53 protein-coding genes (1 of these 53 running past the window's edge) are annotated in these 57,671 nt (G+C 43.3%); 40 read left to right on the forward strand and 13 right to left on the reverse strand.

The genetic code is table 11. From position 1 onward, the window contains the following. Nucleotides 1-256 (forward strand): hypothetical protein (locus tag CS921_RS12455; protein ID WP_162921764.1); only part of this gene is annotated, 256 nt, incomplete at its 5' end. Between the two features lie 208 nt (nt 257-464). Here CS921_RS12455 and CS921_RS12460 read toward each other — a convergent pair. From CS921_RS12460 to rpe, 4 genes are all read right to left on the reverse strand, one after another. Then, nucleotides 465-1,925, reverse strand: a complete 1,461-nt coding sequence (locus CS921_RS12460) for a glycoside hydrolase family 1 protein (protein ID WP_099224381.1) — start codon at nt 1,923-1,925, stop codon at nt 465-467. Between the two features lie 39 nt (nt 1,926-1,964). Continuing rightward, entirely contained in the window at nt 1,965-3,794 is a 1,830-nt protein-coding gene (locus CS921_RS12465; protein WP_099224383.1) for a beta-glucoside-specific PTS transporter subunit IIABC, read from the reverse strand. 112 nt (nt 3,795-3,906) lie between these two features. After that, on the reverse strand, nt 3,907-4,356 hold the full coding sequence (gene rpiB / locus CS921_RS12470; RefSeq protein ID WP_099224385.1) for a ribose 5-phosphate isomerase B: 450 nt from the start codon (nt 4,354-4,356) through the stop codon (nt 3,907-3,909). Next, nucleotides 4,353-5,036, reverse strand: a complete 684-nt coding sequence (gene rpe / locus CS921_RS12475) for a ribulose-phosphate 3-epimerase (protein ID WP_099224387.1) — start codon at nt 5,034-5,036, stop codon at nt 4,353-4,355. Before rpe ends, rpiB begins: the two co-directional genes overlap by 4 nt. Before the next feature lie 211 nt (nt 5,037-5,247). Here rpe and CS921_RS12480 point away from each other — a divergent pair, with 211 nt between their 5' ends. After that, nucleotides 5,248-6,249, forward strand: coding sequence for a LacI family DNA-binding transcriptional regulator (locus tag CS921_RS12480; RefSeq protein WP_099224389.1), 1,002 nt, complete (start codon nt 5,248-5,250; stop codon nt 6,247-6,249). 658 nt (nt 6,250-6,907) lie between these two features. Here the strand turns inward: CS921_RS12480 and CS921_RS12485 are convergent. Then, on the reverse strand, nt 6,908-8,650 hold the full coding sequence (locus CS921_RS12485; RefSeq protein ID WP_099224391.1) for a class I mannose-6-phosphate isomerase: 1,743 nt from the start codon (nt 8,648-8,650) through the stop codon (nt 6,908-6,910). A 168-nt stretch (nt 8,651-8,818) separates the two neighbouring features. Beyond that, entirely contained in the window at nt 8,819-9,559 is a 741-nt protein-coding gene (locus CS921_RS12490) for a MurR/RpiR family transcriptional regulator (protein ID WP_162921766.1), read from the reverse strand. Nucleotides 9,560-9,747: 188 nt separating this feature from the next. Between CS921_RS12490 and CS921_RS12495 the strand changes: the two genes are divergently transcribed. The 7 genes from CS921_RS12495 (at nt 9,748) to CS921_RS12525 (ending at nt 21,045) form a co-directional block, all read left to right on the forward strand. Further along, complete coding sequence (locus CS921_RS12495; RefSeq protein ID WP_099224395.1) at nt 9,748-11,718, forward strand: fructose-specific PTS transporter subunit EIIC; 1,971 nt, start codon at nt 9,748-9,750, stop codon at nt 11,716-11,718. A 25-nt stretch (nt 11,719-11,743) separates the two neighbouring features. Beyond that, nucleotides 11,744-14,368, forward strand: coding sequence for a glycoside hydrolase family 38 N-terminal domain-containing protein (locus tag CS921_RS12500; protein ID WP_099224397.1), 2,625 nt, complete (start codon nt 11,744-11,746; stop codon nt 14,366-14,368). 409 nt (nt 14,369-14,777) lie between these two features. Beyond that, nucleotides 14,778-16,025 (forward strand): ABC transporter substrate-binding protein, encoded by a 1,248-nt coding sequence (locus tag CS921_RS12505; RefSeq protein ID WP_099224399.1) that lies wholly within the window; start codon nt 14,778-14,780, stop codon nt 16,023-16,025. Between the two features lie 42 nt (nt 16,026-16,067). After that, nucleotides 16,068-16,931 (forward strand): carbohydrate ABC transporter permease, encoded by an 864-nt coding sequence (locus CS921_RS12510; protein ID WP_099224401.1) that lies wholly within the window; start codon nt 16,068-16,070, stop codon nt 16,929-16,931. Further along, complete coding sequence (locus CS921_RS12515; RefSeq protein WP_099224403.1) at nt 16,931-17,770, forward strand: carbohydrate ABC transporter permease; 840 nt, start codon at nt 16,931-16,933, stop codon at nt 17,768-17,770. Before CS921_RS12510 ends, CS921_RS12515 begins: the two co-directional genes overlap by 1 nt. Before the next feature lie 15 nt (nt 17,771-17,785). Continuing rightward, entirely contained in the window at nt 17,786-20,212 is a 2,427-nt protein-coding gene (locus tag CS921_RS12520; RefSeq protein WP_099224405.1) for a glycoside hydrolase family 38 N-terminal domain-containing protein, read from the forward strand. Continuing rightward, on the forward strand, nt 20,209-21,045 hold the full coding sequence (locus CS921_RS12525) for an ROK family protein (protein ID WP_099224407.1): 837 nt from the start codon (nt 20,209-20,211) through the stop codon (nt 21,043-21,045). The genes CS921_RS12520 and CS921_RS12525 overlap by 4 nt, the downstream gene beginning before the upstream one ends. A 111-nt stretch (nt 21,046-21,156) precedes the next feature. Here CS921_RS12525 and CS921_RS12530 read toward each other — a convergent pair whose 3' ends face one another. Then, on the reverse strand, nt 21,157-21,888 hold the full coding sequence (locus CS921_RS12530) for a GntR family transcriptional regulator (protein WP_099224409.1): 732 nt from the start codon (nt 21,886-21,888) through the stop codon (nt 21,157-21,159). Between the two features lie 490 nt (nt 21,889-22,378). Here CS921_RS12530 and CS921_RS12535 point away from each other — a divergent pair, with 490 nt between their 5' ends. The 3 genes from CS921_RS12535 (at nt 22,379) to CS921_RS12545 (ending at nt 25,303) form a co-directional block, all read left to right on the forward strand. Beyond that, on the forward strand, nt 22,379-23,284 hold the full coding sequence (locus tag CS921_RS12535; RefSeq protein WP_099224411.1) for an AraC family transcriptional regulator: 906 nt from the start codon (nt 22,379-22,381) through the stop codon (nt 23,282-23,284). A gap of 49 nt (nt 23,285-23,333) precedes the next feature. After that, complete coding sequence (locus CS921_RS12540; protein WP_099224413.1) at nt 23,334-23,858, forward strand: hypothetical protein; 525 nt, start codon at nt 23,334-23,336, stop codon at nt 23,856-23,858. 338 nt (nt 23,859-24,196) lie between these two features. After that, nucleotides 24,197-25,303, forward strand: coding sequence for an alpha/beta hydrolase (locus CS921_RS12545; protein WP_099224415.1), 1,107 nt, complete (start codon nt 24,197-24,199; stop codon nt 25,301-25,303). A gap of 261 nt (nt 25,304-25,564) precedes the next feature. Here the strand turns inward: CS921_RS12545 and CS921_RS12550 are convergent, their stop codons facing one another. Then, nucleotides 25,565-26,011, reverse strand: a complete 447-nt coding sequence (locus CS921_RS12550; RefSeq protein ID WP_099224417.1) for a hypothetical protein — start codon at nt 26,009-26,011, stop codon at nt 25,565-25,567. Nucleotides 26,012-26,183: 172 nt separating this feature from the next. On the opposite strand from CS921_RS12550, the gene holB reads away from it, so the two are divergent. The 8 genes from holB (at nt 26,184) to CS921_RS12590 (ending at nt 32,456) form a co-directional block, all read left to right on the forward strand. Then, nucleotides 26,184-27,176 carry a DNA polymerase III subunit delta' gene (gene holB / locus CS921_RS12555; protein WP_162921767.1) on the forward strand — a complete coding sequence of 331 codons (993 nt, stop codon included), beginning with the start codon at nt 26,184-26,186 and terminating at the stop codon, nt 27,174-27,176. A gap of 5 nt (nt 27,177-27,181) precedes the next feature. Then, nucleotides 27,182-28,015, forward strand: a complete 834-nt coding sequence (locus CS921_RS12560; RefSeq protein ID WP_099224419.1) for a PSP1 domain-containing protein — start codon at nt 27,182-27,184, stop codon at nt 28,013-28,015. Nucleotides 28,016-28,025: 10 nt separating this feature from the next. Continuing rightward, nucleotides 28,026-28,400: a DNA replication initiation control protein YabA gene (gene yabA, locus CS921_RS12565; protein WP_099224421.1), complete on the forward strand. Its 375-nt coding sequence runs from the start codon at nt 28,026-28,028 to the stop codon at nt 28,398-28,400. Between the two features lie 60 nt (nt 28,401-28,460). After that, nucleotides 28,461-29,207: a tRNA1(Val) (adenine(37)-N6)-methyltransferase gene (locus tag CS921_RS12570; protein ID WP_099224423.1), complete on the forward strand. Its 747-nt coding sequence runs from the start codon at nt 28,461-28,463 to the stop codon at nt 29,205-29,207. Then, nucleotides 29,191-29,481: a GIY-YIG nuclease family protein gene (locus CS921_RS12575; RefSeq protein WP_099224425.1), complete on the forward strand. Its 291-nt coding sequence runs from the start codon at nt 29,191-29,193 to the stop codon at nt 29,479-29,481. Before CS921_RS12570 ends, CS921_RS12575 begins: the two co-directional genes overlap by 17 nt. Then, nucleotides 29,459-30,340 carry a 16S rRNA (cytidine(1402)-2'-O)-methyltransferase gene (gene rsmI, locus CS921_RS12580; protein WP_099224427.1) on the forward strand — a complete coding sequence of 294 codons (882 nt, stop codon included), beginning with the start codon at nt 29,459-29,461 and terminating at the stop codon, nt 30,338-30,340. The genes CS921_RS12575 and rsmI overlap by 23 nt, the downstream gene beginning before the upstream one ends. 12 nt (nt 30,341-30,352) lie before the next feature. Next, nucleotides 30,353-30,709, forward strand: coding sequence for an iron chaperone (locus CS921_RS12585; protein ID WP_099224429.1), 357 nt, complete (start codon nt 30,353-30,355; stop codon nt 30,707-30,709). Between the two features lie 502 nt (nt 30,710-31,211). Then, a complete protein-coding gene (locus CS921_RS12590; protein ID WP_099224431.1) occupies nt 31,212-32,456 on the forward strand; it encodes a PHB depolymerase family esterase in 1,245 nt (414 codons plus the stop codon). A gap of 86 nt (nt 32,457-32,542) precedes the next feature. Here the strand turns inward: CS921_RS12590 and CS921_RS12595 are convergent, their stop codons facing one another. Beyond that, entirely contained in the window at nt 32,543-32,818 is a 276-nt protein-coding gene (locus CS921_RS12595; protein ID WP_099224433.1) for an AbrB/MazE/SpoVT family DNA-binding domain-containing protein, read from the reverse strand. 155 nt (nt 32,819-32,973) lie between these two features. Between CS921_RS12595 and CS921_RS12600 the strand changes: the two genes are divergently transcribed. The 18 genes from CS921_RS12600 (at nt 32,974) to CS921_RS12685 (ending at nt 51,510) form a co-directional block, all read left to right on the forward strand. Further along, the gene (locus CS921_RS12600; protein ID WP_099224435.1) at nt 32,974-33,831 is read left to right on the forward strand and encodes a GRP family sugar transporter; all 858 of its coding nucleotides are present in this window, start codon (nt 32,974-32,976) and stop codon (nt 33,829-33,831) included. Nucleotides 33,832-33,934: 103 nt separating this feature from the next. Next, the gene (gene ytvA / locus CS921_RS12605) at nt 33,935-34,714 is read left to right on the forward strand and encodes a YtvA family blue-light photoreceptor (protein WP_162921768.1); all 780 of its coding nucleotides are present in this window, start codon (nt 33,935-33,937) and stop codon (nt 34,712-34,714) included. A gap of 195 nt (nt 34,715-34,909) precedes the next feature. Next, nucleotides 34,910-35,767, forward strand: a complete 858-nt coding sequence (locus CS921_RS12610; protein WP_099224439.1) for a GRP family sugar transporter — start codon at nt 34,910-34,912, stop codon at nt 35,765-35,767. Between the two features lie 299 nt (nt 35,768-36,066). Next, nucleotides 36,067-38,073 (forward strand): methionine--tRNA ligase, encoded by a 2,007-nt coding sequence (metG, locus tag CS921_RS12615; RefSeq protein WP_099224441.1) that lies wholly within the window; start codon nt 36,067-36,069, stop codon nt 38,071-38,073. 193 nt (nt 38,074-38,266) lie between these two features. Then, nucleotides 38,267-39,034 (forward strand): TatD family hydrolase, encoded by a 768-nt coding sequence (locus CS921_RS12620; RefSeq protein ID WP_099224443.1) that lies wholly within the window; start codon nt 38,267-38,269, stop codon nt 39,032-39,034. A 296-nt stretch (nt 39,035-39,330) separates the two neighbouring features. Continuing rightward, nucleotides 39,331-40,554: a G5 and 3D domain-containing protein gene (locus CS921_RS12625; RefSeq protein ID WP_099224445.1), complete on the forward strand. Its 1,224-nt coding sequence runs from the start codon at nt 39,331-39,333 to the stop codon at nt 40,552-40,554. 139 nt (nt 40,555-40,693) lie between these two features. Then, entirely contained in the window at nt 40,694-41,305 is a 612-nt protein-coding gene (rnmV, locus tag CS921_RS12630; RefSeq protein WP_099224447.1) for a ribonuclease M5, read from the forward strand. Next, nucleotides 41,259-42,146, forward strand: coding sequence for a 16S rRNA (adenine(1518)-N(6)/adenine(1519)-N(6))-dimethyltransferase RsmA (gene rsmA, locus CS921_RS12635; protein WP_099224449.1), 888 nt, complete (start codon nt 41,259-41,261; stop codon nt 42,144-42,146). The genes rnmV and rsmA overlap by 47 nt, the downstream gene beginning before the upstream one ends. A gap of 118 nt (nt 42,147-42,264) precedes the next feature. Next, nucleotides 42,265-42,522 carry a biofilm formation stimulator Veg gene (veg, locus tag CS921_RS12640; protein ID WP_099224451.1) on the forward strand — a complete coding sequence of 86 codons (258 nt, stop codon included), beginning with the start codon at nt 42,265-42,267 and terminating at the stop codon, nt 42,520-42,522. Nucleotides 42,523-42,662: 140 nt separating this feature from the next. Then, complete coding sequence (gene ispE, locus CS921_RS12645; protein WP_099224453.1) at nt 42,663-43,529, forward strand: 4-(cytidine 5'-diphospho)-2-C-methyl-D-erythritol kinase; 867 nt, start codon at nt 42,663-42,665, stop codon at nt 43,527-43,529. Between the two features lie 122 nt (nt 43,530-43,651). Next, nucleotides 43,652-44,470, forward strand: a complete 819-nt coding sequence (purR, locus tag CS921_RS12650; protein ID WP_099224455.1) for a pur operon repressor — start codon at nt 43,652-43,654, stop codon at nt 44,468-44,470. A 207-nt stretch (nt 44,471-44,677) separates the two neighbouring features. Beyond that, nucleotides 44,678-45,358, forward strand: coding sequence for an efflux RND transporter periplasmic adaptor subunit (locus CS921_RS12655; protein ID WP_099224457.1), 681 nt, complete (start codon nt 44,678-44,680; stop codon nt 45,356-45,358). Nucleotides 45,359-45,388: 30 nt separating this feature from the next. After that, nucleotides 45,389-46,078, forward strand: a complete 690-nt coding sequence (locus CS921_RS12660; RefSeq protein ID WP_099224459.1) for an ABC transporter ATP-binding protein — start codon at nt 45,389-45,391, stop codon at nt 46,076-46,078. Next, on the forward strand, nt 46,075-47,280 hold the full coding sequence (locus CS921_RS12665) for an ABC transporter permease (protein ID WP_099224461.1): 1,206 nt from the start codon (nt 46,075-46,077) through the stop codon (nt 47,278-47,280). The genes CS921_RS12660 and CS921_RS12665 overlap by 4 nt, the downstream gene beginning before the upstream one ends. Before the next feature lie 723 nt (nt 47,281-48,003). Next, entirely contained in the window at nt 48,004-48,309 is a 306-nt protein-coding gene (spoVG, locus tag CS921_RS12670; RefSeq protein ID WP_099224463.1) for a septation regulator SpoVG, read from the forward strand. 125 nt (nt 48,310-48,434) lie between these two features. Beyond that, the gene (gene spoVG / locus CS921_RS12675) at nt 48,435-48,734 is read left to right on the forward strand and encodes a septation regulator SpoVG (RefSeq protein WP_099224465.1); all 300 of its coding nucleotides are present in this window, start codon (nt 48,435-48,437) and stop codon (nt 48,732-48,734) included. Between the two features lie 393 nt (nt 48,735-49,127). Then, nucleotides 49,128-50,501, forward strand: coding sequence for a bifunctional UDP-N-acetylglucosamine diphosphorylase/glucosamine-1-phosphate N-acetyltransferase GlmU (glmU, locus tag CS921_RS12680; RefSeq protein WP_099224467.1), 1,374 nt, complete (start codon nt 49,128-49,130; stop codon nt 50,499-50,501). A gap of 52 nt (nt 50,502-50,553) precedes the next feature. Continuing rightward, nucleotides 50,554-51,510 (forward strand): ribose-phosphate diphosphokinase, encoded by a 957-nt coding sequence (locus tag CS921_RS12685; RefSeq protein ID WP_099224469.1) that lies wholly within the window; start codon nt 50,554-50,556, stop codon nt 51,508-51,510. A gap of 126 nt (nt 51,511-51,636) precedes the next feature. Here the strand turns inward: CS921_RS12685 and CS921_RS12690 are convergent, their stop codons facing one another. Both CS921_RS12690 and CS921_RS12695 read right to left on the reverse strand, forming a co-directional pair. Then, a complete protein-coding gene (locus tag CS921_RS12690; RefSeq protein ID WP_099224471.1) occupies nt 51,637-51,969 on the reverse strand; it encodes a putative heavy metal-binding protein in 333 nt (110 codons plus the stop codon). Between the two features lie 113 nt (nt 51,970-52,082). Continuing rightward, nucleotides 52,083-53,024: an L-lactate dehydrogenase gene (locus CS921_RS12695; protein WP_099224473.1), complete on the reverse strand. Its 942-nt coding sequence runs from the start codon at nt 53,022-53,024 to the stop codon at nt 52,083-52,085. A 348-nt stretch (nt 53,025-53,372) separates the two neighbouring features. Here CS921_RS12695 and CS921_RS12700 point away from each other — a divergent pair, with 348 nt between their 5' ends. Both CS921_RS12700 and CS921_RS12705 read left to right on the forward strand, forming a co-directional pair. Next, the gene (locus CS921_RS12700) at nt 53,373-53,996 is read left to right on the forward strand and encodes a 50S ribosomal protein L25/general stress protein Ctc (RefSeq protein ID WP_099224475.1); all 624 of its coding nucleotides are present in this window, start codon (nt 53,373-53,375) and stop codon (nt 53,994-53,996) included. 70 nt (nt 53,997-54,066) lie between these two features. Then, nucleotides 54,067-54,387: a DsrE family protein gene (locus tag CS921_RS12705; RefSeq protein ID WP_099224477.1), complete on the forward strand. Its 321-nt coding sequence runs from the start codon at nt 54,067-54,069 to the stop codon at nt 54,385-54,387. Nucleotides 54,388-54,488: 101 nt separating this feature from the next. Here the strand turns inward: CS921_RS12705 and CS921_RS12710 are convergent, their stop codons facing one another. Continuing rightward, nucleotides 54,489-56,303 (reverse strand): immunoglobulin-like domain-containing protein, encoded by a 1,815-nt coding sequence (locus tag CS921_RS12710; protein ID WP_099224479.1) that lies wholly within the window; start codon nt 56,301-56,303, stop codon nt 54,489-54,491. A 17-nt stretch (nt 56,304-56,320) separates the two neighbouring features. Then, a protein-coding gene (locus CS921_RS12715) for an Ig-like domain-containing protein (protein ID WP_099224481.1) crosses the window boundary here: on the reverse strand, nt 56,321-57,671 show its 3' portion. 236 nt of this gene lie beyond the right edge of the window; the window shows 1,351 of its 1,587 coding nt (coding positions 237-1,587); the start codon falls outside the window, past its right edge — the gene reads right to left on this strand; the stop codon is at nt 56,321-56,323.

The raw sequence follows: 57,671 nt of genomic DNA on the forward strand, positions 1-57,671 counted from the left end.
GAAATTAAATCTTGATTTTTTAATAATTACTATTGAAAGACAACACAATCCACAAAAAAAGGATTTATTAATAAGATTTTTATTTTTATTACTAGATAATGCTAAAATTGCTGTGAGTTCTTTTGGAGGTAGAAAATTAGTAGACTTAATGGAGCAACTTGATTCAAGGTCACAAAAAAAGCTTGCTAATCATCCAAACCTATCAATTATTTTATCACCATTGGAAATTGAAGATTTAAAAAGAAAGATTGTTTAGGGGGGATTATAAAGGTAGACTTTATTATTTAATTTTTTTATATGCTCCAAGCTAGCTTTTTTTCTTTTTTGCATATTCTAAAGCTCTTGGCGATAGGTTTATATTTCACCTTAAAAAACTTTAATTTTGGTGTTGAATTTTAGACAGAGAAAATAAGACATCAGGCAAATTGTCGGATGTCTTATTTTCGCCTATTCTTCACAAAAAATCAATCCAACCGTTCCCCATTTGTCTCAATAACCTGCTTGTACCAATAAAATGAGTCTTTTTTATATCGATTGAATGTTCCGTTCCCCAGATCATCCATATCTACATAGATAAAACCATAGCGTTTTGACATTTGTCCTGTGCTTAGAGCAACGAGGTCAATGCAGCCCCATGTTGTATAGCCGAAGAGGTCTACACCTTCTTCAACCGATTCTTTCATGGCTTCAATATGAGCGCGAAGATATTCTATGCGGTAGGAATCATGGACTTGCTTATCTTCTGTGAGTTCGTCATATGCCCCCAGACCATTTTCAATAATAAAAAGTGGCAAGTTGTAACGCGCATAAAATTCATGAAGTATATATTTAAGTCCAGTGGGATCCATTGCCCATCCCCAATCGCTGTGCTTAAGGTAAGGATTTTTGACACCCCAGCTGATATTTCCTGCTGTTGTTTCCACGTTTTCCTGTGCTGTTACGCAACTACTTGTGTAATAAGAAAATGAAAGAAAGTCTGCTTTTCCTTCCAAAAGAACTTGGCGATCTTCTTCTGTGATATCCAAGGACAGTTGAAGGCTCTGCCATAAATTCTCCGAGTAGTAGGGATAGGCTCCCTTGGCCATTGTATCGGCACAATAATACATTTGATTTTTCGTTCTTGATTGGCTCAGCAGTACATCTTCTGGTGCACAACTATATGGATAATTCACTGTGCTGCAGATCATACAGCCAACTTTGTTTTGCGGATTAATCGTGTGTGCCAGTTTTACCACTTTAGCAGCTGCCACCATCTGATAGTGAAGCTGTGTATATTTTTCCTGAGCCTGAGAGTAATCATTATCCATACTCATTAATAAAGTCAGTACATTGATTTCATTAAAAGTCACCCAATAGGTCACTTCATTTTTATATTCCTCCAAGCAAACTTTTGCAAAAGCGACGAACTCATCAATTAAGGCACGATTATTCCAACCGCCGTATTTTTCGTCAAAATACGTAGGCATATCATATTTATAAAGCGTCACAAGCGGTTCAATGCCATGTTTTTTACATTCAGCAAAAACGCGGTGATAAAAGTCGATGCCTTCTTGATTGATGCCCTTTTCAACGCCATGCGGATAAATTCGTGCCCAGGAAATGGTTAGATTGAAAGTTTTGAACCCCATTTCACCGAATAAAGCGATGTCTTCTGCATAACGATGATAAAAATCACTGGCCTGATGGTTGGTATAATGATGTTCATCTTCCACTGTATAATGGGCGCCTTCTGGCAAAACATCGAAGGTAGAACCGAATTTTAAATGGCCATCTTTATCTCGATAAGTTGTTTGTCTAAAATGAAAATTATCTGAAACGAGGGCATAATCAGCTGAAACAGGTGATTTTCCTCCTTCATTCCAACCACCTTCTAATTGAGTGGCGCTTGTACCCCCGCCCCATAAAAAACCTTTTGGAAATGCCATAAATTATTCTCCTCTCATTCACTTTATTTTATAAAATCATTAAACGGTAACTAAAAGTAAGTTATCTTGTGTATTTACAGTTTGTTGATTTGTTTTTTCAATAGCAGTTAATTCTGAACTATTTGTAATCACAATAGGTGTTACGATTGAAAATCCTTTTTCTTGAATGAATTTCATATCAAAGTCGAGCAAAAGCTGCCCTTTCTTAATTCTATCGCCTTGCTGTATATGGGCGGTAAATCCTTCTCCGTTCAGCTGCACAGTGTTCATGCCAACATGAATGAGCATTTCTACGCCGTTATCTGCGGTTAAGCCGATTGCATGTTTTGTAGGGAAAAGTGTGCTGACTACACCGTCAAATGGTGCAAATACCTGCCCTTTAGTTGGCAAAACAGCCATTCCTTGACCCAGAAGACCTTCTGAAAAAGCTTGATCTTCAACTTGGGTTAGAGGAATAACGTCTCCTTCGACAGGCGGGCTGATTTCAAATACAGTATCTTCAACCGGTTCTTTATATAGTATGAAAGTTAAGATAAATGTGACAACAAAACCAATAGCCACACCGATAAGCATCCAAATAAAGCCTGAAATAGGGGTACCGATAAAGGCTGGTAAGGATAGCAATCCTGTATTTCCAAGCGTTACATAAACGGTGGCGTTTCCAAGCCCAGCGATAGCTGCCCCAATAAAGCTGCCCGCCATGGAAGCATACATAGGTGTTTTATATTTGATATTTACCCCGTACATGGCTGGTTCAATAATCCCGCTTAAAAGAGCTGTGATGGAGCAAGTAATGGCGGTAGATTTGACTTGAGAATTTTTGCTTTTTAAACCAACAGCTAAGCTAGCGACACCTTGATTGACACAAGCTATCACGGCTGCCGGAGAGAAAAATGATTCTGTGCCAGTGGTTGTAATAGTGTTAACCACATAAGGCAGAAATGCAGTGTGCATGCCTGTCATAACAACTAATGGATAGATAGCAGCAAAAATGGCAACCCCTACAAATCCAATGGTATCATATACCCAAATCATTATTTCGGATAGATAATTGCCAAGGATTGAGCCAATTGGTCCTAAGATAATAAGTGCTAATGGAACCATGATTAAGATGGTCAATAAGGGCTCTAACATAACGCGTAAGGAACTAGGGGAATGCTTGGCAATAAACTTCTCAATGGGAGCCATTAGGAGAACAGTTAAGATAATTGGAAAGACTGAATTACCATAAGTAACTCCTAGAACAGGTATTCCAAAAATATTTAAAGCGGTTCCACTTGTAACAGTTTCAATAAAGGCTGGTGCTAAAAAGACACCCCCCATCATCATTCCAAGGGCTGGATTTGCTCCAAATTTCTTGGCGGCTGCATGGCCAATGAAAATTGGTAGGAAGTAAAAACCTGCATCACCAACAAACGTGAGAATAATATTTATAGATGATTCTGCACTTGTAAGACCGGTCATCAAGAGAATCGATGCGATCAATTTAATAAATCCAGCGGCTATCAAAATAGGCAGGATAGGAATGATACATCCGGATATAGCATCAAAAATCATTGTAATGGAAAATTTTCGCTTTGATTTAGCCTGTGAAGTAGAGGTTTCATCGCCTAAACCACTTTTTTTCTGAATCAAGGCATAGGCATCACTGACATCTTGGCCGATGATGATCTGCAACTGCTTGCCAGACCATTGTATGCCCATGACGCCATTAATTTTTTCAATTTCTTTAGCATTAACTTTGTTGATATCCCTAACATTGAAACGTAAACGAGTCATACAGTGTAAAAATGATTCTACATTATCATTTCCCCCAACTAAATCCACCACTCGATTTGAGAGGTCTTCAAATTTACCAGCTTTACTCATCAATTGTCACCTCTTTAACTATTTTGTTGATTCTCAGAAATTAATTAGTAAGTATTTTTATGAAATATAATCAATTTGACGGAGAGCAGTTTATAAAGAGAGTATTTCTAACTTATTGATTGTTTTCCTGCTCAATTCCTGCGATCATTTCAATGCGTTTGGCGTGACGTCCACCTTCAAATTCAGCATCCAGCCACTCTTTCACAATCATTTTAGCCAGCTCGGAGCCAATGACCCTTGAGCCGAATGCCAAAATATTGGTATTGTTGTGCTCGCGGGAAAGTTTTGCCGAGTAGGGTTCGCTACAGACAACGGCGCGGATGCCAGCCACTTTGTTGGCGGAAATGGAAATGCCAACACCGGTCCCACAAATAAGTACACCCAAATCGTGTGTTTTATTAGCGACACTTTTGGCCACTTTTTCACCATAAATCGGATAATCCGTTCGTTCTGTACTGAATGGACCGAAATCCTCCACGGTATGTCCTAATTCTTCTAAATAAGCGATAATGACAGGCTTTAATTCTATGCCAACGTGATCGCTGCCGATTGCAATGTTCATGATTTAACCTCCAACTGATCGATTTCATTTGATCCGTGTAATTCTTTGACGATTTCCTGATAGGATATTTGCTTGCCGAAAAGAGCGGAAGTACCGAGAACAAACCCTTGAACGCCTTTTACGGATAAGCTTTCAACTTTTTCGGCGGAAATGGCGCCATCTACCATAATGGTAAAAGCAAGTTCTTCTTTTAATGCAGCTAATTGTTCGATTTTTTTATCGACAAAAGGTAGATATTTTTGACCTGCAAAGCCGGGATTAACAGTCATAACCATCACAAAATCGGTTAGGTGTAGCAGTTCGCGGATGCTTGCGAGGGATGTACCAGGGTTTATCGCGATGCCAGCCTGTTTTCCTTTAGCTTTGATCATGGCAAGTGTTCGAGTTGGATGGAGATCCGCCTCTGGATGAAAATAAATAATGTCAGCGCCCATATCAGCAAATTTTTCAACATAGCGGCCAGGCTGATCGATCATTAAATGAACATCAACACGCTGTTTAGTCGTTTTGCGGACGAGCTCAAAATCTTGCAGTCCCATTCCGAAGTTTGGGACAAATGTACCGTCCATGATATCCATGTGGAAAATATCAACTCCTGCTGCATCAAGTTGTTTGGTCTCTTCTTCAAGATTCGCAAAGTTTGCGCACATCATGGAAGGACAGATGATTCGGTTTGTCATCAGTTTCAACTCCTTTTGCGGTATCGATTACTCAATGGTTAAAAAAATAACCCGTTTATAAATGAGTAAACGTTTTCCTTGAGTTCAATATAGCACTTCCAAAAAAGCTTGTCAATAACCTAATTTATAAAAGATGGAAACTTGTCATCACAGAAAATATATGAGAAAATACGAGTAAATAGTGAGAACGATTACTCGCAGAGGTGATGAAATGAAAAAAACTTCAATTAAGGATATAGCGCGGTTGAGCGGGGTTTCTGTCGCGACGGTTTCTCGTGTTATCAATAATAATGGACGTTTTTCAGAAGAGACGCGTCAAAAAGTTCTACAGGTGATCGAGGAAACGGGTTATCAAATGAACTTCAGTGCGAAAAGCTTACGAATGAATAAATCATTTTCCGTAGGTATATTGGTACCGGATATCAGCAATCATTTTTTCGCCGATGTCGTTCAGAAAATTGAAGAGATCCTGTTTGAAAAAGGCTATTCGACGATTATCTGCAATACGGCGCGCAATTTCGAAAAGGAGCAGGCCTATTTGAAGATGCTTGAGAGCAAGACGGTTGACGGTCTGATTGTGATTTCCGGTGCGGATGAATTTGGACTTCATTTGAATGATACGGAAAAAGCCACGCCTTACATTTGTATTGACCGTGAGCCTAAAGAGCGCGATAAAACGATTTTTATTTCTTCCAATCATTATCAGGGGGCTTTTGAGGCGACAGAAGAGTTGCTTCAAAATGGTGTAAAAACGCCCGTTATTGTTATGCACAAGCGAATTTCATCGTCTTCCAAAGAACGGCTGAAGGGTTTTCGGGATGCCCTAAAGAAGAATTCCATTTTTGAAGAAAATATTTTGAAACTGGATTTGCAGGCTGAGGATTCTGGTGTGAGAATTGAACAGTATTTCAAGCAGCACACAGAAGTTGATGGGGTATTTGCAATTAACGATTCAATTGCGATGGAGCTTTTACTAGCCTTGCCGCGAATTGGAAAGCAGGTACCAGAGGACGTCAAGATTGTAGGATTTGATGACACCCCTCAGGCGCGCATTTCCCATCCAACACTGAGCTCTGTTCGACAAAATTCAGATTTGCTTGCTGAACTGGCAGTGGAGAATCTACTAGAAATCATGAACAATCCGGCATTTCCGAAAGGGCTTGAGAAAATCGTGCCTGTCGAGCTTGTGATTCGTGCGTCTAGTCGGATGTGAAAAAATATTGATTTAAAGTTATAGTAAGTATGAAAATAGATGATCGGATAAAAACACAGATCAAGCTCCAAGTCCATCCAAAGACTTTTTGGGGTTTTTTCGTTGGTTAGATTGCTGCCGTTTGCTAATCATAGCAGCAAGGCAAGGATATTAATTTTTCGTGCTCGTACAGAAGCTTAGATAACAGCATCTCTGTGCGGATAGGTTAAAATTTAGATGGATATTCAAAAGTAGATAATGCCTTCCATTGTTTACAAAATAATCATTGATGGGTATAATATAAAAGAAAAGAGAGTCATGCGTGAACATGCCCCCTCACAACAACACCGCTTCAAAGACGGTAACCATATATGAGAATGAATAATCATCTTTCCTCACTCGGTCAAAGTGTAAAGATGATTATTTTTTTTGCTTGTGATCAGAGTCAAGTATCAGCACAACCAATGTCGCAAAAGCGATCATTAAGGTCAGCTATTTTTTGTAAGAGGAGAAGCGCAGGTGGAACATGAATGAGGTTTTGATTTAATGAACTAGGCGAGGTTGACAATTTTCCGAAATAATACAGACCAGAAAACGCGTTAGCTTGTTTTTTGATCTGTATTTTTACGCAAATGAGTAGTTTGTGCGCTAGCTTTCAAGTGAGATTAAGGTTGCTTCATTACCGCACAAACGCCTGAATAACCGCAATCTCTGTGCCGTCGGGTTTTGTATGCCGAATTCGATATTTTCCAACTGCAGCCGGAACGATGAAAGTTTCGCCATAGTGGACGATGAACGGGGGGAAAGTGCCGTCAAGGCTTTCGACCGCGGCTTCATTGCCTTCCACTAAATTCAGCATATTGACACTGCCATGTGTGGAAAGCGTTGCCGAATCTTTCAGCCAGTGTCGCTCTGTCTCAATAAATTCCAATTCATGGAGACCCGTTCTTTCCGAGCGGACGCCACTTTGTTCAGCAAGATTTTCAAATGGCTGGTCGGCACGGACAATCAAATTTTGTTCGACATAGGCTGTATCTCGCGTGATGTCAATATTGGCAACTCCGTGGTTGATGTGGACGGGACGTGGAATGCCATCAAGCCCTGTGCGGCCCCAGTCCCATAACTTGAATGTGAAAATATAAGGCGTGGCGCTGATTTCAAGGACGACTGTATCCGGCCCGCCGCAATGGATCGTCCCGGCAGGAATGGAGATGTGGTCGTGTTTTCTTACAGGAAATTCGTTGATGTATTTCTCATCGGGAAAACGATAGCCGCCAGCTTCGGCACGCTTCAAATCGGCGGATAGCTCGTCCAGTGTGGCATCTTCCTTTACACCCAGATAAATCGTCGAGCGGTCGGTTGCTTGGAGAATATAATAGCTTTCATCCTGTGTGTAAGGCATGCCAAATTGTTCCTGAATATACTCGGTTCGTGGATGAACTTGGAGGCTCAAATTACCGCCGCCCATGGTGTCGAGATAATCAAATCGAATCGGAAATTCCGTGCCAAAACGTGCGTGGACGCTTGGCCCAAGCAGGTCATCAGGCTCGCTGAAAACAAGGTTGATGGCGGGAATTTCCACTTTTGTGCCGTCAAAATTGAACAACAGGCTGTTTTCTTCCGGCACTCCGTCGAATGCCCAGCCGAAATTGTCGGCAGTTGGATCGAGCGCAAAATTTTTTTTCATCCACTGGCCGCCCCAAACGCTGGCATCGAAATAGGGGACAAGACGGAATGGCTGTGTCACGGCCTGCTTTAGTGCGCCTCGGTAGGCATCACCATCGACCATTTTTGGCGCCATTTTTTGATTAGTGTCAAGCAGGAAATCAAGCCGGTCGAAGCAGGCTTTCTTTTGCCGATCGGCCATGCGCCATTCAAAAAAGTATCCGCGTTTGAATTTTCGCAAAGCATCTTCCAGAGCATTGTCCGTTTTCCAATTGGTCAGCTTTTCATAACGGAAGCGGCACTGGATTTCCCACCTGGTGAGATCGGCGTAAATGAGAATATCCGGTTCGGCTAGCAGGGTCGCCCCAAAGCCGAATAGAATGACGAGACCCTGCGTGATTTCCAAAATGTGCATTTCCGCCTCCTGCCGTTTCTTGGAGCTTAAGAATTGGTCGATCGTATAGTGTGACATGATGCCAAAAACGCGATCGTCTGTCATATAATCTTTGATGCGCTCCTGTACTCGGGCAGTTGTATCAGTATAATCATCGGCATCCAGAACGAGGGCGGGATCAAGCTTTGAGAACAGTTCAGCTTTCAATTCCTCCTTGTTCACGCCGGGATAGCATTCAACAGTCAGGATGGTGACCGCTTTTTTGAATTGGCTACTTTTTTGTTTGATAGCTGAGGCGATTTGCCCGTAGCCATCCAGGGCGGAAGCGGACACCGGAATTTCCGGTTTTAAATTATAGGTCATCTGTTTCCAATTCCTTTCATCGTGATTTTCATATCGCCCTTATTTTAGTATGACGTTGGGGAATTGTCACTGCTTTCTATTGTCTTTTTTTTCTAATACAATGCGAACTTTAAAGCGAAAAGACACATGCCTTTTTGAACGGAGCACGTGTCTTTTCGTGTGGAAAAATTATTTTTTAGCAATGTGATGATAGGTATTTAAAACGAGATCGATCACAAACAAAAGCGGTGTGTGATGGTAAGGAACCTGACTGCTTGCCACTTCTTCATTCGATGCGTAGATGGTCATTCCCGCAAATTGTGACATTGGGGCGGACGGAGAGCTTGTGATCAGGACTGTTTCGATAAAATTAAATTTTAGACTTTCGGTTAGGCTCAACAGGTCTTTCGTGCGGCCATTCTGGGAAATAATAATGACCAGATCATCTTTGGTGACGATCTTGGACAGGATGCCGACCAGAAAGGAATCGTAAGTCATGAAGCAGCTTTTATTTTCCTGCGTCAGCATTTTGATGAAATATTCGCCGATAATTTTGGTCATTCCAAGGCAGACCACATAGACGCGCGGCGTGTAAAAAATTTTCTTGGCCAGCCGGAGAATTTTCCCCTGATCGATCTCTTGGATACTTTCCGTGATGTAGCGGCTGAATTGCTGTGAAAGCTCTGTCGGGTCGTCTTTGGGTGTCTGTTTTGTCGCAAGTTGGTACTTTAATTCGGAAAAACCAGTGAAGCCCAGCTTGTGACAGGTTCGGATGACGGTTGTCGAGCTGACATTGTTCTCAAAAGCGATTTCCGAAACAGTCAGCCGCCGAAGCGATTCCAAGTGGTCGTTTAGAAAGAAAAAGATTTTTTTCTCGGACGAACTCAGTGTTTCAAATTGATTGGCATAGTTTTGCATTAAAGAAGTCAATTTTGCGCCTCCATTCTCGACAATGTATGAAAGTACGATAATCGTATTTTTCACACAATTCATCCATGGTATAACAGTATTGTAAGCGCTATACAATTTGTGCTGCATGAAAAACGTCAATTTCATTATAGCAAAATGCATTAAAAGTACAACGGTAAAAATTCATGACGAACAGGAGATGAAAGGCTTTGGAACTTTCAACGATGACAAGGGAAAATTTGATCTTCCTTGATGAAGAATGGGACAGTAAGGAACTGGTTCTGAAACATCTTGCTAAAGCGCTGGCGGATGATGGGATTATTGCTGATCAGGCGGCCTATTTAGATGCCGTATATGAGCGTGAAAAAATTTCAGCAACTGGTCTTGAAAATGGGCTGGCAATCCCACACGGCAAAAGTGCCACCGTCAAAGAAGCGGGTTTTGCCATTGCTAAATTAAAGAAACCGGTGGCGAATTGGGAAAGCATTGATCCTGAAAATCAGGTTGATCTGGTCATCCTGCTGGCAATTCCAGAAAGTGAGGCAGGATCCACGCACTTGCAACTGCTCGCTGAACTCAGCACGCGGCTGATGAATGAGACATTTTTCGCCCAATTAAAACAGGCAGAAACGAAACAAGAAGTGATGGCAGCCCTTACTTATAAGCCTGAAAAAACACAGCAGGAGAAAAGTAGTACTGGTAAAAAAATTGTGGGGATTACAGCCTGTGCTGCCGGAATTGCCCATACATATATGGCGGCAGAAGCCCTTGAACAGGCAGCGGCCAAGCAGGGTATCTCCATGCGCGTGGAAAAACAAGGGGCAAATGGTATTGAAGACCGCCTGACACAACAGGAAATTGAAGAAGCGGATGGGGTCATTTTTGCCACAGATATTGCGGCGAAAAACAAGGAGCGCTTTGTCGGAAAGCCCTACATTGAGCGTCGTGTAGCCGATCCGTTGAAGCATGCGGACGATATGGTGCAAAGAGTGCTGACACAGCCGGATGGTATCGTTCAGGGCGACAAAGATGCAGTGGTAGAGGACAGCGGTGGTGGTAATAAGACATCCGTTTTCAGGCAGATTTATCAAGGAGTCTTGACCGGGATTAGCTATATGATTCCGGTAATCGTCTCTGCTGGTTTAATGATTGGGGTCGGGCAAATTGGAGCCGCGGCGCTTGGTTTAGCGGACGTGATTAGTGATCCGAAATTTGCAAGCGACCCGAATCAGCTGATCGTTATTTTCCATTATCTCGTTCTATACGGCAATATGATCATGAAATTTATGTATCCGGTATTTTCAGCCTTTGTTGCCTATTCAATTGCCGACCGTCCAGGGCTTGCACCGGGTTTCATTGGCGGTGCTTTTGCCGCAGGATTCCACTTTATTCTGTGGAACGAACCAGACGGCGTGCCATCCGGCTTCATGGGGGCTCTTATTCTAGGTCTGGTGGCCGGTTTTGTAGCGAAATTCTTAAATGATAAAATCAAGCTTCATAAAAATCTGCAAGCGATGAAACCGATGTTCCTGATACCGGGAATCACCGTGCTCGTCATCTTCTTCCTGAACTTCTATATAGTCGATCCGGTATTCGGCGGCTTGAATAAGCTGCTTCAGGATTGGGTCATGGCTAATCAGGATTCCAGCGCCATCATTCTATCCACCATCATTGCCTGTCTGACAGCCTTTGACTTGGGTGGTCCGGTCAACAAAGCGGCAGGAACCGTGGCGATCGGTTTGGCAGCCGACCACATTTTCCCACTCACGCCGCGCGTGCTCTCCATCGTTATTCCGCCAATCGGGATTGGTCTTGCCACAATGATCGACAAATTTGTTGTACGCCGCCGCGTATTCGATGCAGAACAGCGGACAATCGGAACAACCTCGCTAATATTAGGTTTTCTGGCGATCGGTGAGGGCGCGATACCATTTATGCTGAAAAATCCGATCATCACAATTACGATCAATATGATGGGGGCCGTACTGGGCTCACTAATTGCCGTCACGCTTGGAGCCGTTCAGTGGTATCCGCTTCCGGCGTTCTGGGGCTGGCCGCTAGTTGAAAATCTGCCAGCATACTTGCTCGGTATGCTCTGTGGTATTTTATTCATTGCATTTGCGAATATTTTTGTCCGCTATGCACTTATTAAGCGAAAAGAACGGAAGAATCAAGCATAATCATGCAGGAAGAGGTAGTTTTTGAATGAAAAAAGTATTTGTGGTGGCGCACTCTCATTGGGATCATGAATGGTATTTCACGATGGAGGACGCAGATATTCTTCTGGTTCGCAACATGGATTATTTGATCGAAACGCTGGAAAGTGATCCTGATTTTACAAGTTACCATTTTGATGCCCAGTATGCGATTGTTGAAAAATATTTACGCATCCGACCTGAAAATCGTGACCGTTTGGAAAAATTAATTCGTGAAAAAAGGCTGTTCGTTGGTCCATGGTATACGCAGGCTGATGCCATGCTTGGCAAAACAGAAGCGCTAATTCGCAATTTGCTGTACGGAGTGAAGTTGAGCAAGCAGGCGGGGCATTCGATGGAGATTGGCTACCTGCCGGACATTTTTGGGCAGCACGCCTATCTGCCGTCTATTTTTCAGGAATTCGGCATCGGGGACAGCATTTTTCAGCGCGGTGTCTATAATGAGCAGGTTGAAAAGGAGCTGAACTTTATCTGGGAGGCACCAGACAAGCGGCAGATTCGGGCGAATAATCTCTTCTTTGGCTACGGGCCGGGTAAATTTTTACGGGCGGAACCGGAATATTTGGAGACGCGGCTCCGGCCGATTCTGGAAAAACTGGCGGAGCTGAACCGTTCGACGGATTGCCTGTTGCTGCCGTCTGGAGGTGATCAGGTTCTGGTGCGCCGCCATTTTCCGAAAACGATTGAGCGGCTGAACGAGATGTCGACCGACTTTACATTTGAGCTTTCCGACTATGAGACCTTTATGAAGGAAGCATGGGCGGATCAGCCGTTCCAAAAAGTAATCCAAGGTGAGCTGCTGGCCTGTCAGAAGTCACGCATCCATCACACATGCCGTTCGGAAAGATATGACATGAAGCAACTGAACGCCCGTGTAGAGCAAAAGGTGATTTCCATTTTAGAGCCGCTTGTCGAAATGGCGAAGCAGGCGGGGCTGGACGATCCACAAAACGAGCTGGATATCATCTGGAAAAAGATTTTTGACAGCCAAGCGCACAACGGGATTGGGGCTTCCAATTCGGATGATGCCAATCATGACATTGTGGTCCGCCTGACAAGTGCTGAACGAATGGCCGATGATCTGATCAATCTGTATCAGAAACAGCTGACCGCCTCGCTTGATTTGGAAAACCCGCTGACCGTGTTCAATTTTGATGCCCATTCATTTACGGGTCATGTAGAAGCGACCATTTTCACCGCAGAAGAGTGTTTCCAGATTCACGATGCGAACGATGTACCTTGCCCATTCACCGTCCTAAAAACAGAGCGCTTGCCGGGCGGTCGTGCGGTGGAAGTCACATCTAAAGGTGAAAAAGAAGTCACGATTCCCGACTATTACCGGACGGAGATTCTGCTGCACGTGGAAAATGTTCCGGCTACCAGTTGGAAAGCCTACCAAATCGCGAGCGGCAACCAAAACTCGGAACTGCTGACTGAAACAGACGAGCAAATCATTCAAAATGAGCATTTTCGTATTCAGCTGATGGCGGGTATTTGGCAGGTAGATCATCTGAAAACGGGTATCCAAACAACAGGTCTGCTGTATTTTGACGATACCGCAGATGCTGGCGACTCGTTCGACTATTCACCACTTGAAGGGGACCAACCACATTATTTAGAACAAGCAGAATGGATTAAAACGGAGCGAAGCAGCATGAGTGAACGGCTATATGTGAAGCATAGTGCCGAACTGCCGACTGATTTATCCAACAGACGGACAAACAAAGACCGCCAGCCATTTGCCATTTATACGGTATTAGAACTCCGCCGCGGTGAACCGTTCATCCGAGTGCATCATGAAATTGACAATCACATCAAAGACCATCGTCTCCGTGCACTCATCCCATCTGGCTTTCGCAATGTTTCGACTTGCTACGGAGATCAGGGATTCTCGCTATTGGAAAGAAGCACAACGAATCCGCACCTGGCAACATGGAAGCAAGCCGGCTTTGTCGAGGCGCCACAGCCAATTTATCCATTTGAACGAATCATTCATCTTTCGGAAGCGGACCGTGGATTCAGCATTTTGGCTAACGGCTTGAAGGAATATCAGGTGCTGCCAGAATCGGGAGAAATCGCCCTGACGCTGTTCAGAAGTAACGGCTTGCTTGGTCGGGATGATCTGGCATGGCGACCTGGCAGAGCTTCCGGCATCAATAATAAAGTGGTTGAGACGCCGGCCGGCCAAATGCTTCAAACAATGACTTTTGACTATGCCATCGTTCCGGAAGAAAATAATCCGGCAACCCTGTTTGGTCTGGCAGATCACTTTGAAGGCCGCCAGAAAACCTATCAACTGCAAAGTCTGAACTCATTTCATCGCCGATTAGATCGCTTTGAAATCCCGCTTCCACAGATTTCCCCAAGTAGGGAGCCGCTATGTGAAATATCCAATCCGGCAGTAAGAATGAGTGCACTCAAATCCGCATTTGATGGAAACGGCATGATCGCGCGTTTCTATAATCCGAGCGATCAGCCAGCTACTTTTGATTTGAAAGTGCGATCGGGGTTTGTGGCGGAACGGGTGACACTTGAAGAGCTGCCGTTCGGGGAAGTGCCAGCAGAAATCCCGGCTAAAGGCTATTTGACGGTAAAAGTGACACGCAAAATATAGACGAAAAATAAAGGTATTCTCTCAAGCAGTGCAGCCAAGAGATACCTTTATTTTTTATGCAAAGCCATCCATTTCTTATGCGTCAGTGTATCAAATTTTTCACGTAGCAAACATACATCTGCACATTGTATCTTTTTTTTATACAATACAAGAATAAATGGGGCAAAAAGTGAGGAGTGGCCAATGTTCGACAGCTTTTTTTAGGAAGAAAGCGCTTAGAATGGTCGCTTGTAAATCTAGATTATGCCCGTATAATATAAAAATGTAACAGGCGATTGTTCGGCAACCAATGTGATGGCGAAGAAAGAAGAACGAGGGACTGTTGGAGGTGATTATTTAGAAAGCGCTTTAATAAGTGGCTGTATTCCTCATACGTTTATAACAAAATAACAAAAGGAGTGTTGATGACATGAAGAAATTTCGAATCGTAATGATTGCGGCAATGTCTGTCATATTGGTTTTTGGATTAGCAGCGTGTTCAGGGGGCAAGGCGAGTGATAGTGACAGTAAGACCGTTGAGATGCAGACGGATAAGGACGAGGCAAAATATACGAAAGATATGCGGCAGACGATTAAAGATGACACAGGATTAACATTAAAATATGTGACAACTACGGATGTTTCTGCCTATCAAACCAATATTCAGCAATCACTTTCAACGAGTTCGGCGCCTGCTCTGTTTAGTTGGTGGAGCGGGACGCAAATGGAAGAACTTGTAAAAAATGATCTGGTGGTCGATCTGACGGACGAATGGGAAAAATATTATATTCCGAGTGGTGTAAATCCAGATATTGCAGATTCAATGACAATTGACGGAAAAATTTATGGCGCGCCGATGAATGTCATTTATAACGGCATTATTTACAACAAAGAAATTTTTGATAAATATGGACTGGAAGAGCCGAAAACATTTGATGATTTCTTGAATATCTGTGACACATTGGTCAAAAAAGGCGTGACGCCAATCGGTGTAGGCAGTACATGGCAGTCGTTCTGTTGGCCGCAAGCATTGATGGGCAGCATGGATCCAGAGCTTTATGATGAATTGACAGAAGGCAAGGTCAAGTTTACAGATGATCGGGTGAAAACAATATTTTATGAACTGATTGATATGATTCAAAAGGGTTACTTCTCTGATCAGGAAGAGGACCAAGGAAAAGATTTGGCCAATGGAAAAGTGGCCATGGAATTCAATGCGACAAATGTACTGGAAGGATTTTCGGATTTTGATATGAAACCGGGTGAAGACATTGGTATGTTTGTTCTTCCAACCGCAACAACCGATCAAAAACCAACAATTTTCTATGAAGTGGCCCCAATCCTAGTGGGTAAAAATAGTACGCAAGTTGCTGATGCCAAGAAAATTCTTCGCAGCTATTACAGTGAGGACGCTCAGCAGGAATATGCCGATGCAAGCGGTATGAGCGCAACGACGACAACGACTTTTAAAAATCCACTTTCGCAGTACATGAATGAGTGTGCCAACGATCCTGATGACTACAATTTAAAGCTACGCTACTATGAACAATTTGATCCGGAAGTCGTCAACTTCTCCATTGATGAATATTGGAAAATTTTTGCTAATCCGACAAAAAAACAAGTGGATGAAAGTTTAGCAGCTATTCAGAAAGAGCTGGAAAAAGTCGAGGCTGAGTAAGATTGCTGGAAATATTTCAAGTGAAGTGGAGGTACGATCAACATGTGGAAAAAAAGAAAATGGCAGTCTTATCTCTATATCATGCCAGCTGTTCTGATCGTTTTGGTTTTCTTTATAACGTCAACAATTTTTACGATCATCACTAGTTTTACCGACTGGGATGGGATCAGTCAGATGAATTTTATCGGTCTGGATAATTATGTTCAAATGTTTCAGGATCCTTATTTTATCCAATCCATGCTCAATACGCTTATTTGGGTGCTCGCAGCCTTGATTCTTCCAGTCATGCTGCCGCTTATTCTGGCAATTATGCTCCAAAAAAGTCGATTTGGTACGATTTTTAAAAATATCTTCTATCTGCCAAATACGATTGCACCGACTATCGGAGCGCTGATTATCATGAGTCTGCTGTCGACTTATGGTATACCTAAACTGCTGGGGATGATGGGCTTTGAATCACTTGATACCTACTGGCTCAACATTCCCTATGTCAACACATTTGTGATGATCATTGCGGGCGTGTGGCAGGGGATTGGCACCAATTTAATCCTGTTTATTGTAGGACTCAACAACATTCCGCCCGACCCCATTGAAGCAGCCAAAATTGATGGAGCTTCCGGCTTTAGTCTGTATAAAAATGTGGTTTTCCCGCTGCTGAAACCAACACTCGTCATCGTGCTCCTAATGTCGATCATCAACAGCTTTAAAGTGTTTGATTCGATTTGGATGATGACAAAAGGCGGGCCGTACCGGACTTCTGAAACGCTGGCCGTCACGATGTATAAGGAGACCTTCGTGAATGGCAATTATGGCTACGGATCAGCAGTGGCAGTCGTGCTTTCGCTGATTGTACTCGTGATTTCTTGGTTCTATCTGAAACGAACATTTAAAGGAGAGATGGAGTAATGGGAAATTTGCGAAAAAGTAACTCAAAGCTGTTAAACTTGATATTGAGCCTGATTGCTTTTTTATGGATGGTGCCATTTCTTTATGTGTTAATCAACTTTCCAAAAGGTCAAGTCGAGTACAATCAAGGGGATTTCTGGAGCCTGCCAAAGGGCTTTTCAATCGGAGAGTCGCTGGATTATATCAATGGAAAAATCAATTTGTTTGCCGGTATGGAAAACAGTCTGCTATATGGCATTGTGGCAGGGGTCATCGCGATTCTGATTTCGGCGCTGGCGGCTTATGGACTCACAAAATTAAAGCTTAAGGGCAGCTTCTACTGGTTTTTGCTGATCTATGCAGGGACGATTTTTCCGTTTCAAATGTATCTAGTGCCCGTTTATCGCGGCTACCTGACGACCGGGCTGTATGACACGCAACTGGGGATGATTCTGTTCTATGTGGCGATCAGCGTGCCGTTTTGTACATTTGTATTGCGAAACTTTTTCCAGGGAGTGAACGATGACATGACAGAGGCGGCTAAAATTGATGGGGCCACTGATTTCAATATTTTCTACCGGATTTTCCTACCAATGTCAAAGGCGCCCATTTCAGCGCTGTTTCTATTTCAATTTTCATTTATCTGGAACGACCTACTGTTTGGACTCACCTTCAGCCAGTCGGAAAGCGTTCGACCAGTCATGCCCGTTCTGTCGATTCTTTCGGGAACAACTGTTGGCGGTTCAACCAGCACGCCGGCAGTTCTTCTGGCCTGTTTGATCGCTTCCATTCCGACGATGATCATCTATTTCCTATTGAACCGAAATTTTGAAGAAGGCTTTGTTATGACGAGCAAATAATTGGAGGGAACTTTTATGGAATTACTTCTTATTCACCATTCGCATACCGATATTGGCTACACACAAAGGCAGGAAAAAATCGAGCGGTATCACGTTGACTTCATCAAGCAGGCGATTCAAATTTGCGAGAAAATCGAATCCGGCGAACGCCCCGACTGGCAAGGCTTCTGCTGGAACTGCGAGAACACCTGGCAAGTCGAGCGCTTTTTTGAAGACAGTACAGCGGAAGAACAGGCGGCATTCCGGCATTTTGTTGAACTGGGCTATATTGACATTTCTGGCAGCTATTTGAACATGACCGAGCTGATCAGTCCGCAAATTTTGTCCAATAAAATCAAACGCGGGTTGGACGTGGCTGCAACGCTTGGCAAGCGGCCGCACGTATCCATGACGGCAGATGTCAATGGCTATTCGTGGGGCTACGCAGATGTGCTTTCGGAAAATGGCATTGATGCACTTTACTCCTGCATCCATACGCATCACGGCATGTTTCCGCTTGGCCGGAAGCAGCAGCCGTTTTACTGGGAGGCACCAAGCGGGGCAAAAATTTTGACATGGCTGGGCGATCAGTATCATTTTGGCAATGAACTGGGCTTTTGTCCGAACGGTGGCGGAACCTACAGCTTTGGCGGCGACGGAATGGAGCCTTACGTCTATAAGGATGAATGGCAGGTTCTGGAAACGCGGATTTTTGGGCTGCTCGACAAGCTGCGCGAGGAAGATTATGCGTTTGATTTTTACCCAATGATGATTTCCGGCGTGATGACAGATAATGCACCGCCAAATGGAGCGATTATGGAAGCTGTAACAAAATGGAATGCAGCACACGGCGATCAGGTGACCGCTCGAATGATCACACTCGATGATTTCTTCGCCAAACTCAAGCAGGTAGATTGGGAAATTCCAACCTATAAAGGCGACTGGAACGACTGGTGGGCAGATGGTGTTGGCTCGACGATGGGCCCAGTGAAGAGCTTCCGAGCCGGTCAGCGGGATTATGAACTGGCGCGCAAACTAGGCGGTGGAGGTGCAGATAGTAAGCTGCTGGCAGAAGCAGAGGATCAGTTGCTCCTTTATGCTGAGCATACGTGGGGCTATTCGTCATCTGTATCTGAACCCTGGGACACACTGGTCAATGAACTGGACTTGCGGAAGAGCTGCTACGCGACAAACGGGGCGACTGCGGCCTCAAAAGCGCTGTATGCCGTGCTTGCGGAGAAAGGAGCACTGTCAATTGCCGCCGATCAACCGAATATTTTTAAAATCATCAATCCACATGCAGAAACCAGATTGGATCGCGCCAAGCTGTTTTTTGACTACTGGGAGTTCATTGATGGGGAACAAGTAGATGTTGCACACTTTGATGAGCGATATGAAATAGTCGATGAAGCCGAAAAAACTTATCCGCTTCAAGCCGTTCCATGCGCACGTGGCATTGAATTTGAAGTGATGATTGAACTGGCACCACAGGAAGAACGCGTACTCAAATTACGGAAAAAAGAAGAAATTCCACGTTATGTACCGAGTCTCAATATGACAAAAGGCGCGGAAGGCATTGCCGATTTCAAAAAGCAAGCTGGACTTTTTGCGAACATATACCAGATTTCAACGGACTATTTCGATATTCAGCTGGATGAAAAACTAGGCGTTGCAGAAATTCGCGATAAGGCAGATGGCCACTCCATTTTGCGTGCCGATCGTAAATATGCCCCATTTACAGGCATTTATGAGCAAACTCCAATCGCAACTTCGGCCGTGGAAGAACGTCGATTGATGGGGAGAAATCGGAAAGCGCCAAGCACGAGACGACATACAGCAGAACTAATCGGTATGAAAAAAATCGCCGACGGGGCAGTTTTCGCGACGGTTGTTCTAAATTATCAGCTGGCGGCCACAAAACGCTTCGATATTCATTTGAAAGCCTACTATCACATGCCGAAAATTGTCATATCTGTAAAATATCATAAGGAATCCTGCTGGGAACCAGAAAATCTTTATCTTGCTCTCCCATTCACCACAAATGAAACCGAACAATTGTGGCTTGAAAAATCAGGCTGTCAGATTCGCCCTAAAATCGATCAGCTGCCACTTTCAAATGAAGAATTCTACCTTATTCAGGAAGGCCTCGGCTACATCGGCGAAAATAAAACCGTACAAGTGGCGGTAAAAGACGTGCCGCTAATCACGACTGGCAGCCTCGAAGCGCATGAAATCTGCTTTGAAAATGACGGCACCGAAAAACCAGTCGACGTGGGAACAGTCTTTTCATGGCTACAAAATAACTTTTGGGAAACGAATTTCAAAGTAGACCTATCCGGCTTTTATGAATTCGACTATACGCTGGAGCTTTGCCATGAAGTGCTGACACCCGAGCAAGTTGCTGAAAATTGTCACGCGGAAAATCAAGGCTTTGTAGGCATCCGTGTCGAGGCGCCCAAATGAAAAAGTACCTGATGCTGGACGTCGGAGGCACCAATATCAAAACGGCCGTTCTCAGTCCTGCCGGCACCGTTGAAGCAAGAAAAGACTACCCGGCCCATGCCAGCCAAACACGCCCAGTCCTAGTCGACCATTTTGACCGAATCATCCACGAAGCAAAAGATGAGCATCCTGAAATCGCAGGCCTAGGCGTGGCCTTTCCAGGACCCTGCGACTATGAAGCCGGCGTTCCACACCTCGCCAAGCTGGGCAAATATGATGCACTATCCGGCTATCCGCTCAAAGCGCACTTGGAAAAAGCCCACCAGCTGCCAGTCAGAATGGGCAATGATGCGACACTGTTCGGACTTGGGGAGGCTATTTTCGGCGAAGCCAAGAACTACCAGAAAGTCATGGCGATCACACTTGGAACAGGCTGTGGCTCGGCTTTTATTGAAAATCAGCATCCTGTCACCGAACCGCCCCTACCAGAAAATGGCTGGATTTACAGCCAACCGTTTCGAGACGGGATCATTGACCAGTACCTCTCGGCAGGCGGTCTGATGAACCTGAACAAAGACAACCAGGCGACAACCGGCATTGGCTTGGCCGTACTGGCTGGAAGTGGGGACAGGGCTGCGCAACGAGTTTTTCAGGAATTTGGCGAAATGATTGCCGAGGCCCTGACACCATTTGTCGAAACTTTTGAACCGGATGCCCTAATTTTCGGCGGACAGGTGGCAGGTAGCTTCTCCTTTTTCAAGCAAGCACTAGTCGAGCATTTTCCAGAAACCGCCCTCCTGAAAGCAAAAGATACATCAATTTCAACCATGCAGGCATTACTGCATTATTTTTAAATATGTAAGATATATTACTTGAATGAACAAAAGCAAGAGAGCCAAAAATCCCGACAACCCCGATTTCAACCGGGTGCCGCCTGATTTTTGACTCTCTTTTACTCTCAGCAATCACGAAAAATCAACATAATAACGATATTTTGCTCCAATATAATAACATTCACTATACTCGTAAAAATCGCTTTCTTTCTGTGTTGTCATCCGGACCCGCTTCAACAGGGGTTCTTTCAACTTGACAGAAAGCGCCTGTTTTAGCTCAGGCGTTGGTAAAACTGCCTCGATATACTCCCGTTCCTGATTGATGATAATGCCAAACCGCTCCAAATATTGATAAAAAGAGCCATAATAATCTTTGCTGTCCAGCGAGTATTCTTTCTTATAAGGAATATAACTGACAAAATAAGCAAAAATATCATCATCAGCGCCTCGAACCCGCTTCACTTGCAAGGCCTCGCTTCCAAGCGGAATATGCAAATGGCTTGCCAGCTGTCGATCCGCCTCCACTATCTCAATTTCAGCATTTAAAGTAACCGCACTCTTTCCTAGTTCCTGCATTTCTCTCGTGAAACTTTTCACTAATGTAAAATGCTCATCTTCCTGATCGGTCACATCCCGCACGAAAGTTCCTTTGGCCCGTTCCCGGTATAATAAATTTTCTCTTACCAGTTCATCAATGGCTTTTCGGACGGTGATTCGACTGACATTATACAATTCGCACAAATTTAGTTCAGGAGGGATTTTTGTCCCTGTTTGCCACTCGTCTGAATAAATTTTGTAACGAATATCATCAGCAATTTGAGCATAAAGTGGTGACGCTTCATTTGTTTTATTTAGTCTGCGCATACCGCTAACTCCTCTTCCATAGATTATCGTTAACCTAAATTATAACAAAAATGTAAGCGGTATACAAATGGCGCCGATGCCGAATAATCCACGCTTTCTTGCATATTTAAGAAATCTTTCAAAGTGAGCTGACACCCAAAAAAACTTACCACAACAAAGAGGAGAGGGAGCGCAAGGCAGTATATGGAAAGTGAAAAAGTCAATAAATATAAAAACTTAGGCGGGTTAAAATATAATGGACTGGAATCGTTCTCAAAGTGGTGTTAGAATGTTATAAAATTATTTCAATACTCCGAAGTAAAATATGGAAACTTTCATATTTTTAAATCCCCCACTAATCCCTTTTCTTAAATATCAATATTTGACCATATCTTAGATAATTATGTACCACATATGAAAACGGTTAACTATTATCATGAAGTAAAGATATTTGTAAGGGAAAGGGGAGGTTAGAAGTAAAGATAAAAAGAAAGTGTAGAGTGAGGTAAAGATGGAAAAAACAACATTCGAGTTTATTCAAATGGATCGCGATTTGCCAATGAAAATACTGTATTTCTCTGAAAAAAACCCTTTGCTTTTATCTCGGATTGAGGAAATGAACGCAAATAATTCTCTCGTACATTTTGTTCCCATACATTGGCATAAGGAAATTGAAATCACTTTTGTCCGAAAAGGAAACATCGTACTTAGAAAAAATAATGTGACAAAAGAATATCAAGATGGCACCTTTTTTATTGTTAATTCAGGTGAAATTCATGAGTTGAACGGAAACTTCACAAAAGGCTTTGAAGTCATTTGTTTGATTATTTCTTATGATTTTATCAAACAGTTTCTACCTAATGTGGATAATTATTATTTTAATCTAGAGGAGCCCGTATCGACGTATGATCCATTAGCTGAATTATTTACCTCGATCTTAACAACGTTTCAAAAGAATGACGCTTTTTCAAGTTTGAAAATTCAATCAGATTTGCTGAGGATATTTCATTTACTATGCTGCTATCATTTAGAGGAAAAAAGTCGCGAAAAAATGAATGCGCATTCATCTGATCAATTGGATAAAGAAATTTTAGATTATATCCATTGCCATTACGCAGAGAAATTAAGTTTGGATGATTTAGCAGACCACTTTAATTTTTCCAAGGAATACTTTGCACGAATCTTTAAAGAAAAATTTGGCTATACCTTTTTAAATTATTTAACAGATTACCGGCTATATCGCGCATTTCCTGAAATTATTAAAGGGAATAAAACGATTGAATGGATTAGTCAACAGCATGGCTTTCCGAGCTCGAAGGCATTGATACGCCATTTTAAAAAAGTATATTCAGACACCCCTATTCAATATCGAAAGAAAAATGATGTTCAGATTATGGATCACAATGTGAAGAGATAAGCAGCCAGCCTTTTTTTAACAACTTCAAGAAAGTGAAAAGGTGAAAAACATGACAATCAACCGATTTAGATTTAAAAAAATGATGACGGATTTTGTGATTATTAATATTGTTTTAAACGGCGCTTTTTATATCATTAATTTTAGAAATTACACCGGAACTGTGACATTCGATGCGGTTTCAACCGATTTATTTATGGGGTTAGTACTCTTAGGCATTTTTTGTCCTGCAGCAGGCTTTGTAAACATTCCCAAAGCGATTAATAAAAATGCTTTAGATGTGTCCACTAGGAAAAAAAGCTTCTTCAACCATTGGTTCCCGCATAACAACATCTTAAGAAGCTTGATACTGACCGTATTTACAGTTGTTTTTTCCTTGGTTTTCTTTATTGTGTTACCCAATGTATTAGGCCTTGATATTATCAATCACGCCATAGGATTTAGTATAAAAGTGATTACCGCAATTGTTATGTCAGCCATCGTCGGATATGTGGTAATCGAGCTGACACTGGATGATTATCAGGAAACGATGTCATTGAAAGAGAGGCATTGTGAATTGGAAAAAAGAACCATTTAACTGGGGTGACAAGGGGACTAAAGGGCATCAATCAGGTAGAAAAGCTCTTAAACAAAATGAGTTTAAAAGGGAAAACGAGCCTATTATTTTGTATAATTAGGATGTCTAATGAAAAAGCAGTCTTGAATGATCTAACAAAAGACATTTGAGCCTGTTAGAAAATACCATGAGTTTTTAGTAGTGAATGAAGTTGATGCCACGTACATGAAAGACAAAAAAGTGAGCATGAATGAGACAAATCCTTGAAAAACTTTTTAGATTGGCGCCCTCTTGAAACAGGAGAGCAAGAATTAAACAGCAGAAATGTCATGGCTGAATAATAGAAAAGAGCGTGAATGATGAGTAGAAAATATGAGCAACAGTTAGTGACGGCAATTAAAGAAAAAGCCTATCATACCACAAGACGAGGCGTTGATATTATCGTCAAACCGATTCCAGATTTTGATGAAAAAGGCGCAATGGATCCGCGGTTATTAAAATCTAGCAAAAAAATGAGTTTGATGATGAAGTTTATGCCAAAAAGCTTAATGAAAATGGATAGCAGCCCTAAATCCATCCAACGACTAAGAAAAATTTTCAATCATGTGGATAGTACGGAAATCATTTCTTCAGGATTTAAGCGGGACAATAGAACCGTAAAAGCAGATGATGGCTATGAGATACCGATTAGCATTTTCAAGTCTGATACACCCCTGGAAAATGCCCCCATTCTCTATTTTATTCACGGCGGCGGTTTCTTTGCAGGAAGTACAGATGTTGTAGCAGAAGCCCTAAAATTATTTGTCACTACAACAAATATGATTGCAGTCGGTGTGGATTATCGCCTAGCACCTGAGAATCCTTATCCAGCAGGTCATAATGACTGCTATACAGTTTTGAAATGGCTAGGGGACAACGCAGAAGCGATTGGTGGAGATGCACGTAACATCTTCGTTGGAGGAGATAGTGCGGGCGGCAATTTAACACTTTATTGTAGCAATCGTTCCCTTGAAGATGGATTGAATTTAGTGAGAGGGCAATTGCTGTTTTATCCAACGGTCAATATGGGTGGTGTGAAAGATGCTGATACCGCCTTTAGTATTACGGACATTGACATTTATCCAAAGCACGAAAAATATATCAAACCGGGGATTGAAATGTTTAGCCAAGCAACAAATTCGTTATCAGATCTTTTAGGAACGACAGAAGTGATGACGAAGTATCTGACCCCCTACATGGATGTGTCCAAAGATTCTCCTGTCACGTTTATTTCTTCCGGTGAGCATGACTTTTTAACGATTGAGAGCTTAGCCTATGCGAAAAAATTAAATCAATTAGGCGTGGAGACCACCTTCACTTATTATTGCGGCTTGGGTCATGCCTATTTAGATCACATTGGGAACTACCCCCAAGCAGAGGATTGCGTCGCAGACATCGGTGAATTTATTAAGAAAAATCGAGTTTGAGAAATGAAATACCTTCAAGCTGATAGAGGGAAATAAAAATTTTATACGGCGGCTTTGGCTCGATAAACGATTGGGGCAGAGCTGTCGTGTTTTTCATGTGATCCGGTTAATCCGCCATGTTAATAACGAGTGAGGCGCGATCTTGCGTACGTATTGAGCGAAAAGCCAGACTCCCCCGACATCATAAAAAATCCCCAACATAGTGAACTAGATTTTTGGCTTTTCTAGTGTCAGCTAGATTGGGAACAGCATGGTTTTTGATTAGATAACGGGCAAGATTTCTTTACGCATTTGTTTATAAACGAGTGATTCCAAATCGCTCAAGTAAAGTGCCTGCCCCTGTTTGAAGCTGAATGCCATTTTGGAAAGCAGCCCGTAAAAATCGTTTTTCAGTCTGATTTTTTCCGTAAGGGTGATCCGCGTCGTTTGTTCATTTAAATAATGATATTCTTCTAATAAATAACCGGAAAAATAGCGATGTTCAATACGATAAATTCTGTATTTTCTCACCCTTTGAGTCAAAAGTTGATAACGAAGCAGCTGACCATGTGGATAAAATTCTGTGATTTCTCTCGTGGAAGGGTTTGTTTGTACGCGGATGACATTGGAACGCCAGCTGATATTCGATTTATTCTCAAGCAGTGTCCATAAGTCTGAAAGCGCGATCGGCAAATTTGCGGAAAGCTCATTTTTTTCATATAACCACATTTACTTTTCCCCCCTCGTTACTTTGCTATATCATTCCTGCTTTTTAGATAGCTCAAACCTGAATTTTGAAAAAAAGTAAGCGGATTTTTAGAGAAGTCTTGCAAAATTAACGAAGCTATTTGGTAGTAAGCATGTTATAATAGGAAGGAATGAATTGGAAAGGAAGTTTTTTGTGGGATTACAAGCTGAATTGATGGAATTGCAACCTGTTGTGATGCACTTATTCTCAAAAAGTATCCGCGAAAACAGACTGTCGCACGGCTATTTGCTGGAAGGCGCAAAGGGAACCGGTAAAAAACGGACCGCGCTCTGGCTTGCACAAAGCTTGTTTTGTTTGGAAAAGACAGATGAAAACAGTGCTTGTGGGCATTGCGTCAACTGTACGCGTATCGCAAATGACAACCATCCAGACGTTCACTGGCTGATTCCAGACGGCGCTTCGATCAAAATTGATCAGGTCCGTGAGCTAAAGAATGAACTCAGTAAACGAGGCATGGAGTCAGATCAAAAAGTATTAATCATCGATGAAGCAGATAAAATGACGGTTCAATCCGCCAACAGTCTGCTGAAATTTATAGAAGAGCCGGACGGAGGCATGTTGCTGCTTTTTATTACGGCCAGTCCAGGGAAGATTTTGCCGACCATCAAGTCGCGTCTTCAACCAGTGTCTTTCAAGGAGCTCAGTTATCCGAACCGCCTGAAAGCATTCACCAGTGCGGGAATCGGCGAGCAGAAGGCGCGAATATATGCCAGCTTGACCGGCAGTTTGACAAGAGCGCTGGCATGGGAAGAAGAGGACGAATTTTCCGAGGCTCGAAACGCAGTAATCAAGCTATACGAAGGGCTGTATCATAATGGCCCAAGTCCGCTTATCCACATTCAGGATACGTGGATGCAGCTCTTTAAGGACAAAACAGCCTGTGCATTTGGCTTGGAGCTGTTGCTGCTTCTATTCCGCGACCGGATGCATCTTTCGCTTTCAGGGGATTACGAAATCGTCTGCACAGGTCAGCAGGAAATGTTGAAGCAGGACGCACTGCGCTACTCGCTTAAAGAGACGACAAGTGCAATAGAGCTAGTTCTATCTGCAAAAACCAAGCTGGATTCCAACATGAATATGCAGCTTTTGATGGAGCAGCTGGTACTCAAGCTACAGGGGAGGTAATCCATTTGCTTAAAATCGTTGGCGTGCGTTTTAAAGACGCTGGTAAGATTTATTATTTTTCACCCGGTGATCTTGCTATCAAGCAGGGGCAGGGCGTGATTGTCGAGAATGCGCAAGGCCTTGAATTCGGTCAGGCGGTCATTGAGCCGCGGCTGGTCGACGAGGAGGATGTCGTTTTACCGCTCAAGAATGTCATTCGGATTGCAACGGCAGCCGACTATGCGTGCGTGCAGGAAAATGCGGATTCCTGCCAAAAAGCTTTCTTGACATGTGATGAAAAAATCCGTGAGCACAAGATTGATATGAGTCTTGTGGATGTTGACTATACATTTGACCGCAACAAAATTATTTTTTATTTTACAGCAGAAGGACGCGTGGATTTTCGGGAGCTTGTGAAAGACCTGGCTTCGATCTTCCGTACGCGAATCGAGCTGCGCCAAATTGGTGTTCGTGATGAAGCCAAGCTGCTCGGCGGGATCGGCCCATGCGGTCGGATGCTATGCTGTTCGACTTTTCTGGGAGATTTTGAACCAGTGTCGATCAAAATGGCGAAAGATCAGAACCTATCGCTCAATCCAACAAAAATTTCCGGACTTTGCGGCCGCCTGATGTGCTGTCTCAAATATGAAAACGATCAATATGAAGAAGCGAAAAAAGAAATGCCGGATGTCGGAACAACGATCACAACACCTGAGGGAATTACTGCAAAAGTGACGGGAATCAATCTCTTGCAGCGCATTCTCCAAGTGCGTTTGCCGGAAGAGGAACTCGTCGTGGAATATGAACTGGATGAAATTCGTCCGTTCAATCCAAGCTTAGCCCAATCAGCACAATCTTGAGGTGAATAACGTGGATAAAAAAGCTGTTTTTGATTCAGTAAGCAATATGGAAGAACAGATCGGCGAACTTTATCAGCAACTGGGAGAACTGAAAACCAATCTGGGTGAGATGCTCGAGGAAAACAACCGCTTGCAGCTCGAAAATGATCATTTGCGGGTGCGGCTTTCGGAACTCGACGATTCGAGTGAGCCGTCTGATTCCGAGACAGTCATGGCGCCAAAACGTAAAGAAGCGATGCAGCAGATGTTCGATCACGGTGCAGGTCATGATAATCTGGTCCGGCTCTACAGGGAAGGGTTTCATGTCTGCAATGTCCATTTTGGCAGCCCTCGCAGCGGTGATGAAGACTGCTTGTTCTGTCTGTCACTACTCAGCAAAAAATAATCAATACAGACCTTTCCCGCATATTCTGCGCGTGAAGGGTCTTTTTAAAAGGTGATTAATATGGAATTTCTTCAAGGCGATGAACGGCTGGATTTTTTACTGGCCGAAAAATTACGAATCGTGCAAAGTCCATCCGTGTTTTCCTTTTCACTGGATGCCGTTTTGCTGGCTCATTTCAGCTATATACCGGCTCGAAAAGGAAGCATTGTTGATTTATGCAGCGGGAATGGGGTCGTGCCGCTCCTTATAAGCAAGCACACGGAAGTGCCGATTTACGGGGTGGAAATCCAGCCTCGTCTGGCAGATATGGCCCGTCGGAGCATTGCCTACAACAAATTGGACGATAAAATCACGATGATCGAACAGGATTTGAAAACGGTGGTACCGCTGCTCGGGAAAGAGAAGCATACGGTCGTGACCTGCAATCCGCCTTATTTTAAAACACCAGAAACATCCAAGCAGAATCCCAATCAGCATTTGGCGATTGCTCGGCACGAGATCATGTGCACGCTGGAGGATACGATCCAAGTGGCCTCGGCTCTTTTGAAACAAGGCGGGAAAGCGAATTTTGTGCATCGGCCAGAGCGACTGTTGGAAATTCTGGATTTGATGCGCCACAACCGGCTGGAACCAAAACGTGTCCAGTTCGTTCATCCACTTTTAAAAAAAGAGGCGAATATGGTGCTGGTCGAAGGGATCAAAGACGGGCGAGAAGGCGTCCGGTATCTGCCGCCCATCTATGTACATAACGAAACGGGTGGCTATACAGACGAAGTGAAGGAGATTTTATATGGCGAAAGCAAGTGATCACTATTTTTATGTGCTGCTTTGCGCGGACGGAACTTATTACGGTGGCTATACGACAGACGTGGCGCGGCGTGAGCAGGAACACAATGACGGCATTCGCTGCAAGTATACCAAAACAAGACGCCCTGTAAAAATGATCCATTTTGAAAAGTTTGCGACCCGGAGTGAAGCGACAAAAGCAGAAGCCGCTTTTAAAAAGCTGTCACGTGTCAAGAAAGATCGTTACTTAACGGAAAACGGAGGAGAACGCGATGAAAAGTCAGAAAAGCTTTGAGCAGCAAGTGACAGGTGGGATTTTGTATCTTGTCCCCACACCGATCGGCAATCTGGAAGACATCACTTTTCGGGCGCTCCGAGTGATGAAAGAGGCCGATTTGATTGCTGCAGAAGATACGCGCAATACGATCAAGTTGCTCAATCATTTTGAAATCAGCACAAAGATGATTAGCTATCATCAGCATAGCGACGGCGGCCGATTAGAGGAGCTGGTCGACAAACTTTCAGCAGGTGAAACGATCGCGCTTGTCAGTGACGCAGGCATGCCATCGATCAGCGACCCGGGATTTGAGCTTGTGCAGGCGGCCCTTTCAAAGGAAATCACTGTTGTCCCGCTTCCAGGAGCCAACGCAGCTTTAACGGCATTGATCGCCTCAGGCTTAGCGCCGCAACCATTTTACTTTTATGGCTTTCTTCCGCGACAAAACAAAGAACGCCGTGAAGCGCTGCAAAAATTGGCGCGGCGGCAGGAGACGTGGATCCTTTATGAATCGCCGCATCGGTTGAAGGAAGCTTTGAAAGCCATTGAAAAGGCAGTTGGCGGAACGCGGCAGATCGTTTTATGTCGTGAATTGACCAAGCGCTATGAAGAATTTTTACGCGGCACTGTTTCCGAGGCACTCGAATGGGCAAATGAACAGGAAGTGCGCGGCGAATTCTGCTTGATTGTAGCCGGAAATGAGCAGGCCGACGATTCAGACGAAGAAACGGCTTGGTGGCAGGCGCTTTCTGTGAAGGAGCATGTGGAGCAGGTGATGGCACAGCAGAGTCTGACTTCTAAAGACGCCATCAAGCAGGTCATGAAAGAGCGCGGCCTACCGAAACGCGAAGTCTATGCGGCCTATCATGAAATTTGAGGAGGAAATGGAATGGCAGATTCAGTGATTGAGAGTTATATCGAAAAGTGTGATCTGAACGTGCAACCGCTGCTTAGGAAAGTATACGAGACGATTCAAGAAGCAGTTCCCGCCGAAACAACCGAAAAAATCAGCTACGGCATGCCGACATTTTATTTACACGGCAACCTGGTTCATTTCGCCCCAATGAAAAAACATCTCGGCTTTTATCCCACACCAAGCGCTGTGACCCATTTTGCGTCCCGACTCACGGCGTACAAGACCACCAAGGGAGCCATTCAATTTCCTTATGATCAGCCAATCCCGTATGAACTGATTGCAGAAATCACAAAGTTCCGCGTGGAGGAGAATGTGTTAAAGGGGAAATGAGGCAGCCTTGGCCAGAAGGTAATAGAGGCGTCACTTGAATAGAGGGAAAATAAGAGAATCAAAAATGCAGTAATAGCGCCAGTTTGTAAGGCGGCTGTTGTCTGATTTTTTGATTCTCTTTGTTTTATCAGCTGTTTTTTCGCTTGGATAGGATTTTGAACGGCAAACGGTTCTTTTTACCCGTTTTTTTAAGTGAGCTGAAATAGGGTGTCGCAAATAAAAGTAATGAATTTTACTATATAAATATTTATGTAAGGAAAAAATTAACAAAAAATTAGTTCAAATTAACTAGCAGGCGTTTTGTAGAGAAATACACGGATGAAAAATTTTATTGTAATCGCTTTCTCATTATGATATGATGATTTCAGAAAATAACGGATTGTTACTGCTAAGGCAGGCAAAACCAATGATTTTTCGATAGGTTATCGGACTATTTTGGTATTGTCTGGCTTTTTTTGTGCAGAGAATTCGTTATTTAACTATTCAAAAAAGGAGACAAAAAATGAAGAAAAAGATTAGTTTAGTTGCATTGCTACTGGTAGTTTCGATGGTATTTGCTGCATGTTCTAGTAGCGGCAGTGATTCTTCTTCGGGAGAGAAATTGAGTGCGAAAGATACCACGTTAGTAACAGATGTGATTGATAAAGGGGAAGTAGGATCAGCCGTCATCTTGACTTATCCTGAAGCTGTGAAAGGCAGCGACTTGTCACCATCTGATTTTGCTGTTTTTGCGGGAGCTAAAAGCCGTAACATCCAAGCAGTATATACAAGTGAGAAAAAGGCCGTAGGAACTCCGGCTGAGAAAGGTAAATATGTAGTCCTTGAATTAAATCCAAGTGATGCCAATGCAAGTACGCTGGTTTTTGATGTAGAAAAATTCATCAACAGCCGCGCCAACATGAGCTATACAGTGAAACAAACAGCAACTGTTAAATCGGACAAAGGAACTGAATATGCACCAACAGCAAGCATGGCTGTTAAAGATACAGTGACACCAATTCTTGATCAATTTAAAGGGGATACATTCAAAGATGGCGATAACAAAATGGCTTACCGCCTGTATTCTCCAACAACAGAAAGCAGTGATTCAGCGAAAAAACCATTGATCATCTACCTTCACGGTTCAGGTGAGCGCGGTGACGACAATGAAATGCAGCTTTTAGGAACAGACGGACCGGCAACTTTTGCTGGAAAGAGCTTCCAAACAACGACACCAAGTTACGTATTAGCGCCACAGGTTCCATGGGACAAAGAACGTAACGGCTGGTTCAATGAAGGCCAAACACAAATGGTGAAAAAATTAATCGACAAAGTGGTTTCTGAACATAGCGATATCGACACTTCACGCATCTACATTTCAGGTGTATCCAACGGGGCAACAGGTACTTGGAAAATGCTCGTTGAAAATCCAGACTTCTTTGCAGCAGCACTGCCAATCTCTGGCTACATGTACGATGCAAATGCTGAATTCGTTCAGGACGGTACAGCTCGCTACTTAGCACCTAACAAAGAAGATGCAGCGAAAATCAAAGATATTCCAATCTGGGCTTTCCAAGCAGAAGATGATCCTGTAAACAGTGTTCAAGGTTCGCTTCAAGCAGTTCAAGCAGTGAAAGATGCTGGCGGCACGAAAATCCAAATGACTGAATATCCATCTGGACTTGTTACGCCGAATCCGCATGCAGCTTGGGAAAAAGCATACAACAATTCACAAGCACTAACATGGTTGGTTTCTAATCACAAATAAATAACCGTACAAAAACAGGCAAAAGCATGTGTTTCTCCCTGATAGACGATCTTGGAGAAGCTATCCCTCACGCTTTTGCCTGTTTTTTATTGGAAATTTTTCTGAATCTCCGCAATAAGCTCTTCCGCGCCTTCCTTGCTTAAAGTTAATTTTCCATCTAAAAACTTCTTGTTATCAACTGAAAATTCGCCCGTCACATCGCAGACTAAGCCGGCCGTATATTTCTTTAAAATAATACTCTCCTCATCAATAAAGATTTCGACGGGATCTTTGACTTTTAGATTAAGCGTGCGGCGAATTTCAATCGGAATAACAATTCTGCCAAGATCATCAATTTTTCTCACTACCCCTGTTGATTTCAAAGTGAACACCTGCTTTCATGTAGCTTTTTTCTCACTTTACCCCTAATTGTTCGGTTATAAGCTCTTTTATACCAAAAAATGGAAAAATCCTGAGCAGGAGTCATTTCCCAGAAAAAGGGTATAAGTTCAAAAGAAATCAATAGGGGGAGTTTATAATGAATATTGTCGTAGCACTTATACCAGCGATTATGTGGGGGATTATGCCGCTGATCGTTTCAAAAATCGGCGGAAAACCGAAACAGCAAATTATTGGGACGACACTCGGCGCTTTTATTTTTGCTGTGTTTGTTTTCTTTTTTACGGATCCGCATTATACAATGACGATTTTACTGGCAAGCTTTGTTTCGGGGGCATTTTGGAGTCTCGGACAGATGAACCAGTTTCGCGCCTTTACGCAGGTGGGCGTTTCTAAGACGATGCCGCTTTCGACTGGGATGCAGCTAGTCGGCACGTCACTTTTCGGTGTGTTTGCTTTTCACGAATGGGGGACAACAGCCAAATTGGTGCTGGGTTTTTCAGCGCTAGTGCTAATTATTATCGGGATCGCTCTTTCCAGCTACCAGGAGAATAAAGATGCTGAGCAGGGCACGAATATGAAAAAAGGCTTGGTCACACTCTTGGTTTCGACAGTCGGCTATGTCGGCTATGTAGTCGTAACAAGATGGTTTGATATAGATGGCTGGGATGCTATTTTACCGCAGGCTGTCGGAATGGTCGTAGCGGCACTGCTCTTTGCCGTCAAGAGTGATGAGAAACGCTTTACCAAGCAAACTTTTCTTAATATTATACCCGGACTTCTATGGGCAACAGGTAATCTGGCCTTACTTTTTTCCAATGCCATGGTTGGAATTGCTACAGGGTTCTCACTTTCGCAAATGGGCGTTGTGATTTCAACCCTTGGCGGCATTCTGTTTTTAGGTGAAAAGAAGACGAAGAAAGAATGGATATTTGTTGTTATAGGAGTAATCTTAGTCATTACAGGCGGAACGATGATCGGTTTTGCTAAAAGTTGAGGAATGATTGTGAATTAAAATAGTTCGCTTTTTTATGATTTGAAAGATAATTATTGTATAATCAATAAAGAAATTATTTTAATGAAGAAAAGGGCGAAAAATGATGGAACAACATTCACTATCCTCCGTAGTTATACGCGAAGCATTAACGTTTTCGGGTGCGCCAGTCATTATTACCGATCCGAATATCTCGAATAACCCAATTGTTTTTGTCAATGAAGCCTTTGAAGAATTAACGGGTTACACAGCCGAGGAAGCTGTCGGTCAAAATTGTCGCTTTTTACAGAGGGAAGATACTGACAAAGAAGCTTTGCGCGCAATCAGTGAAGCCGTGCGCTTGAAACTGCCAACAAAGCAGATCTTGAAGAATTATAAAAAGAATGGCGATGTTTTTTACAACGAATTGACCATTCGACCGATCTATGATGAAAATGGCGCCGTCTATTTCCTAGGCTTGCAAAAAGATGTCAGTGAGGTTGAACAGTTGAAAAGAGAGATGCGCCATGCAGAAGAAACGATTTTTTCGCTGACAGCACCGATTATTCCGCTGAGCCAGGAAATGGCGATTTTGCCACTCATCGGCATACTTGATGAAAATCGCTTCAAGATATTACTCGAAAAAAGCACGCGCTATTTGGAAGAAAGAGAGATTGCCTATCTGATTCTGGACTTCTCCGGCTTGACCAAATTTGACGAGTCGATCGTAACGGGCATCATGAATTTCCGCAAATTCTTAGATTTAATGGGCATTCGGACAGTCTTTACAGGAATCAATCCGCCGCTTGCCAAGTCCTCCGTCTTATTTGACAATCATCTGCAAGGCATTACAACATTCCATTCAGTCGATCAGGCGTTGAAGCATTTTCAATTTAAACCACATTAAAAAGCACGCCCGGAAGGTAAACTGGGCGTGTTTTTTAAAGCGCTTCGAAAAACTTAATATTTAAATGAAACGCTTACCTGAAAAAAAGCGCTATTCAATTTTTCGCGTATCCGCTATAATGGAGAAGTTAAACATTTCACCTACACAAAAATCGCATAACTTCCAAGCAGGTGTATAAACAGGGAGGACAATAAGTTGAACATAACCATTGCGCTCATTCCAGCACTTCTGTGGGGATTTATGCCGCTGATTATTACAAAAGTAGGAGGAACGACGAGACAACAAACGATGGGTGTCACACTTGGGGCGCTTCTTTTTGCGTGCATCGTTTTTCTCTTTTCGCCACCTACTTATACACTTTATACATTTGTGATTAGTTTTATGACAGGTTGCCTTTGGGCGATCGGTCAAATGTTTCAGCTGCAATCATTCAAGCTGATTGGTGTTTCCAAGGCAATGCCGATTTCAACCGGCATGCAGCTTGTTGGAACAACACTTTGTGGCGTGCTCCTTTTTCATGAGTGGGACACGATGACCAGAATGATTCTAGGTTTTACGGCGCTGGCATTGATTGTCATCGGAATTTTTATGACGAGCTATGCAGAAAAGCAAGAAGACGGAACAGCCCAGCTGAATAAAGGGCTGATCATCCTGACGATCTCCTCTCTTGGCTATATCAGCTATGTCGTGGTGATCCAAGGCTTCCATATCAATGGATTTGAAGCGATTCTACCACAAGCGCTTGGCATGGTTGTCGGTGCACTTCTGATGACACACAAGGGCACAGAAAAACGCTTTACTTCCCGTACTTGGCTGATCATGATTCCCGGAATGATCTGGGCTGCCGGCAATTTGGCGATGCTCTATGCGAATGGCCTTGTTGGCGTAGCGACCGGTTTCTCTCTTTCACAGCTAGGGGTTGTGATTTCGACACTCGGTGGAATTATACTGCTGGGCGAGAAGAAAACGAAGAAGGAAATGGTGTTCGTGCTGATCGGCGTCGTGCTGGTCGTGGCAGGCGGCATTTTGATTGGTGTTACAAAAGGGCTATAAATCCAACCCAGCGCCGTCTACATCGAAAGTTGAGGAAGACGACGCTTAAATGCAAGGCATCATCGAAGCTGTCCGCTTTTCGCACCAAGCTATTGCCAAAACAGGCACCTATCAAGCGGCCATAAAATCAATTTAAGACACAGCATGCACTTGAAAAAGGCGGCAGTGTCTTTTTTTTGTCAAAATGATGATAATTTTTTAGGCAAAGGTATATTTCAATATCTCTAAAAATGCTATAATAAAAAGTAATGTTTATTGATTGTCGGATTTACCGGCAGAATCTGAGGGAGGGAAATTAGTTGCAAGAGGATAAAAATACCTTTTACATAACGACACCAATTTATTACCCAAGTGGCAAAGCGCATATTGGCCACGCTTATACAACAATTGCAGCAGATGCAATGGCACGTTATAAACGACTAACAGGCTACGATGTGTTTTTCCTGACAGGTACAGATGAACACGGCCAAAAAATTCAAGCAAAAGCAGAAGAACGCGGCATTTCCGAACAAGAATATGTCGACGAAATCGCAGCCGGATTCCAAGACCTGTGGAAAAAATTAGAGATTTCCAACACCGACTTCATTCGGACAACGCAGGACCGTCATAAAGACAGCGTCCAAAAAATCTTTGAGCGCCTTGTGGAACAAGGAGATATCTATCTTGGTGAATATGAAGGCTGGTACTCAGTTTCTGATGAAGAATATTTCACTGAGACGCAACTTGCCGAAGTATATCGCGACGAGGCAGGCAAAGTCATTGGCGGTAAAGCACCAAGCGGCAATGAAGTAGAACTGGTCAAAGAAGAATCCTATTTCTTCAAGATGAGCAAATATGCCGACCGACTTGTAGAATATTACAACGCGCATCCAGATTTCATTCTGCCGGAATCCCGTAAAAATGAGATGATCAAGAATTTCATTGAACCCGGCCTTGAAGACCTGGCTGTTTCGCGGACGACTTTTGACTGGGGCATCAAAGTTCCAAGTAATCCCAAACATGTTGTATACGTGTGGATTGATGCACTCTCCAACTACATTACCGCACTCGGCTATAATACAGATAATGACATCAAATTCCAAAAATACTGGCCAGCAGACGTGCAGATTGTCGGAAAAGAAATCGTCCGTTTCCACACAATCTATTGGCCAATCATTCTCATGGCACTTGATCTGCCACTTCCGAAAAAAATCTTTGGTCATGGCTGGATCTTAATGAAAGATGGCAAAATGTCCAAATCCAAAGGCAACGTCGTCGATCCTTATATGCTGATTGAACGTTACGGTCTAGATGCCCTTCGTTACTATCTGCTTCGAGAAGTGCCATTCGGTTCAGACGGCTTGTTCACGCCGGAAGACTTTGTCGATCGTGTTAACTATGATCTTGCTAATGACTTAGGTAATCTATTAAATCGTACAGTTGCAATGATCAATAAGTACTTTGATGGAGAAATCCCAGCTTATCAAGGAAATGTTACACCGTTTGATGAAAAATTGGTGGCTTTCAAAGAGGAAGTAGTCAAAGAGTACGAAGAGAATATGGAAAATATGCAGTTCTCAGTTGTACTAAGCAAATTATGGGCACTTGTCGCCCGCACCAACAAATATATTGATGAAACAGCGCCGTGGGTACTGGCAAAAGATGAAGCGTCCTCTGACCAACTTGCCAGCGTCATGACCCATTTGGCTGAAAATCTGCGCATTATTGCCGTGCTTTTGCAACCATTCTTGACGCGCGCTCCAGGCGAAATTTTTATCCAGTTAGGCTTGCAGGATGAAGCAGCTAAAAAATGGGAAAGTGTCCATGAATATGGCGCGATTCCAGCTGGAACAAAAGTTGTCTCAAAAGGAACGCCAATTTTCCCGCGTCTGGATGCCAAAGAAGAAGTCACATACATTCAAGACGAGATGAAAAAATCCGCTCCTGCTCCAGCACCTGAAAAACAAGAAGCAAAAGCAGAAGTGGAAGCCCTTGAAACGCCGCAAATCGGTATTGAAGACTTCAATAAAATTGACCTGCGCGTTGCGGAAGTCAAACAAGTCGATAAGGTCAAAAAAGCGGACAAATTACTATGCTTCCAACTAGATCTAGGTGAAGGTAAACTCCGCCAAGTGCTTTCAGGAATTGCCGAGTACTACCAACCGGAAGACCTACTAGGCAAAAAAGTCATTGTCGTCTCCAATCTGAAACCAGTTAAATTGCGCGGTTTGCTCAGTGAAGGAATGATTCTTTCGGGCGAACAAGACGGCGAATTGCGCGTAATAGAAGCAAGCAGCGACCTTCCAAACGGCGCGAAAGTAAAATAGTCATATTCGATCCGAGGTATATTTATTAGCCATCCGTGCTATACCTCGGATTTTTTTGCGGAAAAACCAGTTTCTTCTATAATAATTGACAACGAGAATAATATTTATGCAACCGTTTGCAATAAAACGTCCTTTTTGATAACGATCTTTTTCATAGTATAATAGAAGAAAACGGAAATTTGGAGGAGAAAAAATGCTTTTTGATACTCATGTACACTTAAACGACGAAGCTTTTAATGAAGATTTAGAAGCTGTCATTGCACGTGCAAAGGAAAATGATGTAAGCAGAATGGCCGTAGTAGGCTTTAATAAAAAAACAATCGAACGGGCGCTAGAACTGGCTGACCAATATTCATTCATCTATCTGATCGTCGGCTGGCACCCTACAGATGCAATTGACTTTACCGAGGCTGATCTAAATTGGCTGCGTGAATTGGCGGAACATCCGCGAGTAGTTGCGCTGGGAGAAATGGGGCTCGACTATCACTGGGACACTTCGCCAAAAGAAGTACAGTTTGAAGTCTTTCGCAAACAGATTCGCCTCGCTCGGGAAGTAAAACTGCCAATCGTCATTCATAACCGAGAAGCAACGGAAGATGTCGTGCGTATTTTAGAAGAAGAACATGCGGAAGAAGTAGGCGGCATCATGCACTGTTTTGGTGAGACTGTTGAAGTGATGGAAAGATGTTTAGCACTTAATTTTCATATTTCTTTTGGCGGAACCGTTACTTTCAAAAACGCTAAACTGCCTAAAATTGCAGCCGAAGCTATACCAATTGATCGAATGCTGATCGAAACGGATGCGCCATATCTTGCTCCACACCCAAATCGTGGAAAAAGAAATGAACCTGCTTATGTGAAGCTTGTTGCAGAAAAAATCGCCGAATTGAAAGAAATGAAATATGAGGAAATCGCTAGGCACACAATGGATAACGCGAACAAGTTGTTTGGTATACAATAGAAAATGTCATTAAACTGTAATAATCGATCTCCTCTGTAACTCAATATTAAGATTGGAATGTAAACAAATTTACGATTTTATCAAACCCCCTTATTTTATGCCTAAGTCCCGAGTCGTAGACGAATGTTACAGAAATATTACAAACAGGGCTATGTCTTTGAAAACAATTATGAAAAGGCTATAGTATCAACGGTTTGACAGTTTTAAACGTGTAAGAGTGCACAAGCGACCTCAAAAATTGACAGTTCTTTCGTCCCCCGTATATAATCACTAGCGAGTAGAAAGGGGAGAAATACATGACCATGGAAAACAGCAGTAACGTAGACCAACCATCAAAATGGAAATTACCGATTTTGATTGCAGGATTTGTTATTGTAGTCGCACTGGTTTTTTATTTCGTTTTCGAAGGAACTAAAAACGATATCACCATTATGAATGCGGGCGAAAAAATTGAAGCAAAAACACATGCCGCTACTGTTGGTGAAGCGCTAAATGAATCAGGAATAGAAGTAGGGAAACACGATCAAGTATCTCCTGCTAAAAATACACCGATCAAGGATAATATGAAAATTGATTACGTGAAAGCAAAGCAAGTAAACGTAACGGATAATGGCCAAACAGAAAAAGTTTGGAGCACAAAATCCACGGTGGGAGAATTACTGAAAGATGAAAATATGACACCAGGTCCACATGACGTTCTGAATGTTTCGCTTGATGATAAAGTGAAAAATGATATGAACATTGATATTGACCGGGCAATCGAGTTGACACTCAAAAATGGCGATAAAAACGAAACCGTCTGGACAACGAAAAACACAGTTGGTGATTTACTAGCTGAAAAAAATATCACCGTTGACGGAGACGATCGTGTATCACCAGCCAAAGATACGAAGCTAACATCGGACATGAATATTGAAGTTGCTTATGTAGATAAAAAGTCCGAGGAAAAAGTAGAACAAATCGCTTTTGATACCGTTTATAAAGACGATGCTAATCTTGAAAAAGGGCAAGAAAAGGTCGTCACTGAAGGCAAGAACGGTGAAAAGAAAGTTAAATATGATGTCACTTATGAAAATGGCAAAGAAGTGAAACGTGACCGCGTTTCCGAAGAGAATGTTTCTGATAAGCAAGATAAAGTAGTCGCACGTGGTACGAAGGAAGCTGTGCAAACAGTTGCAGCCACTTCCTCGTCGAACGCTTCTACACAAACAGTCAGTCATTCTGATAGCTCAGCTGCACCAAGCGGCGGCAAAACATTCACGATGGAATCCACAGCATACTCTGGCGGTGGGACAACGGCAACAGGAATCAATCTAAGTGCGAATCCGGGCATCAAAGTTGTTGCAGTTGATCCAAGTGTTATCCCGCTAGGTTCAAAAGTATGGGTTGAAGGTTACGGTGTGGCCGTTGCCGGAGATACAGGCGGCGCGATCAAAGGAAATATCATTGATGTTTATTTTGACGATGCAGGCTCTTGTTACTCTTGGGGCAGAAAAACAGTCACAGTCAAAGTTTTATAAAATTATTCATAACGGCTTGGGTCGAAGCATGACTTTGACTCAGGCCGCTTTTTATATTTTCAGACCTAATTTCCGCCATATTTATTCCTGCGAAGTTCTGTGGTATGATGAGGGTACTGATTTTTAAAGGACGAGTGAAATGACAAAACCTATTATTCATGAAATTATCGTGGTGGAAGGTCGGGATGATACAACGGCCATTAAGCGAGCCGTTACAGCCGACACAATCGAAACGAACGGCTCAGCCATCAACGAAGCAACGATCGAGCAGATCCGCCATGCCAGCGAGAAACGAGGCGTGATTGTATTTACGGATCCCGATTTCCCGGGTGAAAAAATCCGCAAAACCATCGATCAGGCGGTTCCAGGCTGCCATCATGCCTTTCTAACAAAAGCGGCGGCCAGACCGAAAAACGGACGGGGAATCGGCGTTGAACATGCATCAGTTGAGGCGATTCAAGAAGCCCTGACCAATTTTCACACTAGCGGTGAGCGTATGCAGCGCCAAGAGGTCACACATGAAGCGTTGATCGAACTTGGCCTTCTTGGCGGACCGGCAGCTAAAAAACGCAGAGAACGGCTGGGAGAGCTTCTACAGATCGGCTATACGAATGGGAAGCAGTTGGAGAACAGGTTGCAAATGTTTGGCATTACAAAAGAAAAGTTTAGCGCGGCATGGAAGCAAGTGCTACAGGAGGAAAAAGATGACGAAAGAGATCGCCACACCATCAAAAACGAGCGAAATTCTTAAAAAATATGGATTCCTATTTAAAAAAAGCCTAGGACAGAATTTTTTAATCGATACGAATATTTTGAACCGCATCATTGAAACGGCCGGTATTACAAAAGCAGACAATACAATGGAAATCGGTCCAGGCATCGGGGCTTTGACTGAACAGCTGGCAAAAGCCGCCAAACAGGTCGTAGCGTTTGAAATCGATCAGCGACTGTTGCCCATTTTGGACGACACGCTATCGGCCTATCCGAATGTCAAGATTGTACATGGTGACGTCCTGAAAGCCGATGTTCCCAAAGTGATCCAGGCTGAATTTGAAACGCCGGATGCGCCACTTAAAATCGTAGCCAATTTGCCCTACTATGTCACGACGCCAATCATTCTGCAGCTTCTGCACGCCCAGGTTCCTGCCGAATCCATGACATTTATGCTGCAAAAAGAAGTGGCTGATCGAATCAGTGCCGTGCCAGGAAACAAAAATTATGGCAGCCTGTCGATTGCCATTCAGTATTACTGTGAAGCCAGTCTAGCCTTTATCGTTCCTAAAACGGTCTTTATGCCGCAACCGAATGTCGACTCCGCCGTTATCCATCTGAAAAGAAGGACGCAGCCAGCAGCCCAAGTTGATGACGAGACGTTCTTTTTTGAAGTCACTCGTTCTGCTTTTGCTCAGCGCCGGAAAACGCTGTGGAACAATTTGGCCAGCAAATTCCCGCAATTGAAACCGGATAAGGAGCAGCTGACAAGTGAATTAGCGCAGATCGGGCTGGATTTATCCCGACGAGGTGAGACTTATTCGATTGAAGAATTTGCGCAGTTAAGTAATTTTCTCCAAAAATTTTTGGCAAAAAAATAATTTTGCGAAAAAATGACCTTAGATGTTGACAGATAGGTAGATAAACTGATAAAATATTTGGTTTCTTGCTTTTGTTTCCATTTTGTGTTATACTATTTGTTAGTGAGGTGGAAAATAAATGCCAACAACCATTGCAAGTATTAAGCAAAACTTAGATTCCAAGTTAGGTAAAGCATTGACTTTGAGAGCGAACGGTGGGCGTAAGAAGACCATTGAACGTTGCGGTATTTTAGCAGAGACTTATCCATCGGTTTTCATTGTTGAACTTGATCAAGATGAAAACAACTTTGAAAGAGTATCCTACAGTTACACAGATATTCTCACGGATGCAGTAGAACTTATTTTTACTGATGATCAAAAAGAATTAGCTTTATAAGCATTTATGTGGCCGGGTCCGATAAGGGTCCGGTTTTTGCTTTGTCTCAGGAGCTAGCTAGAACGATGCTACCTATTTTTTTCTGCTTATGATAGAATAATACAAAGAGATTTTGAATAGGACGCTCGGAGGCAAAAATAATGAAAATGAGTATTAAAGCGCCAGCAAAGATCAATCTATCCTTGGATGTGCTTTATAAACGCGAAGATGGCTACCACGAAGTCGAGATGGTCATGGCCACAATTGACCTTTCCGATCGACTGTACCTGGAACTGCTTGACTCAGATGAAATTATTTTGGACGTCAAGGCGCACTTTATTCCAGAGGATCGGCGCAACCTGATTTATCAAGCTGCCATGCTTTTAAAGGATCGATTTCAAATCAAAAAAGGCGTTCGCATAACCGTCGACAAACATATACCGGTATCGGCCGGCTTGGCAGGGGGAAGCAGTGATGCAGCGGCAGCGCTAAAAGGCTTGAACATTCTGTGGGGGCTGAATCTGCCTATAGAAGAGCTTGCTGAGATTAGCGGCGCGATCGGGTCGGACATCGCCTTTTGCCTATATGGAGGCGCGGCGCTTGCAACGGGTCGTGGCGAAATCATCCAACCGTTAAAAAGTATGCCCAGCTGCTGGATTGTCGTGGCCAAGCCGAGCATCAGCGTTTCCACACCATCCGTTTACAAGGAGTTGAACCTGCAAGAGGTTGAACATCCGAACACAGCGCTGATGCTGGACGGAATTGAAACAGGCGATCTAGACAAGATCTGCCAAGCGACAGGGAATGTACTGGAAACCGTCACGCTTCAAAAAAATGACGCGGTAAAGCAAATCAAAGACAAGATGCAGGCTTTCGGTGCGGATGCGGCCTTGATGAGCGGCAGCGGACCGTCCGTTTTTGCCATCGTCAAACAGTATTCACGAGCAAAACGAATCTGCAATGGTCTCCGCGGTTTTTGTGATGAGGTTTATCTGGTGCGACCATGGAGCGAAAAGAACGATCAATAAACAAATTTTCCACTAAAGAAGTAAAAAGTTGTCAAGAGTAGGAGAATCGTTTTATAATAAAGAAAATACGTACAAAAGCAAGTTTTTTGTTCTCAATATACGGAAATAAAGGGAGAGAGAGTATGAAGATTCGTCGTAGTGAGCGTCTGATAGACATGACGCAGTTCTTGTTATCACATCCACGAAAATTAGTCCCGTTGACCATGTTTGCCGAACGTTATGGCTCAGCCAAGTCTTCCATCAGTGAAGATCTAGTCATTATCAAGAAAACGTTTGAAGAACGCGGCATCGGAACCTTAGAGACTGTGCCCGGCGCTGCTGGCGGCGTTCAGTATATCTCGAAGGCGGATAATGCGGATGTGCTTGATTTTATTCACACGCTTTGCAACCGCATTGCCGAGCCGAACCGCCTATTGCCTGGTGGCTACCTGTATTTATCTGATTTGCTGGGCGAACCAGTTACCCTGAAAGCAATCGGCAAAATACTGGCAACCAAATTCAATGACCGTCCGATCGACGCGATTATGACAGTGGCGACAAAAGGCATCCCAATCGCCCAAGCGGTATCAGAGCATCTCAGCGTCCCATTTGTTATCGTTCGACGTGACAGCAAGGTGACAGAGGGCTCGACCGTGAGCATCAATTATGTATCCGGATCGACCAAGCGGATCGAAAAAATGGAGCTCTCGAAGCGCAGTCTGGCAGAAGGCGCCAATGTTGTCGTTGTGGATGATTTCATGAAGGCGGGCGGCACGATCAACGGCATGAAGAATCTGCTGGAAGAGTTCAATGCCAATTTAGTAGGCATCGGCGTGCTGGCAGAATCGGAGTATGCAGAAGAGCGGCTGGTGGACGATTATGTTTCACTCGTCAAAATCAAAAATGTCAATGTGAAAGAAAAACAAATCGAAGTCGTAGAAGGCAATTATTTTGCCAAATAAAATATTCAACCTGTCGTAATGAAGAATACGCGCGTCAAAAGCTTCTTTTGGCACCTAAGTATCTCTTCTTTGCGCCAGGTTTTTTTCATGAAAGTTACATCTCGAGGAGTAGTTAAGTAAGTTAACTTTTATGGTACAATGAGACCTATCAACGCAGAAATACATAGGAATAATGACGGTCAAGGATACACTAGAAGGAGGAGACAAATGAAGAAATGGATGAAATGGCTGATCGCACTGCTCGTTATTGTGATCATTGTTGGCGGAGGCTTTTTCCTGCTTAATAAGGGCGGAGAGAGCGCAAGTGTTGGGCAGGAAAAACTTGTCACAACAAAAGTAAAACAAGGTGAGTTAAAAATCAAAGCGACTGGCACAGGAGCGATCATGCCTGAAAATCAACAGATGCCAGATTACAACAAATTGGTTCTCCAAGCACAGATGGACGAACTGGATATTCCGAATATCAAAAAAGATCAGGAAGTCGATATTTCTGTAACGGCTCTTCCAGATAAAACATATAAAGGTAAAGTCACGGAGATAGCAGAGCAAGGACAAGTTCAAAATGGCGTTTCCACGTTTGCCGTGACAATTTCTATTGATGATACAACGGACCTTAAAGCAGGCATGACAGCAGACGCATCGATTCTCGTTAATGAAAAACAAGATGCACTCTATGTGCCGATTGAAGCCGTTCAAAAAGATGATGACAATAAATACTATGTGATGGTTCCTGCGAAGGACAAAAAAGGAAAAGAAACCAAGAAAAAAGTGATTGTTGAAACAGGCCTTCACAATGAAGATAACATTGAAATCACTAAAGGCTTGGAAAAAGGCGATAAAGTCATCCTGCCGTCACAAAAATCAAGCACCACCCCAGAAGGATTCTAAAATGAATCTATTCGGAAAGGAGGAGCTGTTTTGACAACACCATTAATTGATATAAAACATATCACGAAGACCTATACACTCGGCGGTGAAACATTTAAAGCGTTGGATGATGTCTCTCTAGCTGTTGAAGAAGGCGAGTTCCTGTCGATCGTCGGCCCGTCCGGCTCAGGGAAATCTACGCTGATGAATATGATCGGCTGTTTAGACATGCCGGATAACGGTAGCTATCATTTGGACAGTGTGGATGTATTTCAGCTGAATGACAATCGCTTGTCGGAAATTCGCAATAAAAAAATCGGTTTTATTTTCCAGCAGTTCAATTTGCTGACGAAGCTCAGTGCGCTAGAAAATGTCGAACTGCCGCTAATCTATGCAGGACTTAGCGCTTCAAAACGTGAAAAAATCGCGCGAGAAAGTCTGGAGAAAGTCGGACTTGGCGATAAAAGTAAAAACTTGCCAACGCAGCTTTCAGGTGGACAGCAGCAACGTGTGGCGATAGCTCGAGCCTTGGCTGCCGGCCCCTCAATCCTGCTTGCAGATGAGCCGACCGGTGCACTGGATTCTAAAACGGGCCGCGAAGTCATGGGAATCTTGCAAGAGCTCAATGCGCAGGGGAATACCATTGTCATGATTACGCATGATTTAGATATTGCGGCTTATGGCACGCGTAGCATCCGCATTCAAGACGGCAAGCTTTATGATGAGGGGGAAAGTAAATGAGTATCCTCCAAAGTATGAAAATGGCTTTCAAGCAGCTGCGTTCCAGTAAGCTGCGTTCATTTCTGACCATGTTAGGAATCATTATCGGGGTGGCCTCTGTCATTCTTTTGGTATCGCTTGGAAAAGGCGTAACGCAAGAGGTAGACAGTCAAATGGGCGATCTCGGCTCCAATTTAGTCACAGTCATGAACTATTCGACCAATCCCAACAATCAATTCTCTTATGATGAAGTGATGAAATACCAAACGATCGACGGCGTCAAAAGTGTTTCACCGGAGCTGTCAGGTCAAGTAAATGCGACGTATGATTACCAGTCTGAAAATCTGAAAGTCATCGGCACGAACGACCAATATCAGAAAGCGCGCAGCTTGGACTTGGCGGAAGGACGCTTCTTGCTGCCGATTGATATTGAATACGGGCAGAAAGTGGCGGTGATCGGTTCAGGTGTCGCCAGTGACCTCTTTGGCTTTGCGGACCCGATCGGTAAAACCATCCGTTTGAACGGCATGCCGTATAAAGTAGTCGGCGTACTGGAAGAAAAGGGCGCCTCCATGATGGGCTCTAGCGATGATCAAGTTTTCATCCCCATCCAAGCGGCTCAGCGACTTTTGAAAGATACGGGCATCCAAAGTATCTATGTAGAGACGGAAAGTGCAGAGGACGTAGATTTTGTCGTAAATACGCTGGAATCGCGTCTGGCAATTAAGTTTAATGAAACAGACAGTAAAAATACTTCGTCCGATAATCAATTAGGCCCATCTTATCAAGTGATCAATCAGCAAGAGATTCTGGATGCTTTCAATACCATCAGCTCCACTTTGACGACGGCCTTGGGAGCCATTGCGGCAATTTCGCTTGTAGTTGGTGGAATCGGCATCATGAATATCATGCTAGTTTCCGTTAGCGAGCGAACGCGTGAAATTGGTATTCGGAAAGCGCTCGGAGCCAAGAAACGCGCAATCCTCATGCAGTTTCTGATTGAATCTGTTGTGATTAGCGTGTTTGGCGGACTTATCGGGATTGCCATTGGCGTGAGCGGAGCGGTAATCTTCGGCAATGTGGCCAATATTCCATCTGGCGTAACGGCCGGGACGATTATCTTCTCATTCGTGTTCTCGCTATGCATTGGTATCATCTTCGGGATTGCTCCAGCCAATAAAGCATCGAAACTGCGTCCGATTGACGCGCTTCGTTCAGAGTGACTCGGCAAAAAGTCCATCTTTAACAAGTGTTAGAGATGGACTTTTTTTAATTCGATTGCGTCTTTTCCATGAATATGCTAAAGTGAGAAACGATAGGTTCGATATATTTTTGGCGTAATAGGGATCTATATTTGGAATTTTAACCAAAGACATATTTTGTCATTTCTTTTTAATGTTTTTGTTACATAAAACAGCAATAAAAAATAAATATCGGGGAAAATAGAGATTAGTCGCACCTGAAAGCAAGTGACAGCAATCATTTGGAAATGGTTGCAAAAAATATAAAAGATACATTGGGAGAAGCTTTTGTAATAAAATAAAACCAAGTAATTTACTAGCTGTTGTACACACTTTTTATAAGGAATAGTAATTTGAAACTTGTTTGGTTGGATAAACAGATGTTTGATTGGGTGCGCATAAAGCTTTTCCAACTATTTCGATTTTATTCTCAAGGAAAACTATGGAAAAATAATGTGTACAAAACTTGTGCAATTATAACCCTTTGTATCCATGTCAATAGTTTTTGAGTAAAAAAAACCGTTTTTTAATATAAATTCACAAAGTTGTCAAATTTGGTTTTTTTTATTATGATAGCTTTAAGGGAAAAGAGATACAAGGTGGAAAAAATCTCGATTTCTTAACAGCTGATTTTTTAAGTCTACTTTTGTTGCATGTGAACTGAATGGATTTAAGCAGGGCAACTAGAATAAGGTGGTGAAGAAAATGGAAATTACAGATGTGAGATTACGTCGTGTTGAGACAGATGGGAGAATGAAAGCAATTTCTTCAATCACGATTGATGGGGAGTTTGTCGTACATGATATTCGAGTTATCGAAGGGAATGACGGGCTTTTTGTAGCAATGCCAAGTAAACGTACGCCAGAAGGTGAGTTTCGTGACATTGCGCATCCAATCAATTCGGAAACGCGTGCAAAGGTTCAAGAAGCAGTTCTTGCGGCTTATGAAGTAGCGGAAGAACCAGCTACAGAGGAAGATGCTTCTGCTGACGAATCAGTCGTAGAAGAATAATTAAAAATTTCCCTTGTACGAGGAACGGCATGTGAAAACGGAACAGAAAGGGAAAACCTGATTCTGATACCGGAGACAGAGCTATCCTTTTTGAAAAGGGGCAAATGGGATAAGGAGTGACGGAAATGCAAGTAACAGATGTGAGATTACGCCGGGTAGAAACTGATGGAAGAATGAGAGCAATCGCCTCAATCACTTTGGATGATGAATTTGTTGTTCATGATATCCGTGTTATTGATGGCAACAACGGTTTATTCGTAGCAATGCCTTCAAAACGTGGTGTTGACGGAGAGTTCCGTGATATCGCTCACCCAATCAATTCTGATACACGTGGAAAAATCCAAGAAGTTGTCTTGGCTGAATATGAACGTGTTGGCGAAGAAGAAGCGAACGCAGAAGAATCAGAGTCCGTTTCTGCTGAATAATTTAAAATACGAAGCGTGGAAGATGAAAAATCTTTCGCGCTTTTTTTGTTGGGAAAAGCGGATTGTAATGACAATATACAATTGAATAAACATGTAATCTGGATTTGGTTGTTTTTCCATTTCGGTCTATGGTATAATCAAATGGAACGAAAAATTAAGGAGGGGCAACATGTTGACATACATGGAAGTGCGCTTTTTGAATAGTAAAGGCAAGGGCTTCTTAGGGTCAACTGTACCCAAATTCCATACTAAATAGCAGCACTTTACCTAAGAAAACACGGGTAAAGTTTTTTTATGACAAGGAAATGTGAATGGGTGGAAGGTATCTTGAAAGTTCAAGATGTTTAAGGTATCCTTTTCCATGATATTTAAAAGTAGACTGGGGGGTCTTTTATGTCGAATCAATATGCAATTGTACTTGCGGCCGGTCAAGGTACGCGAATGAAGTCCAAGCTTTATAAAGTTCTGCATCCAGTCTGTGGCAAGCCAATGGTTGAACATGTGGTAGGTGAGATTGAAAAACTTGAAATTGCTAAAATCGTTACTGTAGTAGGTCATGGCGCCGAAAAAGTAAAAGAACATCTGCAAGGTAAAAGTGATTTTGTGATGCAGGCGGAACAACTTGGGACCGCCCATGCTGTGCTTCAAGCGAAAGATCTGCTCGAAGATTTGGATGGTGTGACGCTAGTGGTTTGCGGTGATACGCCGCTGATCCAAAGTGCGACAATGGCGGCACTCATGAAATATCATCATGAAAAACGTGCCAAAGCAACAATTTTGACGACGACAGTTGCTGATCCGACAGGTTACGGTCGAATTGTTCGGGACGATTTAGGCATCGTTGAAAAAATTGTTGAGCATAAAGATGCGTCGGAAAAAGAACGGCGAATTACGGAGATCAATACAGGAACCTATTGCTTTGACAACCGGGCGCTTTTTGCTGCACTAGCTAAGGTTTCCAATGATAATGCGCAAGGCGAATACTATTTGCCAGATGTTATCAAAATTTTGAAAAGTGAAGATGAAGTCGTTGCGGCTTATCGAATGGAGAATTTTGAAGAATCGCTGGGCGTAAATGATCGTGTTGCACTTGCTGAAGCGGGGCGGATCATGCGTGCTCGAATTAATGAAGCGCACATGCGTAATGGCGTGACGCTGGTCGATCCGGCGAACACATATATTGATGTGGATGTGGAAATCGGCCAAGATACAGTAATCGAACCAGGTGTTACACTGAGAGGGAAAACGCGAATTGGCTCTGATTGTGTCATTACGAGCGGTTCAGACTTTAATCATGCTGAAATTGGCGATCGCGTCTACGTGCGGAGTTCGTCAATCGAAGAAAGCTCAGTTGGGAATGATGTTCAAATTGGTCCATATGCCCACCTGCGGCCTGAATCGGTTATCCATGACAAGGTGAAAATCGGCAATTATGTCGAAACGAAAAAAGCGACTGTTGGCGAAGGAACTAAATTACCGCACTTTATTTATATGGGTGATGCGGAAATTGGCCAAAATGTCAACGTTGGCTGCGGTTCGATTTCAGTCAACTATGATGGCAAGGACAAGTTTAAAACGGTTATTGGGGACAATGTCTTTGTAGGTTGCAATTCCAATCTGGTTGCACCAGTCACGGTTCATAGCAATACGTATATCGCAGCAGGTTCCACAATCACAGAAGATGTGCCGGAAGAAGCGATGGCGATTGCTCGTGCGCGGCAAGTGAATAAAGAGGGCTACATCAAAAATCTGAATGTAAGTAAATAATATCTCCATCAGGGGTATTTAAAATATTTTATAATAAATGTGGAGGCTGATTATGTCAAACGATTATTTTGATCCAAAGTTAAAGATTTTCTCGCTAAATTCAAACCGGGCGTTAGCAGAAGAAATTGCACGCGAAGTAGGAATCGAGTTAGGGAAGTCAAGTGTTACTCATTTTAGTGATGGCGAAATCCAAATCAACATTGAAGAAAGTATTCGCGGTTGCCACGTCTATGTCGTGCAGTCGACCAGCAATCCTGTCAACCAGAATTTAATGGAACTTTTGATCATGATCGATGCACTGAAGAGAGCTTCTGCTGCAACCATTAATATCGTAATGCCTTATTACGGCTATGCACGTCAAGATCGTAAAGCAAGAAGTCGTGAACCAATCACGGCGAAACTTGTGGCAAACTTGATTGAAACAGCCGGTGCTACACGTATGATTACGCTGGATATGCATGCGCCGCAAATTCAAGGATTCTTTGATATTCCAATCGACCATCTGAATGCAGTGCGTTTGCTAAGTGATTATTTCAGTGAACGTCATTTAGGCGACGATCTAGTAGTCGTTTCGCCGGACCATGGTGGTGTGACACGCGCTCGTAAAATGGCGGATCGTCTGAAAACACCGATTGCCATTATCGATAAACGCCGTCCGCGTCCAAATGTTGCGGAAGTGATGAATATCGTAGGGAATGTTGAAGGAAAAGTATGTATCCTGATCGATGACATTATTGATACAGCCGGCACGATCACGCTGGCAGCTAAGGCGCTCAAAGAAGCAGGCGCGACAAAAGTGTATGCTTGTTGTTCGCATCCTGTACTTTCCGGTCCAGCTATGCAGCGGATTGATGAATCGCCAATCGAAAAATTAGTCGTAACGAACTCCATTGAACTTCCAGAAGATAAATGGATCGACAAAATGGAACAATTGTCTGTTGCATCGTTACTTGGAGAAGCGATTGTCCGCGTTCATAAAAATGAATCTGTAAGTTCGCTGTTTGAATAAAAAATAAATACAAAGAGAACCAAATTGACTGAGCAGGCTAGCATCCACTAGTCTAGCAGTCGATTCGGTTCTCTTTTTTTGCAAAGAAAAACCGCCAAAATCAAACACTTTGACGGTTTGGTTCAATTAATAATCTTGTGTTTCAATGATAACGGCGGTTCCTGATGCGGTAACCATCAGCATGCCATTGTCCGCGCCTAGCACCTCGTAATCAATATCAACGCCGATAATGGCATTGGCACCGATTTGTGCAGCACGAGACTCCATTTCTTGGATGGCTTCTTCACGTGCTTGGATCAATTCATCCTCATATCCTTGCGAGCGTCCGCCAAAAATATTGCGCAGTCCAGCTCCAATATCTTTGACAAAATTGACACCTGTAATGACCTCTCCGAAAACGATTTTCTTATATTCGATAATCTGATGGCCTTCGATGTTAGGGGAAGTAGTAGTAATCATCTTTTTATTCCTCCTGCTCTTATTTTCTTCATCATACATGGAAAAACTGGGGAACGTCAATGGAGACATATAAAAACGACCCCGATTTTATTCAAGGTCGTTTTATCTGTGGCTTATTCGACTTCTTTCATCGCGTTATGCAAAACTTCTTTCAATGTGGCGGCAGATTGATCCATCTGTTCTTTTTCCTTATCCGTCAAGTTCATTTCAACAATGTGACGAATGCCTTGTCGGTTTAATACGGCAGGAGCACCGATATAGATATCTTTTTGACCATAATGTCCATCTAAATAAACGGATAGTGGCAAAATGGCATTTTCGTTATTAAGGATAGCTTTCGTGATGCGGGCCAGTGCGGCTGCAATCCCGTAAAAAGTGGCGCCTTTTTTATTGATGATTTCATAGGCTGCGTCACGCACACTGACGAAAATCGTGTCCATGGCTCCTTGTTCATTTTCGCTAATCCATTCGGTAATTGGCAGACCGCCGACAGTTGTGTGACTCCACGCAGGGAACTCAGTATCGCCGTGCTCGCCAAGAATGTAGCCATGAACGTTCCGAGCATCAACTTTCAAATAGTCAGCAATCGACATTCTGAAACGTGCTGTATCAAGACTCGTGCCAGAACCAATGACTCGTTCTTTTGGCAGTCCGGAGAATTTCCAAGTGGCATAGGTGAGGATGTCGACTGGATTAGAGGCGATCAAGAAAATACCGTCGAAACCACTTGCCATGATTTCATCAACAATCCCTTTCATAATTTTGATGTTGCGGTTAACCAGATCAAGCCGTGTTTCGCCAGGTTTTTGTGCTGTACCAGCTGTAATGACAACCAAGTCAGCATCATGGCAGTCGCTGTAATTTGCGGAATAAATCTTCTTAGGAGTTGAAAAAGGAACAGCGTGGCTAAGGTCAATGGCATCTCCAATTGTTCTGTCTTTATCGATGTCGATGATACCGAATTCTTGACCGATACTCAAATTGACACACGCGAAGGCGTAACTGGAACCAACTGCTCCGTCGCCGACTAGGATAATTTTTTGATGGTCTTTCATAATAAAATTCCTCCTTTTAAAACTTTCTACTAGTACAGTATAACACTTTATTTCGGTTTGTGAAGCGTTGAACGACTTATATTTATAATTTTGTTATACAAAAAATGTGTAAACGCTATAATACAGTTTAGTGCAGAAGCTTTTTTTAAATACGCCGATCATCAACAAGGTATTTTTTGAGAAAAGCTGATATTTGCGCTAAAATAGAAGTATCAACTTGAGGATGTTACACTAATTTCTGTTTACCTTTTATCCTGAAAAATAAACATGGCTTGTTTTGATTTTATTTCGCAGGGTAAAGAAGATTATTGTAGAAGAATACAAAATGAATGAGTGGAGTGATTTTTTATGGCAACAACGTTAGAAGTCCAGAAAAGAGATACGAAGCAACATTCTAGTACGACTCAGGTTCGGCAAGCCGGACGCATACCCGCAATTATCTACGGATATCAAGCAGAGAATATCCCTGTTTCTGTCGATGCGCTAGAACTTATTAAAGCTGTTCGAGAACATGGCCGTAATGCTGTATTTTCCGTTACGATCGACGGACAAAAATTAAATGTGCTGCTTCATCAATATCAAATTGACTCATTAAAAGATCAATTGATTCATGTTGACCTTTTAGCTGTAAATATGAAAGAAGAAGTGGATGCGGAAGTTCGGGTGGATCTTGTAGGAGAAGCTAGCGGTGTGAAAGAAGGCGGCGTCCTACAACAAGTATTATATGAACTGACTGTAACAGCTACCCCCGATCAATTACCAGAAGCAATTGAAGTGGATATTTCAAATTTAGCGATTGGTGACGCGCTTTCCGTTAGCGACTTGCCTAAAAATAACGATTATGAAATCAAGACAGACTCCGAGGAAGTGCTGGCAACAGTTGCGGCTCCTCGTGTTGAAGAAGTTGAACCGGATACGGATGCTCCTGAACCAGAAGCCGCTCATGGCAGTGATGAAGAGCCTGTTAAGTAAATCGTACCCAAGTGCAGTAGATTTTTCTGCTGCACTTTTTAAAAATTAATAAGCTGGAGGCGAAAGACAGATGAATATTTTATTACATATCAATGACGCAGAACGTTTCCCAATGCTAAAAACCAATATTAAATACTTAAACAAGGCCGAATTTGATGGCAAAATTACCGTCGTCGCAAATGGCGGGGCAGTCAAAAAATATTATGAGGCAGATGAACAGAAATTTTTGGAAACGCTTGCTGATCGAGTGGAATTCATTGCCTGCCGAAATTCGCTGGCGGTTAACCATTTGCAGGCAGAGACCCTTCCGAAAATGATTGAAATTGTCCCGAATGGCATATTAGAAGTAGTGGAACGCCAAGCGGAAGGCTATGGATATATTAAAGTGTGAATAGGTTTGTATAAGAAAAAAGGAAATCCAGTAAAGCCCATTGTTGAAATGGTCAATTACTGGATTTCCTTTTTTAGAGGGGGGGTTATGGAGAGAAGAGTTTATTGAAGGATGATTGTTTGTTCAGCGACCACTTTGTTTTGCGAGCTGTAGGCAAGCATTTTGGCGGTTTGGCTGGTCGAGCTGATTTTGTCTTTCGCATAGTATTTCCACGTGCCGTCACTGTTGACGGGGACTTCACTTTTGGCTTGACCGTCCACTTCTAATTGGACTTTCGTGATGTCGCCACTGTACGTGCCTTGGATCCAGCCTGAGCCACCACTAACGGTGTAAGGATCTACGCTGAAGGTCACTTGGGCGGGAGTGGCTTCTTTGACCGTAATGGTTTTTTCGGATACTGCTTCGCCTGCCTGGTTGTAACCAATGATTGTGACGGGGGTTGTCGTATCTTTGATTTTGTCCTTCGCGTAATATTTCCATGTGCCATCACTGCTGACTGGGACAGTACTGTAAGTGGTATCGCCTACTTTGAGCGCGACTTTTTGGATGTCACCACTGTACGTGCCGCTTGTGTAGTTGGTACCGAGTTCGTAGGTGTCCGCGGTTTCGATGACGCCTTTTGCGACTGGTTTCGCGTTCACAGTCACGGGTTTTGTATCAATGACGCCGCCCGCTGCGTTATAGCCAATCACTTGGACGCTGTCGGTGGTGTTTTTGATTTTGTCCTTGGCGTAATAACGGAAATTGTTGCTGTCCAAGACGTTCACTTTGCCGTATGTTGTGCCGTTCACTTTGAGGGCTACATACTTGATGTCGCCTGTGTAAGTGCCATTTACGTAATTGTCTTCCAATGTGTAAGCCATTGGGGCGAGAATACCTTCTTTTTCACGAGAGTCGATTAGTTGAACGTTTTTTGTGTCCACTTTGACGCCCGCACTGTTGTATGCGTTAATTTGGACGCTGTCAGTGGTTTTGGTAATCAGCCCTTTCGCGTAATATTGGAAGTTTTTGTCGTCTAGGACTTGGACTTTTTTGTATTCTTGACCGTTCACGGTTAGCGAGACATAGTGGACATTGTCTTGGTACGTGCCAGTCACGTAGGCATCTTCACTAATCGCAAATTCATTGGTTGTGACGCTGCCGACTAGTTCGCTGGCATCACCAAGGTTCACGGTTGTACTCGTGATTTTTGTGCCTTCGCTGTTGTAGCCGATTAATTCGACTTTGTCTGTTTTCGATGTGATCTTGTCTTTGGCATAGTACTGGAAGTTTGTCTTATCCAAGACGCTGACTTTTTGAGAGACTTGCCCGTTGACAGATAGCGCCACTTTTTGGACAGCACCGGTGTACGTGCCTTTTACATAGCTGTCTACACCGATGTAGTATTTATCAGGAGCGACGGTGCCTTTCATGATGGAGCCGTCTTTTAATGGAACGGTTGCCCGCGCGACTTCATGACTGTTGGCGTCAAGGCCGACGAGTTGGACGTTTTGAGAGAGCGACGTGATTTTGTCTTTCGCGTAATAGCTGAAATTGCCGCTCGCGGAGACGGTTTGATATTTCACGCCATCTACAAGTAGGTACACTTTTTGAATGTCACCCGTTGCCGTCGCTTTCACACTGGTGTCATAGCCAACGTAGAATGGGGCATTGACGGTCAATGTGCCTTCGCTGACTTGTTGGACTTTGACGGTGGCCGCTGGGCTAGCTTTGCCGTTCGCACCGGTTTGGGTCGCGGAGATTTCTTTTCCGGCTGTTTGAGCAGGAATCGTGAAGACCGCTTGACCATTTGCGTCCGCGGTTTTTTCCATGACTGAGCCGTCTGGAAGCGTCAGCTTGATTTGCGCACCGGCTTCCCCTGTGACGGTGACGGAAGTGTCTTTTGTGGTCACAGTGCTGATAACTGGGGCGCCCAATGTGGTATCTTTCACGGTTACTTTGGTGGAAGCGCCAGGATCGCTTGGGTTATTCGGGTTCGTTTCGATGACGGTGATTTCTGTGCCGCCAGCTTGTTTCGGGGGATTGGGATGGCAAAGTTTCCATCTGCGTCCACTTGTCCTGTATAAGTCGCATCACCAATTTTGACGGTAATTTTGTCGCCTGCTGTGCCTTTTCCGTTCAGCGTCGTGTCAACATCTTTCACGTCTTGAACGGTTGGGGCAGTGGCTTTGCGGTCATCTTTGACGATAGTTTGGGCAGAAGAAGTCTGATCACCGACGCTCACGGACGCGGTAATCGTATCCCCCGCTGTTAGACCGCTCACTGGGAAGGAATAATTTCCACTGGCATCTGAATAGCCGGATGCGATGGTGGTTCCTTCGCTATTTTTAATAATGACTAGTTTTTCCGGTTCAGCTGTTCCGCTGACTGTTTTGCTAGAAGTTGACAGGTTATTGATGGTTGTCGTTTCAATGGCTTTGATTACGACGGTCGAGGTTTTCTTTTCTTGACGGTCATAACAATTCACAACCGCTTCCAAGACGGTGCCTTTTGGTTGAGCTGGGATCTCGAAACTGTATTTTCCATCTGCGCCGACTGTACCAGAAGCCAGGACTTCACTGCCTTTTTTAATTTGAATCGGCTGGTTTGGCTCGCCTGTGCCGGAAATTGTGGTGGAGTTTGACAAAATCTGCCCAGAAATCGTCGTATCCGCAAATTGAACAAGCGCCCAAGCTTTGTCGAGTTCGGCTTGCATTTCCGTGGCGTCCAAGTTATCTTTCATGTTGTCTTTCATTTTCTGCGCAGCATCAACCGTTGCGGCAGTGACACCATCTCCCAAAGTCGTGTGGTCAGGATCGCCAAATAGCGCATCAATCTGGTTCCATTGGGATTCGTACATAAGGTTGTAGGAAAGTATATCAAAATTTATATTTCCTTTATTTAGACTAAAACCCATATTAGTCTGTGAATCGGAAATTTTGAAATTAGCAGTTTGCGTTTGATTTACATTATATGGTTTCGAAACATCTGTGTAAGTTTCCGTGCGATTAATTGCATCGCCAACATAAGACTGAAGATTTCCTTCTTCCATATGTCCTGATAAGCTGTATTTAAATTGATGTGTTCGATTTGGTACAACGGGAATACTAGTATTTATGCCTATCCCGGTAATAATCTCTCCATAATTTGAATTTGTTCCGCCAATCATCTGGATATTCCGAGCGTTACTAGAGTTAATAGCATAGCCATAACTAGGGTTAACTGCTAACCCTTCTAAACGAGTATCATTGAAAATAGACGCCCCATCAATGTTATCGCTACTAAGCGTCCAATTTTGAACTTTC

The sequence above is a fragment of the Listeria costaricensis genome, assembly GCF_900183385.1.
GTDB classification, from domain to species: Bacteria; Bacillota; Bacilli; order Lactobacillales; family Listeriaceae; genus Listeria; species Listeria costaricensis.

Coding starts and splice junctions, on each gene's coding strand:
- CS921_RS12460 (WP_099224381.1), bottom strand. CDS start 1,925: ATGGCATTTCCAAAAGGTTTTTTATGGGGCGGGGGTACAAGCGCCACT.
- CS921_RS12465 (WP_099224383.1), bottom strand. CDS start 3,794: ATGAGTAAAGCTGGTAAATTTGAAGACCTCTCAAATCGAGTGGTGGAT.
- rpiB (WP_099224385.1), bottom strand. CDS start 4,356: ATGAACATTGCAATCGGCAGCGATCACGTTGGCATAGAATTAAAGCCT.
- rpe (WP_099224387.1), bottom strand. CDS start 5,036: ATGACAAACCGAATCATCTGTCCTTCCATGATGTGCGCAAACTTTGCG.
- CS921_RS12480 (WP_099224389.1), top strand. CDS start 5,248: ATGAAAAAAACTTCAATTAAGGATATAGCGCGGTTGAGCGGGGTTTCT.
- CS921_RS12485 (WP_099224391.1), bottom strand. CDS start 8,650: ATGACCTATAATTTAAAACCGGAAATTCCGGTGTCCGCTTCCGCCCTG.
- CS921_RS12500 (WP_099224397.1), top strand. CDS start 11,744: ATGAAAAAAGTATTTGTGGTGGCGCACTCTCATTGGGATCATGAATGG.
- CS921_RS12505 (WP_099224399.1), top strand. CDS start 14,778: ATGAAGAAATTTCGAATCGTAATGATTGCGGCAATGTCTGTCATATTG.
- CS921_RS12510 (WP_099224401.1), top strand. CDS start 16,068: ATGTGGAAAAAAAGAAAATGGCAGTCTTATCTCTATATCATGCCAGCT.
- CS921_RS12515 (WP_099224403.1), top strand. CDS start 16,931: ATGGGAAATTTGCGAAAAAGTAACTCAAAGCTGTTAAACTTGATATTG.
- CS921_RS12520 (WP_099224405.1), top strand. CDS start 17,786: ATGGAATTACTTCTTATTCACCATTCGCATACCGATATTGGCTACACA.
- CS921_RS12525 (WP_099224407.1), top strand. CDS start 20,209: ATGAAAAAGTACCTGATGCTGGACGTCGGAGGCACCAATATCAAAACG.
- CS921_RS12530 (WP_099224409.1), bottom strand. CDS start 21,888: ATGCGCAGACTAAATAAAACAAATGAAGCGTCACCACTTTATGCTCAA.
- CS921_RS12535 (WP_099224411.1), top strand. CDS start 22,379: ATGGAAAAAACAACATTCGAGTTTATTCAAATGGATCGCGATTTGCCA.
- CS921_RS12540 (WP_099224413.1), top strand. CDS start 23,334: ATGACAATCAACCGATTTAGATTTAAAAAAATGATGACGGATTTTGTG.
- CS921_RS12545 (WP_099224415.1), top strand. CDS start 24,197: ATGAGTAGAAAATATGAGCAACAGTTAGTGACGGCAATTAAAGAAAAA.
- CS921_RS12550 (WP_099224417.1), bottom strand. CDS start 26,011: ATGTGGTTATATGAAAAAAATGAGCTTTCCGCAAATTTGCCGATCGCG.
- CS921_RS12570 (WP_099224423.1), top strand. CDS start 28,461: ATGGAATTTCTTCAAGGCGATGAACGGCTGGATTTTTTACTGGCCGAA.
- CS921_RS12575 (WP_099224425.1), top strand. CDS start 29,191: ATGGCGAAAGCAAGTGATCACTATTTTTATGTGCTGCTTTGCGCGGAC.
- rsmI (WP_099224427.1), top strand. CDS start 29,459: ATGAAAAGTCAGAAAAGCTTTGAGCAGCAAGTGACAGGTGGGATTTTG.
- CS921_RS12585 (WP_099224429.1), top strand. CDS start 30,353: ATGGCAGATTCAGTGATTGAGAGTTATATCGAAAAGTGTGATCTGAAC.
- CS921_RS12590 (WP_099224431.1), top strand. CDS start 31,212: ATGAAGAAAAAGATTAGTTTAGTTGCATTGCTACTGGTAGTTTCGATG.
- CS921_RS12600 (WP_099224435.1), top strand. CDS start 32,974: ATGAATATTGTCGTAGCACTTATACCAGCGATTATGTGGGGGATTATG.
- ytvA (WP_162921768.1), top strand. CDS start 33,935: ATGGAACAACATTCACTATCCTCCGTAGTTATACGCGAAGCATTAACG.
- CS921_RS12620 (WP_099224443.1), top strand. CDS start 38,267: ATGCTTTTTGATACTCATGTACACTTAAACGACGAAGCTTTTAATGAA.
- CS921_RS12625 (WP_099224445.1), top strand. CDS start 39,331: ATGACCATGGAAAACAGCAGTAACGTAGACCAACCATCAAAATGGAAA.
- rnmV (WP_099224447.1), top strand. CDS start 40,694: ATGACAAAACCTATTATTCATGAAATTATCGTGGTGGAAGGTCGGGAT.
- rsmA (WP_099224449.1), top strand. CDS start 41,259: ATGACGAAAGAGATCGCCACACCATCAAAAACGAGCGAAATTCTTAAA.
- veg (WP_099224451.1), top strand. CDS start 42,265: ATGCCAACAACCATTGCAAGTATTAAGCAAAACTTAGATTCCAAGTTA.
- ispE (WP_099224453.1), top strand. CDS start 42,663: ATGAAAATGAGTATTAAAGCGCCAGCAAAGATCAATCTATCCTTGGAT.
- purR (WP_099224455.1), top strand. CDS start 43,652: ATGAAGATTCGTCGTAGTGAGCGTCTGATAGACATGACGCAGTTCTTG.
- CS921_RS12655 (WP_099224457.1), top strand. CDS start 44,678: ATGAAGAAATGGATGAAATGGCTGATCGCACTGCTCGTTATTGTGATC.
- CS921_RS12665 (WP_099224461.1), top strand. CDS start 46,075: ATGAGTATCCTCCAAAGTATGAAAATGGCTTTCAAGCAGCTGCGTTCC.
- spoVG (WP_099224463.1), top strand. CDS start 48,004: ATGGAAATTACAGATGTGAGATTACGTCGTGTTGAGACAGATGGGAGA.
- spoVG (WP_099224465.1), top strand. CDS start 48,435: ATGCAAGTAACAGATGTGAGATTACGCCGGGTAGAAACTGATGGAAGA.
- glmU (WP_099224467.1), top strand. CDS start 49,128: ATGTCGAATCAATATGCAATTGTACTTGCGGCCGGTCAAGGTACGCGA.
- CS921_RS12685 (WP_099224469.1), top strand. CDS start 50,554: ATGTCAAACGATTATTTTGATCCAAAGTTAAAGATTTTCTCGCTAAAT.
- CS921_RS12690 (WP_099224471.1), bottom strand. CDS start 51,969: ATGATTACTACTACTTCCCCTAACATCGAAGGCCATCAGATTATCGAA.
- CS921_RS12695 (WP_099224473.1), bottom strand. CDS start 53,024: ATGAAAGACCATCAAAAAATTATCCTAGTCGGCGACGGAGCAGTTGGT.
- CS921_RS12700 (WP_099224475.1), top strand. CDS start 53,373: ATGGCAACAACGTTAGAAGTCCAGAAAAGAGATACGAAGCAACATTCT.
- CS921_RS12705 (WP_099224477.1), top strand. CDS start 54,067: ATGAATATTTTATTACATATCAATGACGCAGAACGTTTCCCAATGCTA.